This window comes from Nocardioides baculatus (assembly GCF_016735675.1).
Taxonomy (GTDB): domain Bacteria; phylum Actinomycetota; class Actinomycetes; order Propionibacteriales; family Nocardioidaceae; genus Nocardioides; species Nocardioides baculatus.
This window is the reverse complement of the sequence record NZ_JAERSG010000001.1, coordinates 57,672-115,136: the sequence shown is the minus strand read 5'-3', so window position 1 is coordinate 115,136 and position 57,465 is coordinate 57,672. Positions and strand designations below refer to the sequence as shown.

Annotated in this window: 53 protein-coding genes and 4 tRNA genes (2 of these 57 running past the window's edge); 44 read left to right on the top strand and 13 right to left on the bottom strand. The window is 70.9% G+C overall.

The features are described from left to right. The 17 genes from JI751_RS00520 to JI751_RS00440 form a co-directional block, all read left to right on the top strand. Positions 1-480: the 3' portion of a demethylmenaquinone methyltransferase gene (locus JI751_RS00520; RefSeq protein ID WP_201932151.1), read on the top strand. 210 nt of this gene lie to the left of the window's left edge; 480 of the gene's 690 nt are visible here — the last part of the coding sequence; the start codon falls outside the window, past its left edge; its stop codon occupies positions 478-480. 194 nt (positions 481-674) lie between these two features. Beyond that, the gene (locus tag JI751_RS00515; RefSeq protein ID WP_201932150.1) at positions 675-1,034 is read left to right on the top strand and encodes an NADH-quinone oxidoreductase subunit A; all 360 of its coding nucleotides are present in this window, start codon (positions 675-677) and stop codon (positions 1,032-1,034) included. Positions 1,035-1,037: 3 nt separating this feature from the next. Then, entirely contained in the window at positions 1,038-1,592 is a 555-nt protein-coding gene (locus tag JI751_RS00510; protein ID WP_201932149.1) for a NuoB/complex I 20 kDa subunit family protein, read from the top strand. Next, complete coding sequence (locus tag JI751_RS00505; protein ID WP_201932148.1) at positions 1,589-2,395, top strand: NADH-quinone oxidoreductase subunit C; 807 nt, start codon at positions 1,589-1,591, stop codon at positions 2,393-2,395. Before JI751_RS00510 ends, JI751_RS00505 begins: the two co-directional genes overlap by 4 nt. A 1-nt stretch (position 2,396) precedes the next feature. Next, positions 2,397-3,737 carry an NADH-quinone oxidoreductase subunit D gene (locus JI751_RS00500; protein ID WP_201932147.1) on the top strand — a complete coding sequence of 447 codons (1,341 nt, stop codon included), beginning with the start codon at positions 2,397-2,399 and terminating at the stop codon, positions 3,735-3,737. Then, positions 3,734-4,426, top strand: coding sequence for an NADH-quinone oxidoreductase subunit NuoE (gene nuoE, locus JI751_RS00495; RefSeq protein ID WP_201932146.1), 693 nt, complete (start codon positions 3,734-3,736; stop codon positions 4,424-4,426). Before JI751_RS00500 ends, nuoE begins: the two co-directional genes overlap by 4 nt. Continuing rightward, positions 4,423-5,733, top strand: coding sequence for an NADH-quinone oxidoreductase subunit NuoF (gene nuoF, locus JI751_RS00490; RefSeq protein ID WP_201932143.1), 1,311 nt, complete (start codon positions 4,423-4,425; stop codon positions 5,731-5,733). Before nuoE ends, nuoF begins: the two co-directional genes overlap by 4 nt. Then, a complete protein-coding gene (locus JI751_RS00485) occupies positions 5,730-8,174 on the top strand; it encodes an NADH-quinone oxidoreductase subunit G (RefSeq protein WP_201932141.1) in 2,445 nt (814 codons plus the stop codon). The genes nuoF and JI751_RS00485 overlap by 4 nt, the downstream gene beginning before the upstream one ends. A 70-nt stretch (positions 8,175-8,244) precedes the next feature. Beyond that, positions 8,245-9,594 carry an NADH-quinone oxidoreductase subunit NuoH gene (gene nuoH / locus JI751_RS00480; RefSeq protein ID WP_201934403.1) on the top strand — a complete coding sequence of 450 codons (1,350 nt, stop codon included), beginning with the start codon at positions 8,245-8,247 and terminating at the stop codon, positions 9,592-9,594. Then, positions 9,587-10,234, top strand: coding sequence for an NADH-quinone oxidoreductase subunit NuoI (gene nuoI / locus JI751_RS00475; protein ID WP_201932132.1), 648 nt, complete (start codon positions 9,587-9,589; stop codon positions 10,232-10,234). The genes nuoH and nuoI overlap by 8 nt, the downstream gene beginning before the upstream one ends. Further along, positions 10,231-11,043, top strand: a complete 813-nt coding sequence (locus JI751_RS00470; RefSeq protein WP_372440528.1) for an NADH-quinone oxidoreductase subunit J — start codon at positions 10,231-10,233, stop codon at positions 11,041-11,043. The genes nuoI and JI751_RS00470 overlap by 4 nt, the downstream gene beginning before the upstream one ends. After that, positions 11,040-11,333, top strand: coding sequence for an NADH-quinone oxidoreductase subunit NuoK (gene nuoK / locus JI751_RS00465; RefSeq protein ID WP_201932131.1), 294 nt, complete (start codon positions 11,040-11,042; stop codon positions 11,331-11,333). The genes JI751_RS00470 and nuoK overlap by 4 nt, the downstream gene beginning before the upstream one ends. A 94-nt stretch (positions 11,334-11,427) precedes the next feature. Beyond that, positions 11,428-13,323 carry an NADH-quinone oxidoreductase subunit L gene (gene nuoL, locus JI751_RS00460; protein WP_201934397.1) on the top strand — a complete coding sequence of 632 codons (1,896 nt, stop codon included), beginning with the start codon at positions 11,428-11,430 and terminating at the stop codon, positions 13,321-13,323. Then, entirely contained in the window at positions 13,320-14,807 is a 1,488-nt protein-coding gene (locus JI751_RS00455) for an NADH-quinone oxidoreductase subunit M (protein ID WP_201932130.1), read from the top strand. Before nuoL ends, JI751_RS00455 begins: the two co-directional genes overlap by 4 nt. Continuing rightward, positions 14,807-16,396 carry an NADH-quinone oxidoreductase subunit NuoN gene (nuoN, locus tag JI751_RS00450; RefSeq protein WP_201934396.1) on the top strand — a complete coding sequence of 530 codons (1,590 nt, stop codon included), beginning with the start codon at positions 14,807-14,809 and terminating at the stop codon, positions 16,394-16,396. The genes JI751_RS00455 and nuoN overlap by 1 nt, the downstream gene beginning before the upstream one ends. Next, positions 16,393-17,391 carry a polyprenyl synthetase family protein gene (locus JI751_RS00445; protein ID WP_201932129.1) on the top strand — a complete coding sequence of 333 codons (999 nt, stop codon included), beginning with the start codon at positions 16,393-16,395 and terminating at the stop codon, positions 17,389-17,391. Before nuoN ends, JI751_RS00445 begins: the two co-directional genes overlap by 4 nt. A gap of 94 nt (positions 17,392-17,485) precedes the next feature. Then, a complete protein-coding gene (locus tag JI751_RS00440; RefSeq protein WP_236665502.1) occupies positions 17,486-20,464 on the top strand; it encodes a reprolysin-like metallopeptidase in 2,979 nt (992 codons plus the stop codon). A gap of 57 nt (positions 20,465-20,521) precedes the next feature. Here the strand turns inward: JI751_RS00440 and rarD are convergent, their stop codons facing one another. Continuing rightward, the gene (gene rarD, locus JI751_RS00435) at positions 20,522-21,430 is read right to left on the bottom strand and encodes an EamA family transporter RarD (protein WP_201932128.1); all 909 of its coding nucleotides are present in this window, start codon (positions 21,428-21,430) and stop codon (positions 20,522-20,524) included. A gap of 111 nt (positions 21,431-21,541) precedes the next feature. Between rarD and JI751_RS00430 the strand changes: the two genes are divergently transcribed. Next, positions 21,542-21,952, top strand: a complete 411-nt coding sequence (locus JI751_RS00430; RefSeq protein ID WP_201932127.1) for a hypothetical protein — start codon at positions 21,542-21,544, stop codon at positions 21,950-21,952. A gap of 19 nt (positions 21,953-21,971) precedes the next feature. Here JI751_RS00430 and JI751_RS00425 read toward each other — a convergent pair whose 3' ends face one another. After that, the gene (locus JI751_RS00425) at positions 21,972-23,078 is read right to left on the bottom strand and encodes a 2-oxoacid:ferredoxin oxidoreductase subunit beta (RefSeq protein ID WP_201932125.1); all 1,107 of its coding nucleotides are present in this window, start codon (positions 23,076-23,078) and stop codon (positions 21,972-21,974) included. Next, the gene (locus tag JI751_RS00420; protein WP_307813630.1) at positions 23,078-25,003 is read right to left on the bottom strand and encodes a 2-oxoacid:acceptor oxidoreductase subunit alpha; all 1,926 of its coding nucleotides are present in this window, start codon (positions 25,001-25,003) and stop codon (positions 23,078-23,080) included. The genes JI751_RS00425 and JI751_RS00420 overlap by 1 nt, the downstream gene beginning before the upstream one ends. A 254-nt stretch (positions 25,004-25,257) precedes the next feature. Here JI751_RS00420 and JI751_RS00415 point away from each other — a divergent pair, with 254 nt between their 5' ends. The 5 genes from JI751_RS00415 to JI751_RS00395 are packed head-to-tail and all read left to right on the top strand — an operon-like array spanning position 25,258 to position 29,706. Next, complete coding sequence (locus JI751_RS00415) at positions 25,258-26,307, top strand: sulfate ABC transporter substrate-binding protein (protein WP_201932123.1); 1,050 nt, start codon at positions 25,258-25,260, stop codon at positions 26,305-26,307. Further along, on the top strand, positions 26,307-27,179 hold the full coding sequence (gene cysT / locus JI751_RS00410; protein WP_201932122.1) for a sulfate ABC transporter permease subunit CysT: 873 nt from the start codon (positions 26,307-26,309) through the stop codon (positions 27,177-27,179). The genes JI751_RS00415 and cysT overlap by 1 nt, the downstream gene beginning before the upstream one ends. After that, positions 27,172-27,981 carry a sulfate ABC transporter permease subunit gene (locus JI751_RS00405; protein WP_201932118.1) on the top strand — a complete coding sequence of 270 codons (810 nt, stop codon included), beginning with the start codon at positions 27,172-27,174 and terminating at the stop codon, positions 27,979-27,981. The genes cysT and JI751_RS00405 overlap by 8 nt, the downstream gene beginning before the upstream one ends. Before the next feature lie 35 nt (positions 27,982-28,016). Beyond that, complete coding sequence (locus JI751_RS00400; RefSeq protein WP_201932117.1) at positions 28,017-28,994, top strand: sulfate/molybdate ABC transporter ATP-binding protein; 978 nt, start codon at positions 28,017-28,019, stop codon at positions 28,992-28,994. Between the two features lie 58 nt (positions 28,995-29,052). Beyond that, a complete protein-coding gene (locus JI751_RS00395) occupies positions 29,053-29,706 on the top strand; it encodes a cobalamin B12-binding domain-containing protein (RefSeq protein WP_201932116.1) in 654 nt (217 codons plus the stop codon). A 210-nt stretch (positions 29,707-29,916) separates the two neighbouring features. Here JI751_RS00395 and JI751_RS00390 read toward each other — a convergent pair whose 3' ends face one another. Then, positions 29,917-30,408 (bottom strand): YajQ family cyclic di-GMP-binding protein, encoded by a 492-nt coding sequence (locus tag JI751_RS00390; RefSeq protein WP_201932115.1) that lies wholly within the window; start codon positions 30,406-30,408, stop codon positions 29,917-29,919. A 94-nt stretch (positions 30,409-30,502) separates the two neighbouring features. Between JI751_RS00390 and JI751_RS00385 the strand changes: the two genes are divergently transcribed. From JI751_RS00385 to JI751_RS00370, 4 genes are all read left to right on the top strand, one after another. Further along, positions 30,503-30,584, top strand: a tRNA-Tyr gene (locus JI751_RS00385). 99 nt (positions 30,585-30,683) lie between these two features. Beyond that, positions 30,684-31,916, top strand: a complete 1,233-nt coding sequence (locus JI751_RS00380) for an AGE family epimerase/isomerase (protein WP_201932114.1) — start codon at positions 30,684-30,686, stop codon at positions 31,914-31,916. A 7-nt stretch (positions 31,917-31,923) separates the two neighbouring features. Next, entirely contained in the window at positions 31,924-32,853 is a 930-nt protein-coding gene (locus JI751_RS00375) for a carbohydrate kinase family protein (protein WP_201932113.1), read from the top strand. Next, a complete protein-coding gene (locus JI751_RS00370; RefSeq protein WP_307813626.1) occupies positions 32,850-34,199 on the top strand; it encodes an MFS transporter in 1,350 nt (449 codons plus the stop codon). The genes JI751_RS00375 and JI751_RS00370 overlap by 4 nt, the downstream gene beginning before the upstream one ends. Before the next feature lie 106 nt (positions 34,200-34,305). Here JI751_RS00370 and JI751_RS00365 read toward each other — a convergent pair whose 3' ends face one another. The 5 genes from JI751_RS00365 to JI751_RS00345 all read right to left on the bottom strand — a co-directional run bounded on the left by JI751_RS00365 (position 34,306) and on the right by JI751_RS00345 (position 38,329). Continuing rightward, on the bottom strand, positions 34,306-34,509 hold the full coding sequence (locus JI751_RS00365; RefSeq protein WP_201932112.1) for an RNA polymerase subunit sigma-70: 204 nt from the start codon (positions 34,507-34,509) through the stop codon (positions 34,306-34,308). A 133-nt stretch (positions 34,510-34,642) separates the two neighbouring features. Beyond that, positions 34,643-35,323 carry a histidine phosphatase family protein gene (locus JI751_RS00360; RefSeq protein ID WP_201932110.1) on the bottom strand — a complete coding sequence of 227 codons (681 nt, stop codon included), beginning with the start codon at positions 35,321-35,323 and terminating at the stop codon, positions 34,643-34,645. Positions 35,324-35,334: 11 nt separating this feature from the next. Beyond that, a complete protein-coding gene (locus tag JI751_RS00355) occupies positions 35,335-36,243 on the bottom strand; it encodes a phosphodiesterase (RefSeq protein WP_201932109.1) in 909 nt (302 codons plus the stop codon). 32 nt (positions 36,244-36,275) lie between these two features. Next, positions 36,276-37,496 (bottom strand): fumarylacetoacetase, encoded by a 1,221-nt coding sequence (fahA, locus tag JI751_RS00350; protein ID WP_201932108.1) that lies wholly within the window; start codon positions 37,494-37,496, stop codon positions 36,276-36,278. Continuing rightward, on the bottom strand, positions 37,493-38,329 hold the full coding sequence (locus JI751_RS00345) for a hypothetical protein (RefSeq protein WP_201932107.1): 837 nt from the start codon (positions 38,327-38,329) through the stop codon (positions 37,493-37,495). The genes fahA and JI751_RS00345 overlap by 4 nt, the downstream gene beginning before the upstream one ends. Before the next feature lie 64 nt (positions 38,330-38,393). Between JI751_RS00345 and JI751_RS00340 the strand changes: the two genes are divergently transcribed. Beyond that, on the top strand, positions 38,394-39,629 hold the full coding sequence (locus JI751_RS00340; RefSeq protein ID WP_201932106.1) for a homogentisate 1,2-dioxygenase: 1,236 nt from the start codon (positions 38,394-38,396) through the stop codon (positions 39,627-39,629). A gap of 47 nt (positions 39,630-39,676) precedes the next feature. Then, positions 39,677-40,909, top strand: a complete 1,233-nt coding sequence (locus JI751_RS00335) for a multidrug effflux MFS transporter (RefSeq protein ID WP_201932104.1) — start codon at positions 39,677-39,679, stop codon at positions 40,907-40,909. Positions 40,910-41,093: 184 nt separating this feature from the next. Here the strand turns inward: JI751_RS00335 and JI751_RS00330 are convergent, their stop codons facing one another. The 3 genes from JI751_RS00330 to nemA all read right to left on the bottom strand — a co-directional run bounded on the left by JI751_RS00330 (position 41,094) and on the right by nemA (position 46,069). Further along, positions 41,094-43,007 (bottom strand): ABC transporter ATP-binding protein, encoded by a 1,914-nt coding sequence (locus JI751_RS00330; RefSeq protein WP_201932102.1) that lies wholly within the window; start codon positions 43,005-43,007, stop codon positions 41,094-41,096. Further along, a complete protein-coding gene (locus tag JI751_RS00325) occupies positions 43,004-44,884 on the bottom strand; it encodes an ABC transporter transmembrane domain-containing protein (protein WP_236665501.1) in 1,881 nt (626 codons plus the stop codon). The genes JI751_RS00330 and JI751_RS00325 overlap by 4 nt, the downstream gene beginning before the upstream one ends. Before the next feature lie 90 nt (positions 44,885-44,974). Next, positions 44,975-46,069 carry an N-ethylmaleimide reductase gene (gene nemA, locus JI751_RS00320; protein ID WP_307813622.1) on the bottom strand — a complete coding sequence of 365 codons (1,095 nt, stop codon included), beginning with the start codon at positions 46,067-46,069 and terminating at the stop codon, positions 44,975-44,977. 95 nt (positions 46,070-46,164) lie between these two features. Here nemA and JI751_RS00315 point away from each other — a divergent pair, with 95 nt between their 5' ends. From JI751_RS00315 to JI751_RS00270, 10 genes are all read left to right on the top strand, one after another. Next, a complete protein-coding gene (locus tag JI751_RS00315) occupies positions 46,165-48,573 on the top strand; it encodes an FdhF/YdeP family oxidoreductase (protein ID WP_307813620.1) in 2,409 nt (802 codons plus the stop codon). 55 nt (positions 48,574-48,628) lie between these two features. Further along, complete coding sequence (locus JI751_RS00310; protein ID WP_201932098.1) at positions 48,629-49,570, top strand: pirin family protein; 942 nt, start codon at positions 48,629-48,631, stop codon at positions 49,568-49,570. 57 nt (positions 49,571-49,627) lie between these two features. Then, positions 49,628-50,215, top strand: a complete 588-nt coding sequence (locus tag JI751_RS00305; RefSeq protein ID WP_201932096.1) for a DNA-3-methyladenine glycosylase I — start codon at positions 49,628-49,630, stop codon at positions 50,213-50,215. After that, positions 50,215-51,645 carry an amidase gene (locus JI751_RS00300; RefSeq protein ID WP_201932094.1) on the top strand — a complete coding sequence of 477 codons (1,431 nt, stop codon included), beginning with the start codon at positions 50,215-50,217 and terminating at the stop codon, positions 51,643-51,645. The genes JI751_RS00305 and JI751_RS00300 overlap by 1 nt, the downstream gene beginning before the upstream one ends. Before the next feature lie 47 nt (positions 51,646-51,692). Then, positions 51,693-51,765: transfer RNA gene (locus JI751_RS00295), tRNA-Thr, on the top strand. Between the two features lie 38 nt (positions 51,766-51,803). Further along, a tRNA-Met gene (locus JI751_RS00290) sits at positions 51,804-51,880 on the top strand. A gap of 47 nt (positions 51,881-51,927) precedes the next feature. Next, positions 51,928-52,098, top strand: a complete 171-nt coding sequence (gene rpmG / locus JI751_RS00285; protein ID WP_179619590.1) for a 50S ribosomal protein L33 — start codon at positions 51,928-51,930, stop codon at positions 52,096-52,098. A gap of 89 nt (positions 52,099-52,187) precedes the next feature. Beyond that, positions 52,188-52,583, top strand: a complete 396-nt coding sequence (locus tag JI751_RS00280) for an FAS1-like dehydratase domain-containing protein (RefSeq protein WP_201932091.1) — start codon at positions 52,188-52,190, stop codon at positions 52,581-52,583. Next, positions 52,580-52,969: a MaoC/PaaZ C-terminal domain-containing protein gene (locus JI751_RS00275; RefSeq protein ID WP_201932090.1), complete on the top strand. Its 390-nt coding sequence runs from the start codon at positions 52,580-52,582 to the stop codon at positions 52,967-52,969. The genes JI751_RS00280 and JI751_RS00275 overlap by 4 nt, the downstream gene beginning before the upstream one ends. Beyond that, a complete protein-coding gene (locus JI751_RS00270) occupies positions 52,962-54,011 on the top strand; it encodes a UDP-N-acetylmuramate dehydrogenase (protein WP_201932088.1) in 1,050 nt (349 codons plus the stop codon). Before JI751_RS00275 ends, JI751_RS00270 begins: the two co-directional genes overlap by 8 nt. A 90-nt stretch (positions 54,012-54,101) precedes the next feature. On the opposite strand, the gene JI751_RS00265 is transcribed toward JI751_RS00270, so the two are convergent. Beyond that, entirely contained in the window at positions 54,102-55,130 is a 1,029-nt protein-coding gene (locus JI751_RS00265; RefSeq protein WP_307813617.1) for an adenosine deaminase, read from the bottom strand. Between the two features lie 114 nt (positions 55,131-55,244). Here JI751_RS00265 and JI751_RS00260 point away from each other — a divergent pair. From JI751_RS00260 to rplA, 5 genes are all read left to right on the top strand, one after another. Next, positions 55,245-55,317: transfer RNA gene (locus JI751_RS00260), tRNA-Trp, on the top strand. A gap of 52 nt (positions 55,318-55,369) precedes the next feature. Beyond that, positions 55,370-55,627 (top strand): preprotein translocase subunit SecE, encoded by a 258-nt coding sequence (secE, locus tag JI751_RS20735; protein ID WP_129478860.1) that lies wholly within the window; start codon positions 55,370-55,372, stop codon positions 55,625-55,627. Between the two features lie 147 nt (positions 55,628-55,774). Next, positions 55,775-56,593 (top strand): transcription termination/antitermination protein NusG, encoded by an 819-nt coding sequence (gene nusG / locus JI751_RS00250; protein ID WP_201934385.1) that lies wholly within the window; start codon positions 55,775-55,777, stop codon positions 56,591-56,593. Between the two features lie 112 nt (positions 56,594-56,705). Further along, positions 56,706-57,134, top strand: a complete 429-nt coding sequence (gene rplK, locus JI751_RS00245; protein ID WP_201932083.1) for a 50S ribosomal protein L11 — start codon at positions 56,706-56,708, stop codon at positions 57,132-57,134. Positions 57,135-57,196: 62 nt separating this feature from the next. Beyond that, a protein-coding gene (rplA, locus tag JI751_RS00240; protein WP_201932081.1) for a 50S ribosomal protein L1 crosses the window boundary here: on the top strand, positions 57,197-57,465 show its 5' end (the start). It continues 454 nt past the right edge of the window; 269 of the gene's 723 nt are visible here — the first part of the coding sequence; it begins with the start codon at positions 57,197-57,199; its stop codon lies off the right edge, out of view.

Sequence of the window (57,465 nt, the reverse complement as noted above, 5' to 3'; positions counted from 1 at the left end):
GCCTACGGCGCCACTGCCGTCGCCTGCGACTTCAGCGTCGGGATGCTCCAGCAGGGCAAGAAGGACCGACCGGCGCTGCCGTTCGTGGCCGGCGACGGCACCCGCCTGCCGTTCCTCGACGACACCTTCGACGCGGTGACCATCTCCTACGGCCTGCGCAACTTCGTCGACCCGGTCGCCGGGCTGAGGGAGATGCTGCGGGTCACCCGTCCCGGCGGGCGGCTGGTGGTCTGTGAGTTCAGCACCCCGACCAACGGCGCCTTCCGCAGCCTCTACATGGACGGCTTCATGCAGGCCCTGCCCAGGATCGCCTCGCTCACCGCCAGCGCGTCGGACGCCTACGTCTACCTCGCCGAGTCGATCCGGGCGTGGCCCGACCAGCCGGGTCTCGCCGGGCTGATCGCCGAGGCAGGCTGGCAGGCCCCCGAGTGGCGCAACCTCACCGGCGGCGTCGTCGCCCTCCACCGCGCCACCGCCTGACTGAGGGCGCCATTTAGGGCACGTCGCCGTGGTCTAAATCTGCAGGTCACGGCGGGTCTGGACGGCCCCCACCCCGACGTGACGTAGATCGCTCGCGAGTCCTAGACTGTGGCCCGCGCCACTCGTGAAGGCATTCACAAAGTCACAATGCCTGCCCATGTCGAACCGGGCGCGGATGATGCGGAAGGGAATCGATGGAGCTCTACACGCCGATCCTGGTGCTGGCGGCCCTGGCGACGGGCTTCGCGGTCTTCTCCGTGGTGATCAGCGCGTTCACGGGTCCCAAGCGCTACAACCGCGCCAAGCTGGACTCCTACGAGTGCGGCATCGAGCCGACGCCGCAGCCCGTGGGCGGCGGCCGCTTCCCGGTGAAGTACTTCATCACGGCGATGCTCTTCATCGTCTTCGACATCGAGATCATCTTCCTCTACCCGTGGGCCGTGCACTTCGAGGCGATGCGCCTCTTCGGCCTGGTCGAGATGGTCCTGTTCATCGTTACTGTCTTCATCGCGTACGCCTATGTCTGGCGGCGCGGCGGATTGGATTGGGACTGAGTCATGGGTCTTGAAGAGAAGCTGCCCAGCGGCGTCCTGCTGACCACGGTCGAGGGCGTTGCCGGCTACATGCGCAAGGCGTCCTTCTGGCCGGCGACCTTCGGCCTGGCCTGCTGCGCCATCGAGATGATGACGACCGGTGGACCCAAGTACGACCTCGCGCGCTACGGCATGGAGGTCTTCCGGGCCAGCCCCCGCCAGGCCGACCTGATGATCGTCGCCGGGCGGGTCAGCCAGAAGATGGCTCCGGTCCTGCGCCAGATCTACGACCAGATGGCCGAGCCCAAGTGGGTCCTGGCGATGGGCGTCTGCGCCTCGTCGGGTGGCATGTTCAACAACTACGCGGTCGTGCAGGGAGTCGACCACGTCGTCCCCGTCGACATGTACCTCCCCGGCTGCCCGCCCCGCCCGGAGATGCTGATCGACGCGATCCTCAAGCTCCACGACCAGGTGCAGGACACCAAGCTCGGTGCCAACCGCAAGGCCCAGATCGTCGAGCTCGAGACCGCCGCCCTGCGCGCGCTGCCCACCTCGGAGATGAAGGGCCTGCTGCGGTGAGCGACGACAAGTCCGACAAGAACGAGTCGGCCCGGCCGGCCGAGGAGCGCAACCTCGAGAAGGCCAAGGCGGAGACCGGCACCGGCAGCGGCGTCGACCAGCCGGCGCCCGACCAGTCCCCGGAGAACGTCCCGGCACCCACCGGTGAGGTCCGCGCGGTGGGCGTACGCCACGGCATGTTCGGCACGTCCGGCACCGGCGACACGTCCGGCTACGGCGGGCTGGTCAGCGCGAAGGTCTTCCCGGCCGCGGCCCAGAAGCCCTACGGCGGCTGGTTCGACGAGGTCGCGGGCGCGCTCGAGGAGCGGCTCGAGGCCACCGAGCTCACCTCCGCGATCGAGAGCGTCGTGATCCACCGCGGCGAGATCACCTTCCACGTCCGGCGCGAGGACCTGCCGTTCGTAGCCCAGATGCTGCGCGACGACGAGCGGCTGCGCTTCGAGTTCTGCGCCGGCGTCAGCGGCGTGCACTACCCCGACGACGCCGGTCGTGAGCTGCACGCGGTCTACCAGCTGACCTCGATGACCCACAACCGTCGCGTCCGCGTCGAGGTCTCCGTGCCCGACAGCGACCCGCACCTCCCCAGCCTGGTGAGCGTCTATCCCACGCTGGACTGGCACGAGCGCGAGACCTACGACATGTTCGGGCTGGTCTTCGACGGCCACCCCGCCCTCACTCGGGTGCTCATGCCGGACGACTGGCCGGGCCACCCGCAGCGCAAGGACTACCCGCTCGGCGGCATCCCCGTGGAGTACAAGGGCGGTTCCATCCCTCCGCCGGACCAGCGCAGGAGCTACAACTGACATGACGACCGAACAGGACTTCTACGCCGCCCCCGGCGACACCAGCCAGGGCAAGGTCTTCACCGTCACCGGTCAGGACTGGGACTCGATCACGCAGGGCATCGGCGAGTCCGCCGAGGAGCGCGTGGTCGTCAACATGGGTCCGCAGCACCCGTCGACCCACGGCGTGCTCCGGCTCATCCTCGAGCTGGAGGGCGAGACGGTCACCGAGGCCCGCTGCGGCATCGGCTACCTCCACACCGGCATCGAGAAGAACATGGAGTACCGCTCCTGGGTGCAGGGCACGACCTTCTGCACCCGCATGGACTACCTCTCCCCGTTCTACAACGAGATGGCCTACGTGCTCGGCGTCGAGCGGCTGCTCGACATCGAGGACGACATCCCGGAGAAGGCGGAGGTGATGCGCGTCCTGCTGATGGAGCTCAACCGCATCTCCTCGCACCTGGTCTGCATCGCCACCGGCGGCATGGAGATCGGCGCGCTGACCGTGATGACGATCGGCTTCCGCGAGCGTGAGCTCGTGCTCGACCTGTTCGAGCTGATCACGGGCCTGCGGATGAACCACGCGTTCATCCGTCCCGGCGGTGTCGCGCAGGACCTCCCGCCCGGTGCCCTCGACGAGATCCGCGACTTCATCGTGCTGATGAAGAAGCGCCTGCCCGAGTACGCCGCCCTCTGCAACGCCAACCCGATCTTCAAGGGTCGCCTCGAGGGTGTCGGCCACCTCGACCTGGCCGGCTGCATGGCGCTCGGCCTCACCGGTCCCGTGCTGCGCTCGACCGGCTACGCGTGGGACCTCCGCAAGACCCAGCCCTACAGCGGCTACGAGGACTACGACTTCGAGGTCCAGACCTGGGACACCTGCGACTCCTACGGTCGCTTCCGGATCCGGCTCAACGAGATGTGGGAGTCGCTCAAGATCGTCGAGCAGGCCGTCGACCGGCTCGCCGGGCTCGAGGGCGCGCCGGTGATGGTCGGCGACAAGAAGATCGCGTGGCCCAGCCAGCTCGCCATCGGCAGCGACGGCATGGGCAACAGCCTCGACCACATCCGCCACATCATGGGTGAGTCCATGGAGGCGCTGATCCACCACTTCAAGCTGGTCACCGAGGGCTTCCGGGTCCCGGCCGGCCAGGCCTACGTCCCGATCGAGTCGCCGCGCGGCGAGCTGGGCGCCCACGTCGTCTCCGACGGCGGTACGCGTCCCTTCCGCGCGCACTTCCGCGACCCGTCGTTCACCAACCTGCAGGCGACGAGCGTGATGAGCGAGGGCGGCCAGGTCGCCGACGTCATCGTCGCGATCGCCTCCATCGACCCCGTGATGGGAGGCGTCGACCGATGAGCACCACCAACTCGGGCCTGGACACCAAGACCTGGGACGAGCTGCGTGAGATCGCGGCCCGCTACCCCGAGGCCCGCTCGGGCCTGCTGCCGATGCTGCACCTGGTGCAGTCGGTCGAGGGCCGGATCACGCCCGAGGGCATCGAGGCGTGCGCCGAGGTGCTCGGCATCAGCGCCGCCGAGGTCAACGGCGTCGCGACCTTCTACACGATGTACAAGCGCAAGCCGGTCGGCGACTACCACGTCGGCGTCTGCACCAACACGCTGTGCGCGGTCATGGGCGGCGACCTGATCTTCGAGCGGCTCAAGGACCACCTCGACGTCGGCAACGACGAGACCACCGAGGACGGCAAGGTCACCCTCGAGCACATCGAGTGCAACGCGGCGTGCGACTACGCCCCGGTGATGATGGTCAACTGGGAGTTCATGGACAACCAGACCCCCGAGTCCGCGGTCCAGGTCGTCGACGACCTCCGCGCCGGGAACGAGGTCCACTCCACGCGCGGTCCCCGGATCTGCACGTGGCGCGAGGCCGAGCGCGTGCTCGCCGGCTTCCCCGACGACCGCGCCGACGAGGGCCCGGCCGCCGGTGGGCCGTCGCTGGTGGGTCTCCGGATCGCCCGCGAGCAGGGCTGGACCGCCGGCGGCACCTACGACCGGAGCGCCGGCGACAAGGGAGAGAGCAAGTGACCGACACGCTGACCCCCGTCCTCACCGACAACTGGGACGCCGAGCGCGCCTGGACCCTGGCGTCCTACGAGGAGCACGGTGGCTACGCCGCCCTCGACACGGCCTTCGCGATGGCGCCCGACGACGTGATCAACGCCGTCAAGGAGTCGGGCCTGCGCGGCCGCGGCGGCGCCGGCTTCCCCACCGGCATGAAGTGGGGCTTCATCCCGCAGGACAACCCCAAGCCGAAGTACCTCGTCGTCAACGCCGACGAGTCCGAGCCGGGCACCTGCAAGGACACCCCGCTCATGCTCGCCAGCCCGCACACGCTGGTCGAGGGCGTCATCATCAGCTCCTACGCGATCCGCGCCAACACCGCGTTCATCTACGTCCGCGGTGAGATCCTCCACGTCATCCGTCGCCTCCAGCGCGCGGTGCAGGAGGCCTACCTCGCCGGCCACCTCGGCAAGAACATCCACGGGTCGGGCTTCGACCTCGACCTGATCGTCCACGCCGGTGCGGGTGCCTACATCTGTGGCGAGGAGACGGCGCTGCTCGAGGGCCTGGAGGGCCGCCGCGGCCAGCCCCGCCTGCGCCCGCCGTTCCCGGCCGTCGCCGGCCTCTACGCCAGCCCGACCGTCATCAACAATGTCGAGTCGATCGCCTCGGTGCCGAGCATCATCGCCAACGGTGCTGCCTGGTTCGCCGGGATGGGGACCGAGAAGTCCAACGGCTACGGCATCTTCAGCCTCTCGGGCCACGTGACCAACCCGGGCCAGTACGAAGCCCCGCTGGGCATCACCCTGCGCGAGCTGATCGACCTGGCCGGAGGCATGCGCGAGGGCCACGAGCTGAAGTTCTGGACGCCCGGCGGATCGAGCACCCCGCTCCTGACGCCCGAGCACCTCGACGTGCCGCTCGACTTCGAGTCGGTCGGCGCCGCGGGCTCGATGCTCGGCACCCGTGCGCTCCAGCTCTTCGACGAGACCACCTGCGTCGTGCGCGCGGTCCTGCGCTGGACGGAGTTCTACAAGCACGAGTCGTGCGGCAAGTGCACGCCGTGCCGCGAGGGCACGTGGTGGCTGACGCAGACGCTGGCCAAGCTGGAGAAGGGTGAGGGCAGCGAGTCCGACCTCGACCTGCTCCTCGACCAGTGCGACAACATCCTCGGCCGCTCGTTCTGCGCGCTCGGCGACGGCGCCACCAGCCCGATCTCGAGCTCGATCCAGCACTTCCGCGACGAGTACCTCGCGCACCTGTCCCACGGCGGCTGCCCCTTCGACCCAGCCGCCTCGACCGCCTTCGCACCCGCTGGAGCACATGCATGACCGCGACCGACAAGGCACCGGAGAAGGTCGACACCGACCTCGTCACGCTGACCATCGACGGCGTGCAGGTGAGTGTTCCCAAGGACACCCTGGTGATCCGCGCCGCCGAGCAGGTCGGCGTGCAGATCCCGCGGTTCTGCGACCACCCGCTGCTCGACCCGGTCGGTGCGTGCCGCCAGTGCCTGGTCGACATCCCCGACGCCGGCAACGGTCGCGGCTTCCCGAAGCCGCAGGCCTCCTGCACGCTGCCGGTCGCCGAGGGCATGGTCGTCAACACCCAAGCGACCAGCGAGGTGGCCGACAAGGCCCAGCAGGGCGTCATGGAGTTCCTGCTGATCAACCACCCGCTCGACTGCCCCGTCTGCGACAAGGGTGGCGAGTGCCCACTGCAGAACCAGGCGATGAGCAACGGCCGCGGCGAGAGCCGCTTCTCCGAGGGCGGTGGCGTCAAGCGCACCTTCCCCAAGCCGATCAACATCTCCGCACAGGTGCTCCTCGACCGCGAGCGCTGCGTGCTCTGCGCGCGCTGCACCCGCTTCTCCGAGCAGGTCGCCGGCGACCCGTTCATCGCCCTCGCCGAGCGCGGCGCGCTCCAGCAGGTGGCGATCTACGAGCGTGAGCCCTTCGAGAGCTACTTCTCGGGCAACGCGATCCAGATCTGCCCGGTCGGCGCGCTGACCTCGGCCGACTACCGCTTCCGCTCGCGGCCCTTCGACCTCGTCTCGACGCCGGGCGTGGCCGAGCACGACGCCTGCGGTGCCGCGATCCGCGTCGACCACCGCCGCGGCAAGGTGATGCGTCGCCTCGCCGGCAACGAGCCCGAGATCAACGAGGAGTGGATCAGCGACAAGGACCGCTTCGCGTTCCGCTACGCGCAGGTCGAGGACCGGATCACCTACCCGCAGATCCGAGAGGACGGTGAGCTCCGCCCCGCGTCCTGGACCGAGGCCTTCGCCGTCGCGGCCCGCGGGCTCCGAGACGCCGGCGCCTCGGCGGTGCTCACCGGCGGTCGGCTGACCGCCGAGGACGCCTACGCCTACGCCAAGTTCGCCCGCGTCTCGCTCGGCACCAACGACGTCGACTTCCGCGCCCGCCCGCACAGCGCCGAGGAGGCCTCGTTCCTGGCCTCGCACGTCGCGCTGTCCGGCGACGTGACCTACGCCGACCTCGAGGCCGCCCCGGTGGTCGTGCTGCTCGGCCTCGAGCCCGAGGACGAGGCCGCGACGATCTTCCTGCGGCTGCGCAAGGCGGCCCGCCAGGGTCGTACGCAGGTCGTGTCGGTCGCTCCCTGGAGCTCGCGCGGCCTCACCAAGATGAAGGGCCGCCTGGTCCCCGCCGCCCCCGGCGCCGAGGTCGAGGCCATCGCCTCGCTCGCGGACGCCGAGCACGGCGTGTCCAAGGACGCGGTCATCCTCGTCGGCGAGCGCCTCGCCTCCACCCACGGAGCGCTCTCGGCGGCCGCCGACCTCGCCGCCCGTACGGGTGCCCGCCTCGCGTGGGTGCCTCGCCGGGCCGGTGACCGCGGTGCGGTCGAGGCCGGAGCGCTGCCCAACCTGCTGCCCGGTGGTCGTCCGCTCGCCGAGGCCTCGGCGCGTGTCGACGTGTCCGCCGCCTGGGGCACGGACTCGCTGCCCGCCAAGGCCGGTCGCGACGGCAACGCCATCGTCGCCGCGCTCGCCAAGGGTGACCTCGGTGGCCTGGTCGTCGGCGGCGTGGACCCCGACGACACCGCCGATCCGGCTGCGTTCCGCGCGGCTCTCGACGCGGCCGGCTTCGTGGTCAGCCTCGAGCTGCGCGCGACCGACGTGACGGCCGTCGCCGACGTCGTGCTGCCGGTCGCCCCGATCACCGACAAGGCCGGCACGTTCGTCACCTGGGACGGCCGGGCCCGCGAGTTCGGCGCGGTCTTCACCAACCCGGCGTCGCTCCCCGACCTCCGCGTCCTCGCCGGCATCGCCGACGAGCTCGCGGCGCTGGGCCAGGGCGCACCGCTCGGGTTCCGCACGGTGACCGAGGTGCGTGCCGAGATGCAGTCCCTCGGTCCGTGGGACGGCGACCGTCCGGCGCTCGACGCCGGCAAGCCGCCGAAGGCGCCCAAGGCCGGCAAGGCGGGGTCGTTCGCCCTCGCCACCTGGAAGCAGCTCATCGACCTCGGCTCGATGCAGGACGGTGAGGCGCACCTGCGCGCCACCGCCCGGCCTCCGGTCGTGCGCCTCAACCGGGCGGCCTACGAGTCCGTGTTCGGGCTCCTCGACGACACCGAGCCCGGCGGCAGCCGGCTCGCCACGGTCACCGGCGACCGCGGCAGCATCACGCTGCCCGTGGTCGTCGCCGACCTGCCCGACGGCGTGGTCTGGGTCCCGGCCCGGTCCTTCGGTCGCGGCGTCCTCGCCGAGCTCGCCTCGCCGGGCAGCTCGGTCACCGTGAAGGGAGCCTCGTGAACCACCCCACGAAGTTCTCGACCTCCCCCGCTGCGCTCCTCCGCCCGACAACTTCGAGGGGACCCCGATGATGCGCATCCTCGCCGCCGACCTGCCCGACCCCGGGCTCGCGGCCTTCGGCCAGGACCCCTGGTGGGTCGTCCTGCTCAAGGCCGTGCTGATCTTCGTGGTGCTGGTCCTGCTGACGCTCTTCAACATCTGGTTCGAGCGCCGCGTCGTGGCCCGCATGCAGCACCGCGTCGGCCCCAACGTGCACGGGCCCTTCGGCCTCCTCCAGTCGCTGGCCGACGGCGTCAAGCTGGCGCTCAAGGAGGACATCATCCCCAAGGCGGCCGACAAGGTCGTCTTCATCCTGGCCCCGGTCATTGCGGTCGTGCCGGCCTTCGTCACCTGGTCGGTGATCCCGCTCGGCCCCGAGGTCAACTTCTTCGGGCACCGCACGCCGCTGCAGCTCACCGACATGCCGGTCGCCGTGCTCTTCATGCTCGCGATCGCCTCGATCGGCATCTACGGCATCGTCCTCGGCGGCTGGTCGTCCGGGTCGACGTACTCCCTGCTCGGCGGCCTGCGCTCGAGCGCGCAGATGATCTCCTACGAGGTCGCGATGGGCCTCGCGCTCGTCGCGGTCTTCCTCTACGCCGGCTCCATGTCGACCTCGGAGATCGTCGCCGCCCAGGACCGCCTGTGGTTCGGCCTGATCCTCGCGCCGTCCTTCGTGATCTACGTGATCTCGATGGTGGGGGAGACCAACCGTGCGCCCTTCGACCTCCCCGAGGCCGAGGGCGAGCTGGTCGGCGGCTTCCACACCGAGTACTCCAGCCTGAAGTTCGCCCTGTTCTTCCTGGCCGAGTACATCAACCTCGCCACCGTCTCCGCGATCGCCACCACGCTGTTCCTGGGCGGCTGGGCCGCTCCGTGGGGCATCGAGAACGTGTGGGAGGGCGCCAACAGCGGCTACTGGCCCCTGCTCTGGTTCTTCGGCAAGGTCTTCATCTTCATCTTCCTGTTCGTCTGGCTGCGCGGCTCGCTGCCCCGCATGCGCTACGACCAGTTCATGGCGCTGGGCTGGAAGATCCTCATCCCGGTGTCGCTGGCCTGGACGGTCGCGGTCGCCACCATCCGCGTCATCTCGCTCGAGGCCGACAACGGCATCAACCGGACCTACCTCGTCGCCGGCATCGCCGTGCTGCTCGTCCTGACCGTCGGCCTGATGTTCGTGCCCGAGCGCACGGACGACCAGGCCGACGCGGCCGAGGCGGGCGAGGAGGACCACGACGCGTTCGCCGGTGGGTTCCCCGTCCCGCCGATGCCGGCGGGAGGCGCCGTACGAGGTGCCGCCGCGCCGCTGTCGTTCAGCAACACGCCGGGCGGCCGCACCACCGTCACCGCAACGGCTGAGTCCAAGGAGAACCATGAGTGAGTCCACCTCCGGCTCGGAGTCGAAGGGCATCAAGGAGAGCCTCTGGGACCCGATCGCGGGCTTCGGAGTCACCTTCCGCACCATGTTCAAGAAGGTGGTCACCGAGCAGTACCCCTTCGAGAAGCTCCCCACCGCGCCGCGCTTCCACGGCCGCCACCAGCTCAACCGCTGGCCCGACGGCCTCGAGAAGTGCATCGGCTGCGAGCTGTGCGCCTGGGCCTGCCCGGCCGACGCGATCTACGTCGAGGGTGCGTCCAACAGCGACGAGCCCGACGCCGACGGCAACAGCCAGCGCTACAGCCCCGGCGAGCGCTACGGCCGCGTCTACCAGATCAACTACCTGCGCTGCATCCTCTGCGGGCTCTGCATCGAGGCGTGCCCGACGCGCGCGCTGACGATGACCAACGAGTACGAGCTCGCGGACAACAACCGTGCCGACCTGATCTACGAGAAGTCCGACCTCCTCGCCCCGCTGCTGCCCGGCATGGAGCAGCCGCCGCACGAGATGCGTCTCGGCGACGACGAGGGTGACTACTACCGCGGCGACTACAGCGCCCGCGCCAAGGACCCGGCCACCGTGGGCGCCGAGGGCGAGGCGCAGGAGCAGTGGACGAGCGCGAGCGAGAAGGAGTCCCGGTGACCTTCTGGATCCTCGCCCCGATCATGGTGGCGGCCGCGCTCGGCATCCTGTTCGTCCGCAAGGCCGTGCACGCCGCCCTGCTGCTGGCCGTGGTCATGATCAGCATCGCGTTCCTCTACGCCGTCATGGAGGCGCCGTTCCTGTTCGCGGTGCAGATCATCGTCTACACCGGCGCCATCTTGATGCTGTTCCTCTTCGTGATGATGCTGATCGGCGTCGACGCCTCCGACTCGACCGTGGAGACGATCCGCGGCCAGCGGGTCATGGCGACCGTGCTCGGCCTGCTCTTCGGCACGGTCCTCGTGGTCGGCATCAGCCAGGTGACCTACGGCACCGTCGTCGGCCTCGACACGGCCAACAGCGGCGGCAACGTCCCGGCGATCGCCAACATCCTGTTCTCGCGCTACGTCTTCGCCTTCGAGGCCACCAGCGCCCTGCTGATCACCGCGGTGCTCGGCGCGATGGTGCTCGCCCACCGCGAGCGGCTCACGCCGAAGGCCACGCAGGCGAGCCTCGCCGCCCAGCGCATCCGCGACTTCGGCGAGCACGGCAAGCACCCCGGCCCGCTGCCCTCGCCCGGGGTCTACGCCCGCCACAACGCGGTCGACACCCCGGCGCTGCTGCCTGACGGCACGGCCGCCGAGTCCTCGGTCTCGCGCGTCCTCGCCGCCCGCGGCACGGTCCGCTCGGCCCCCGCGCTCGCCGACGACATCGACGTCGTCACGGCCCAGATCGGCGACCCCGCCTCCATGCCCGAGACCTCCGGCAAGGCCGGCACTCCTGCGAACACGACGGAGGACGTGAAGTGACCCAGTACGTGGTTCTCTCGGCGATCCTCTTCACCATCGGGTGCGTCGGTGTCCTCACGCGCCGCAACGCGCTGGTGGTGTTCATGTGCGTCGAGCTGATGCTCAACGCCTGCAACCTCGCGTTCGTCGCCTTCGCCCGCCAGCACGGCAACCTCGACGGCCAGATCACCGCCTTCTTCGTGATGGTGGTGGCGGCAGCCGAGGTCGTGATCGGCCTCGCGATCATCATGACCATCTTCCGCACGCGACGCTCGGCCTCGGTCGACGACGCCAGCCTGCTGAAGTACTGAGGGAGCACCTGTGAACCTCCTGTCCCAGACAGTCCGCCTCGTCGAGGAGGGCGGTGCGGCACCCGTCGTCTCGCCCGACACCGGCGCCGGCGGCGTGTTCGACCTGCTGTGGCTGGTCATCGCGCTCCCGCTGCTCGGTGCGTTCCTGCTCCTCGCCGTGGCGCCGTTCCTCCAGGGCTCGCTCAAGGCCGCCGCCGACAAGCACGGCCACCTCGTCGGCACCGCGATGTCGACCCTGTCGTTCGTGCTCAGCCTCGTGCTCTTCGTCGCCCTGCTCGGCCGCGGTGCCGAGGAGCGCCAGATCGGCCAGCACCTCTGGACCTGGTTCGAGACCGGCTCGCTCAGCGTCGGCATGGACCTGCTCTACGACCAGCTCGCTGCCCTGTTCCTGCTGCTGATCACCGGCGTGGGCTCGCTGATCCACGTCTACGCCATCGGCTACATGGAGCACGACGAGCGCCGTCGCCGGTTCTTCGGCTACCTCAACCTCTTCGTCGCGGCGATGCTCACGCTGATCCTCTCGGCGAACTTCGTGGGCCTGTTCCTCGGCTGGGAGGGCGTCGGCCTCGCGTCCTACCTGCTGATCGGCTTCTGGCAGCACAAGCCCTCGGCCGCGGCGGCCGCCAAGAAGGCGTTCGTCATCAACCGCGTGGGCGACATCGGCCTCTCGCTGGCCATCGCCCTGATGTTCGCGACGTTCGGCACCGCCGACTTCGCCGGAGTCAGCGAGCGCGCCGGTGACGCGTCGCAGGACACGCTGACCGCGCTCGGCCTGCTGCTCCTGCTCGGCGCGTGCGGCAAGTCCGCGCAGGTGCCGCTGCAGGCCTGGCTGCTCGATGCGATGGAGGGTCCGACCCCGGTGTCGGCCCTCATCCACGCGGCGACCATGGTCACCGCGGGCGTCTACCTCGTGGTCCGCGCCAACTTCATCTTCGAGCTCGCCCCGATCGCGCAGACCGCGGTGGTCGTCGTCGCCACGGTCACGCTCCTGTGGGGTGCGGTCCTCGGCTGCGCCAAGGACGACATCAAGAAGGCGCTCGCCGGCTCGACGATGAGCCAGATCGGCTACATGATGCTCGCCGCAGGCCTCGGCCCGGTGGGCTACCCGTTCGCGATCTTCCACCTGCTCACGCACGGCTTCTTCAAGGCCAACATGTTCCTCGGCGCGGGCTCCGTCATGCACGGGATGAACGACGACGTCGACATGCGCCACTACGGCGGCCTCAACAAGGCGATGCCGGTCACCTTCCTGACCTTCGCGATGGGCTACCTCGCGATCATCGGGTTCCCCGGCTTCTCCGGCTTCTGGTCCAAGGACCGCATCATCGAGACGGCGCTCGCCGACAACCTGGTGGTGGGCCTGCTCGCCGTGCTCGGCGCCGGCATCACCGCGTTCTACATGACCCGCCTGATGCTGATGACGTTCCTCACCGAGAAGCGCTGGGCGAAGGACGTGCACCCGCACGAGTCGCCCAAGGTGATGACCGTCCCGCTGATGGTGCTCGCCGCGTTGTCCGTCCTCGGTGGCGTGCTGCTCCTCGGCGACTGGATCGTGACCTGGCTCGAGCCGGTCACCGGCCACGCCGAGCACCACGAGCCGCCGCTGCCCGCGCTGGTGATCACGCTGATCATCACCGCCGTGGTCGCGATCGGCGTCGCCACCGCCTGGTTCCTCGTCGGCAAGCGCGACGTCCCGCGCGAGGCCCCGCAGGAGGTGTCGTTCGCGACCCGCGCGGCACGCGCCGACCTCTACGGCGACGCGATCAACGACGCGGTCGTCGTCCGGCCCGGGGCGTCGCTCGTCGGCGGTCTCGCCACGTTCGACCGGGTCGGTGTCGACGGCGTGGTCGAGGGCGGCTCCGCCGGCATCGGCGGGCTGTCCACGACGATGCGTCGCCTCCAGAACGGCTTCGTCCGCTCCTACGCCCTGTCCGTCCTCGCCGGTGCGCTGCTCGTGGTCCTGGCCCTCCTGGCGGTGAACTTCGCATGATCCTCACCATCCTGATCCTCCTGCCGCTCGTCGGCGCCCTCGTGACGGCGTTCGCGCCGGCCGCGGTGTCCCGACTGGTCGGCATCGGCTTCGCCGGCGCGACGCTGCTCGCGGGCATCGTCGCCGCGGTGCAGTACGAGGCCGACGCGGGCATGCAGCTCACCGAGACCCACGTCTGGATCGAGTCGCTCGGCGTGCACTACGCGCTCGGCGTCGACGGCCTCGGCATCCTGATGGTGCTGCTGACCGTGGTCCTTGTCCCGATCGTCCTGCTGGCCGGGTGGCGCGAGTCCGACGCCGAGGGCAACGGCGGTGCCAAGGCGTTCTTCGCCTGGACCCTCGCCCTCGAGACGATGTCGCTGGCCGTCTTCACCGCGACCGACGTGCTGCTGTTCTACGTCGTCTTCGAGGCAACGCTGATCCCGGCGTACTTCCTCATCGGTGGCTTCGGGCGCAGCGGCCGCGGTCGTGCGGCGACGAAGTTCCTGATCTACCAGCTCGCCGGCGGGCTCGTGATGCTCGCCTCGGTGATCGGCCTCTACGTCGTCTCGGCCGACAACGGCACCCCGAGCTTCCTGCTCAGCGACCTCGCCGCGATCGACATCGACCCGATCACCCAGCGCTGGCTCTTCGCCGGCTTCTTCATCGCCTTCGCGATCAAGGCGCCGATGTTCCCGGTCCACACCTGGCTGGCCGACACCACCGAGAAGGCGACGCCGGGCACCTCCGTGCTGCTCGTGTGCGTGCTCGACAAGATCGGCACCTTCGGCATGCTGCGGTTCTGCCTCGGCCTGCTGCCGGACGCCTCGCAGTGGGCCACGCCGTTCGTGGTCGTGCTCGCGCTGATCTCGATCATCTACGGCGCGCTGGTCGCCATCGGCCAGGACGACGTCCTGCGCCTGATCGGCCTCACGTCGCTGTCGCACTTCGGCTTCATCGTGCTCGGCATCTTCGTCTTCAGCCCGACCGGCGGCACCGGTGCGATCCTCTACATGGTCAACCACGGCATCGCCACGGCGCTGATGTTCCTGGTCGCCGGGTTCCTGATCCAGCGCACCGGGACGGCCTCGATCCGCGAGATGGGTGGGGTCGAGAAGTCGGCCCCGGTCCTCGCCGGGTTCTTCCTCGTCGGCGGCCTCGCGGCCTGCGGGCTGCCCGGCCTCTCGCCGTTCGTCTCCGAGATGATGGTCATCATCGCGGCCTTCGACCACCACTGGCTGGTCGGCTCGGTCGCGGTCCTCGCGATAGTCCTCGCCGCCTTCTACGCGCTCTGGATGTACCAGCGCACGATGACCGGCCCCGGCATCGCCCCGGTCCAGGACCTCGACCGGCGTGAGGTCGGGATCATCGCCCCGCTCGCCCTCGCGCTCGTGCTCTTCGGCTTCTTCCCGATGCCGCTGCTCGACGTCATCAATCCCGTCGTCCACGACACCCTCGCCGGGGTGGGCATCGCCCAGGAGACCCAGGAGGCTGGTCGCCAGTGATCGAGTTCGTCAAGCCCAGCGTCGACTACTTCGAGCTCTGGCCCCTCCTCCTCGTCTTCGGCGTGGCCTGCCTCGGCGTCGTCGTGGAGGCCTTCGCGCCCCGCGCGGTGCGCTACATCACCCAGGTCGTGCTGGCCCTCGCGGGCCTCGTGGGCGCACTGGTGGGCGTCGTGCTCGTCGCGCAGGACGTCACGACGTACGACGACGGTGCCGCGCGCGGCATCCTCGCGGTCGGCGGCACGATCGCCGTCGACGGCCCGAGCCTGTTCATCTGGGGCCTCGTGCTGGCCCTGGCCATCGGCGGCGTCCTGCTCTTCGCCGAGCGCCACCTCGACGGCGGCATGTCGGCGTTCGCGGGCCAGGCGTCCGCGGTGCCGGGCACCGACGCGGAGACGGCTGCGGTCGCGGCCAACCGCGAGCACACCGAGGTCTACCCGCTGATGATGTTCGCGGTCTTCGGGATGATGCTCTTCCCGGCGGCCAACGACCTGCTGACGATGTTCGTCGGCCTCGAGGTGCTCTCGCTCCCGCTCTACCTGCTGAGCGGGCTGGCGCGCCGTCGTCGCCTGCTGAGCCAGGAGGCGGCCCTCAAGTACTTCCTCCTCGGCGCCTTCTCGTCCGGCTTCTTCCTCTACGGCGCCGCGCTCCTCTACGGCTACGCCGGGTCGATGGACTTCGCCCGGATCAACGAGGCCGTCCGCAACGACGTCGGCAGCTCGAGCCTGCTGCTCATCGGCACCGGCCTGCTGTCGGTCGGACTGCTCTTCAAGGTCGGTGCGGTCCCGTTCCAGGCGTGGACCCCCGACGTCTACCAGGGCGCCCCGACCCCGGTCACGGCCTTCATGGCGGCCGGCACCAAGGTCGCGGCCTTCGGCGCGATCATGCGCCTGTTCTACGTCGCGCTCGGCGCCGACCGCTGGTCGTGGCAGCCGATGATGTGGATCATCGCGATCCTGTCGATGTTCGTCGGTGCGGCGCTGGCCATCACCCAGAACGACATCAAGCGCCTGCTGGCCTACTCGTCCGTCGCGCACACCGGCTTCATCCTCACCGGCGTCCTCGGCCTCCAGGCCTCCGACCAGCTCGCCCCCGGCGAGATCACGTCGGTCCAGGCGGTGCTCTTCTACCTGACGACCTACGGCTTCGCGACGATCGGCGCCTTCGCCGTGGTCAGCCTGGTCCGTGACGCCGGTGGCGAGACCACCGCGATCGAGCGGTGGGCGGGGCTGGGCAAGGAGTCGCCCGTGGTGGCGGCGGTCTTCGCCTTCTTCCTGCTCGCCATGGCGGGCATCCCGCTCACGTCCGGGTTCGTCGGCAAGCTGGCCGTCTTCTCGGTGGCGCTCGCCGCCGGTGCCTGGCCGGTCGTGGTCGCCGCCGTGCTCGCGAGCATCGTGGCCGCGTTCCTCTACATCAAGGTCATCAAGGTCATGTACTTCGACGAGCCGGTCGGCGACGGCCCGAAGGTCGCGTACCCCTCGGTGCTGACCGCGACGACGATCGCGGTGGGCGCGGCGGTGACGCTCGTCCTCGGCGTCGTGCCGGGTCCGGTGCTCGACCTCGCGGCCGTTGCGGGAGAATTCATCAGGTGAGCGACTCGCCCCTCGCCCTGCCCGTCGTCGACGCCGAGCTCGAGCAGCGGCTCGTCGGTCGGTTGGCGCGCATCGAGGAGCTCCTCGCCGAGCACTGCCGGGGCCGCACCCCCTACGTCACCGAGGCAGCGACCCACCTGATGATGGCCGGCGGCAAGCGGTTCCGGCCGCTGCTGGTGCTGCTCGCCGCGGAGGCCGGACCGACCCCCGACGCGGAGGAGGTGCACACCGCGGCCTGCGTCGTGGAGCTCACCCACGTCGCCTCGCTCTACCACGACGACGTGATGGACGAGGCCGCCCTGCGACGCGGCGCCGACACCGCCAACGCCCGGTGGGACAACCACGTCGCGATCCTCACCGGCGACTTCCTCTTCGGGAAGTCCTCCGAGCTGACCGCCGACCTCGGCCCGGACGCCGTACGCATCCAGGCGCAGACGTTCACCCGCCTCGTCGAGGGCCAGATCCTCGAGACCGTGAAGCCCGGTCCCGACGAGGACCCGTTGGCCCACTACCTCGAGGTCGTCGCCGGCAAGACCGGTTCCCTGATCGCCACCTCCGCCCGCTACGGCGCGATGTTCGCCGGTGCCACCCCGGAGGTCGTGGAGGCGCTGCGCGCCTACGGGGAGATCGTCGGCTCCGCCTTCCAGCTCTCCGACGACATCCTCGACATCGCCTCGGAGTCCGACACCTCGGGCAAGACCCCCGGCACCGACCTCCGCGAGGGCGTGCCGACCCTGCCGGTCCTGATGGCCCAGGCGTCGACCGACCCGGCCGACGCGCGCCTCCTCGAGCTGCTCGGCCGTCCCCTCACCGACGACGACGAGCACGCGGAGGCCCTCGACCTCCTTCGCAAGCACCCTGCGCTGGAGCAGGCGAAGGCCTACGTCCTCGGCCAGGCGACCGAGGCCAAGCAGCGGCTCACGGCGCTCGAGCCCGGCGCCGTACGCACCGCGCTGGAGTCGTTCGCCGACGTCGTGGCCACCCGCTCCGCGTAGCTCCCGTCGTCGAGATCATCCTTCCGGCTGGTGCAGGCCGGCAAGGAATCCCTTTACTCTCGGGCCTCCATCACTGCGAGAGTCTCGGGGTCCCATGTCTCGACCGTTGCGCCTCCTGTCCGTGCTCGTCGCCGTCGTCCTCGCCCTGGCGGGGATGCAGGCGCTGACCCTGTCCGGCTCGGCCGCTCCGCCGGGTGGCGGCTACTGGACCGCGACCGACCAACGCCCCGGCGGTGACAGGGGCGCCATCGAGCGCCGCGTCGAGCCCACGCGTTCGGCGGCGTTCACGCTCGACCGCGCGGGACTGCGCGCGGCCCTCGCCGACGCTCCGGCCGAGGACGCCGCACGTCGCAACGACGCCGGCACGGTCATCACCGTCCCGGCCCCCAACGGCGAGCTCGTCGAGTTCCGGGTCCACGAGTCCCCGGTCATGGAGGCGGGCCTCGCTGCCGAGCACCCCGAGCTGAAGACCTACGCCGGGCGCGCCGTCGGCGACCCGACGGCGACCATCCGGCTCGACCTGACGCCGATGGGCTTCCACGCGGCGGTGCGCGGCTCGGGCAACCAGGCCGCCTGGTACGTCGACCCCGCCTGGAACGGCGACGACAGCCTCTACCTCTCCTACCGCAACGGCGACCTGCCCCGCAGCGACCGCGGCCTGGTCGAGCCCGAGCTCGACGAGGACACCCTGAAGGACCTCGAGGCGCAGCTCGCCGGTGAGGGGCCCGGCGCCGAGGTGTCGCTCCGGACCTACCGGCTCGCGCTCGTCACCGACCCGTCCTACGCCACGTACTTCGGCACGCAGAACGTCCTCGCCGAGAAGGTGACCCTGATGAACCGGGTCAACCAGATCTACAACGACGACCTGGCGATCCGGATGGTCCTGATCGACCAGACGGAGAAGCTGAACCTCGACACCGACGCCAAGGCGATCGAGGCCAACGGTCCGTGCGGCTCGGCTCCGTGCTTCCCGCCCGCCACGCTCGCCGGCGGCTGCACGGGCGGGTTGCTCAACCGCAACCGCATCGCGCTCGGCCAGCTCGTCGGCGCCTCCAGCTACGACATCGGCCACATCGCGCTCGGGGTCAACGGCGGGGGCGTCGCCGGCCTCGGCGTGGTCGGCGGCGACGGCAAGGCACGCGGGTGCACCGGGCTCCCGACGCCCGAGGGCGACTACTTCGCCGTCGACTACGTCGCCCACGAGATGGGGCACCAGTTCGGCGGCCCGCACACGTTCAACGGCACCGAGTTCAACTGCTCGGGCAACCGTGGCGGCTCGCCCTACGAGCCGGGCTCCGGCACGTCGATCATGGCCTACGCCGGCATCTGCCAGCAGGACAACCTCCAGCCGCACAGCGACCCCTACTTCTCGCAGCGCAGCATCACCGACATCAGCACCACGGTGACCGCGGCGCGGTCCGCCATCAACGACGTCCAGACGGTGTCGCTGCGTGGCTTCGACGCCGACGGTGAGTCCTTCACGCTGACGGTCAACGGGACGCAGACCGCGCCCATCGTTCGCGGCACGAGCTACTCCCTCGCCGGCATCGACGCGGCCATCGAGGCCGTGACCGGGCCGACCACCGTCGACGTCCGCGGCTTCGGCGGTGCCACCACGCTCGACGACACCGGCTTCGAGGTGCGGTTCACCGGTGCGCCGTACGCCGGCACGGACGTCGCCGCCATGGGCTTCACGCCCGCCTCGGGTGACGTCACCGGCTTCGTGGGCGAGACCGCGCAGGGTGGTCCGCAGCGCAACGGCGGCAACACCGTCGTCGCGTCGGGCAACCGTGCGCCTGTCGTCGCTGCGCCGGAGACCAAGACCATCCCGCTCCGTACGCCGTTCGCGCTGACGGGCTCGGCGACGGACGCCGACGGCGACCCGCTGGTCTACATCTGGGAGCAGAACGACCGGGGCGGTGCCGCCGGCACCGCGCTCGGCAGCCAGACCAAGGTCGACGGTCCGCTCTTCCGGATCTTCGGTGCCTACGCACCGGTGACGCCGGCCGGCACGCTCCAGATCAACTCGCCCGGGGAGAACCTGGCCTCGTCCAGCCCGACGCGGGTGTTCCCGGACATGGAGCAGGTCCTGGCCAACAACACCAACGCCACGACGGGCACCTGCCCGGCGATGCCGCCGAAGCCGCCGTCGGGTGGTGCGACCAACGTGCCGGTCCCGGTGATCGAGTGCTTCGCCGAGTGGTTGCCGACCGCCGACTACGTCGGGGCGGCCGCCGTCCCCGCTGCCGGGTTCCCGGGCAACACCGAGCCGTCGCTCAACTTCCGGCTCACCGCCCGCGACCTCGCTCCCGAGGGTGGCGGCTACTCCTACGCCGACGTCAAGCTCCTGCTCGACCGGACCCCCAACGCCACGCCGTTCCGGGTCACGTCGAAGAGCGCGACCAACGCCGCGGCCGTGGGCGGACGCACCGAGACGGTCTACTGGACGGCCAACACGACGTCGATGTCGCCCAACGTGAGGATCACGCTCTCCACCGACGGCGGCAGGACCTTCCCGACGGTGCTGGCGGAGAGCACGCCCAACGACGGCAACACCCAGGTGACCTGGCCCGACATCAACACGACGACGGCCCGGATCAAGGTCGAGGCGGTGGAGAACTACTTCTTCGACGTCAACGACGCGGACATCACCATCACGGGCACCCAGCCGCCGACGACGGAGCCGAGCCCGACGGCCACCCCGACCCCGACCTCGACACCGACGACCACCCCGACGCCCACGACCCCGCCCACGGCGGACCGGGTGGCGCCGCGGATCGGCACCAAGATGGTGAAGCCCGTCGAGGTCGGCACCCGGGTCAAGCTGCGGGTGACCCTCCGCGCCGACGACGTCGTGCCGTCCGGCACGGTCCGGATCAAGGTCCGCGGCCTGGGCAAGAAGCGGGTCTGGACCGAGGCCCTGACCCGGCGTGGCCGGACGAGCGTCCAGCTGCCGGCGTTCTACCGCACCGGGCGCGTCAAGGTCGTCGTGAAGTACCGCGGCGACGCCGCCGTCGAGGCGGGCCGCAAGGTGATCAGGTTCAGCGTCGTCGATCGCGGCAGGACGCGATGACCTGAGCAGGAGCGGACGAGGGGCCACCGGTCGAGCACCGGTGGCCCCTCGCTGCGCTCAGGCGGCGGAGGCGTGGGCGACGAGCCGCAGCTGGTGGCGCCGGTGGTTGAGCGCCTCGATCGTGAAGACGACGAGTGCGAGCCAGACCAGCCCGAAGCCGATCCAGCGGCTTGCCGGCATCGCCTCGTCGAAGACGGTGAGGCCGAGGGCGAACTGGATCGTCGGGGCGAGGTACTGGAGCAGCCCGAGGGACACCATCGAGACCCGGATCGCGGCTGCCCCGAACAGCATGAGCGGCACGGCGGTGATGACGCCGGTGGTGGTGAAGAGCAGCGCGTGGCCGACGCCGTGCGAGCCGAAGCTGGACGCCCCGGTCGCCATCAGCCACACGATGTACGCCACGGCGAACGGCGACAGCACGACGGTCTCGACCGTGATGCTCTCGACCGCGCCGACGCCGGCCTGCTTCTTGAGCAGTCCGTAGGTGCCGAACGAGAAGGCGAGGAGGAGCGCGATCCACGGCGGTCGGCCGTAGTCGACGGCCAGCACGACGACCGCCACGAACGCGATCGCCATCGCGACCCACTGCAGCCGCCGCAGGCGCTCGCCGAGGACGAAGACGCCCATCAGGACGGTCACGAGCGGGTTGATGAAGTAGCCGAGGGCGGTCTCCACGACCCGGCCGTTGTTGACGCCCCAGATGTAGCCGCCCCAGTTGAGCGTGATGACCACCGCGGCGCAGCAGATGAGCAGCAGCCGCCTGCGGTCGTGCAGCAGCGCCGTGAGCTGCGGCACCCGGCGCAGGAGCACCACGAGGACGACCATGACGACGCAGGACCAGGCGATGCGGTGCGCGAGGATCTCGATGGCGCCGCCCGGCTCGAGCAGCGTCCAGTAGAGCGGGAACGTGCCCCACATGACGTAGGCCAGCGCGCCGAGCAGCAGTCCGTGTCGGCTATCTGGCACTCGGGGAGTCTAGGGCCGGGACGTCGCCTACGATGGGGCGGTCTCGGGGTTGGGACCCCGCGTCACCCGAACGTCAGTCAATCCAGAAGGTATCTCGAGGGGGAGTTCAACATGCGGAAGTTCCGCGCCGTCCTGGCCGCACTCGTCGCCGCACTGCTCGTCGGAGGTGTGCTCGCGACCGGAGCCACCGCCGGCTCGTTGCCCGAGCGCATCATCGACGAGGTGCCGCCGGGCGACAAGCAGGTGAGCTACAACGCCTTCAAGCTCAAGGGCACCGTGATGGAGCCCCAGGCCGACGGCACCCTGCTGCCGTACGCCAACCAGAAGGTGAAGATCCTCAAGAAGAAGTGCGGCAGCTGCAAGTGGAAGGTCGTCAAGAAGATCAAGACCGACGACGCCGGTGCCTACAAGACCAGGATCTACGCGCCCGAGAAGGGTCGCTGGAAGTGGCGCTCGAAGGTCGACCACTCCAACGGCTTCGGCAACACCAAGGGCAAGGTCTGGACGCTCTACTTCGACTGACCCGGCGATCGTCGGACGATCAGAGGATCGTCCACGTGTCGCCGCCGCCGATCAGCGCCGCCAACCGGGCGGACTGGTCGGCGGTGTCGTTGTCGGACACCGTGCTGCGCGACGTCGCAACCTGCTCGCGCGCCTGGTCGTCGTACGTCGCCCGCTCCACCTGGCGGAAGATGCCGATCGGTGAGGTGTTGAGGTAGCCCGAGTCGGTGAGCCGCGAGATCGCGAAGGCCATCGTCGGGTCCGGGCTGTGCGCGTCGTGGACGAGCACGTCGTCGTCCGCCACGTCGGCACGCATCGCGACCTTCACGCCGCCGGTGGTCTCGTCGCGGACCAGGCACTTGGCTCCGTCCACGCCGAAGGTGACGGGCTCGCCGTGCACCAGCGGGATGATGGCGTCGGCCTTGGTGTCGGGGTTCTTGATCGCGTCGAAGGCGCCGTCGTTGAAGATCGGGCAGTTCTGGTAGATCTCGACCAGCGACGTGCCCCGGTGGGCGGCGGCCGCGGCGAGCACCGTGGTGAGGTGCTTGCGGTCGGAGTCGATCGTGCGGGCCACGAACGTCGCCTCCGCCCCGAGCGCGAGCGACACCGGGTTGAACGGGTGGTCGAGCGAGCCCATCGGGGTCGACTTGGTGACCTTCCCGGTCTCCGAGGTGGGGGAGTACTGCCCCTTGGTCAGCCCGTAGATCCGGTTGTTGAACAGCAGGATCGTCATGTTGACGTTGCGGCGCAGCGCGTGGATCAGGTGGTTGCCGCCGATCGACAGCGCGTCGCCGTCACCGGTGACGACCCAGACCGACAGGTCCTCGCGCGCGGTGGCGATGCCCGTGGCGATCGACGGCGCCCGGCCGTGGATCGAGTGCATGCCGTAGGTGTCGAGGTAGTAGGGGAAGCGCGACGAGCAGCCGATGCCGGAGACGAAGACGATGTTCTCGCGGCGCAGCCCGAGGTCGGGCAGGAACGACTGGACGGCCTTGAGCACGGCGTAGTCGCCGCAGCCTGGGCACCAGCGGACCTCCTGGTCGGAGGTGAACTCCTTGCCGGTCTGCGGTCCGTCGGCGGCCGGCACCAGCTCGGTGCCCGAGCGCATGGCGGGAAGTCCCAGCTCGGTGAGGGGGGAGGTGCTCATCAGATGTGCTCCTTCTGCGTGGGCTCGCCCCAGACGCCCAGCTCGATGTCGATCCCCTCGGCCTGGCCGACGAGCTCGCCGATGGCGTGCGCGAGCTCGGTGGCCTTGAGGGGCAGTCCGCGGACGTGGTTGTAGCCGACGGCGTCGACGAGGTACTTGCCGCGCAGCAGCAGCGACAGCTGGCCGAGGTTCATCTCGGGCACCAGCACCTTGTCGTAGCCCTTCAGCACCTCGCCGAGGTTGCTCGGGAACGGGTTGAGGTGGCGCAGGTGGGCCTGGGCCACGTGGTAGCCGGCCTTGCGCACGCGGCGTACGCCGGCACCGATCGGGCCGTAGGTCGAGCCCCACCCGATGACGAGCACCTTGGCCTCGCCGGACGGGTCGTCGACCTCGATCAGCGGGATGGTGTCGGCGATCCGGTCCACCTTGGCCTGGCGGGTGCGGACCATGAAGTCGTGGTTGGCCGGGTCGTAGGAGATGTTGCCGTGCCCGTCGCCCTTCTCGAGCCCGCCGATGCGGTGCTCGAGGCCGGGCGTGCCGGGGATCGCCCACGGCCGCGCGAGGGTCGCCTCGTCGCGGAGGTAGGGCCAGAACTCCGCCTCGTCGCCCGACCCGTGGTTCTTCTCGGTCGCGAACGCGGGGTCGATGACCGGCAGCTCGTCGACGGTCGGGACCCGCCACGGCTCGGAGCCGTTGGCGAGGTAGCCGTCGGAGAGCAGGAGCACGGGCGTGCGGTAGGTGACGGCGATCCGGGCCGCCTCGACCGCGGCGGCGAAGCAGTCGCCGGGCGACTGCGGGGCCACGATCGGCACGGGCGCCTCGCCGTTGCGGCCGAACATCGCCTGCAACAGGTCGGCCTGCTCGGTCTTGGTGGGCAGGCCGGTGGAGGGGCCGCCGCGCTGGACGTCGACGACGACGAGCGGCAGCTCGGTCATCACGGCGAGGCCGATCGCCTCGGACTTGAGCGCCACGCCGGGGCCCGAGGTGGAAGTCACCCCGAGGTGGCCGGCGTACGACGCGCCGATCGCGGCACCGACGCCGGCGATCTCGTCCTCGGCCTGGAACGTCGTGACGCCGAAGGACTTGTGCTTCGACAGCTCGTGGAGGATGTCGGAGGCCGGGGTGATCGGGTACGTGCCGAGGAACAGCGGGAGGCCGGACTGCACGCTGCCCGCGACGAGGCCGTAGGCGAGGGCGAGGTTGCCGGTGATGTTGCGGTAGGTGCCCGGAGGCATGACCGCCGGCTTGATCTCGTACTGCACCGCGAAGGCCTCGGTCGTCTCGCCGAAGTTCCAGCCCGCCTTGAACGCGGCGACGTTGGCGTCGCGGATGTCGGGCACCTTGGCGAACCGCTTGGCGAGGAACGAGGTCGTCGGGTCGGTCGGACGGCCGTACATCCACGACAGGAGGCCCAGGGCGAACATGTTCTTCGCGCGCGAGGCGTCCTTGCGGGAGAGGCCGAACTCCTTGACCGCCTCGACCGTCATGCCGGTGAGGTCGACGGTGTGCAGGGCGTAGGCGTCGAGGCTGTCGCCCTCGAGCGGGTTGTCCTGGTAGCCGGCCTTGGTCAGGTTGCGCGCGGTGAAGTCGTGGGTGTCGACGATGATCGTCGCGCCCTTGTGCAGGTCGCCGAGGTTGGCGCGCAGCGCTGCGGGGTTCATCGCGACGAGCACGTCGGGGGCGTCGCCCGCGGTGAGGATGTCATGGTCGGCGAAGTGGACCTGGAACGACGAGACGCCCGGCAGGGTGCCCTGGGGTGCCCGGATCTCCGCCGGGAAGTTGGGCAGCGTCACCAGGTCGTTGCCGAAGGCCGCGGTCTCCTGGGTGAAGCGGTCGCCGGTGAGCTGCATGCCGTCGCCGGAGTCGCCGGCGAACCGGATGATGACGCGGTCCAGCTGCCTGACCTGCTTGGCCGATCCACTCACTGACTGCCCTGCTTCCGTGCGTGCTTCCTGCGTGTCCAAAGGGGGCGTTCGCCCGTCTCCCACAGTAGTCGCGCAGGGGTGGTCTGGACGGCCGTCCCCACGTGATGGACGCCTCGTCCACGCGTGGAACGGGCGTGCAGCGGGCCTACGTGACCCACGACACGCGTCCGCTGGGCGGCCAATGTCATTGACGTCCATAAAGTCATGTATCTTTCTCGACATTGCTCACCGATCAAGAAAGTCGAGATCCCCCCATGCAGATCCGTTCACGTGCCGCTCTTGCGGCCGCCCTCGTCGGGGCACTGGCCCTCTCCGCCTGCTCCTCCGCCGACGGCTCCGGCAGCGGTGACGACGGCACCGCGCTCCGCCTCAGCGGGTTCTCGATCCTCGAGGCCGCCAACGAAGGCATCTTCGAGGACTTCCAGGGCACCGACGAGGGCGCGGACGTCACCTTCGAGCCGTCCTACGGCGCCTCGGGCGACCAGAGCCGTGCCGTCGCGGACGGCTCCGAGGCCGACATCGTGCACTTCTCGCTCGAGACCGACATCACCCGCCTCGTCGACGCCGACCTCGTCGCCGACGACTGGAAGGACAACGAGACCAAGGGCATCGCGACCTCCTCGGTCGTCGTCTTCGTCGTCCGCAAGGGCAACCCGGAGAACATCCAGACCTGGGACGACCTGGTGAAGCCCGGCGTCGAGGTCATCACGCCCAACCCGGGCTCGTCGGGCTCGGCCCGCTGGAACATCCTCGCTGCCTGGGCGCACGCCACCGGCGGCACGGACGACGAGGCCACGGGCCGCGAGTTCATCACCCAGCTCCTCGGCAACATCATCGCCCTCCCGGCCAGCGGCCGCGAGGCCACCACGGCCTTCACCGACGGCTCGGGTGACGTCCTCCTCTCCTACGAGAACGAGGCCATCCTGGCCAAGCAGAACGGCGCGGACCTCGACTACGTCGTCCCCGACGACACCCTGCTGATCGAGAACCCCGCCGCGGTCACCGTCGACGCGCCCCAGGCGGCGAAGGACTTCCTGACCTTCCTCACCGGTCCCGAGGCCCAGGCGGACTACGCCGCCTTCGGCTTCCGCCCGGTCGTGGACGGCGTGGAGATCCCCGAGGTCGAGGGTGCCAACGACCCGGCCGACCCCTTCCCGACGCCCGGCACGCTCTACACCATCGACGACAACTTCGGCGGTTGGGGCGAGGCTGCCGACAAGTACTTCGGCTCGGGTGAAGAGGGCGACCCCCTCGGCATCATCACCGAGCTGCAGCAGCAGACCGGCCAGGAGGGCGAGAGCTGATGTCAGCCGCCCTCACCGGGGCGACGATCGACACCGCAGGTCCGGCCTCCCCGCAGGGAGGCCGGACCCGGCGTACGACGCCCCGCAACACGCTGACCCCCGGGGCCGGCGTGGGGCTGGGCCTGGCCATGATCTGGTTCAGCCTGCTCGTGCTCCTGCCGCTGTCCGCGATCGTGGCCCGCGCAGCCTCCGGCGGGTGGAGCCAGTACTACACGGTGCTCCAGAACCCGCAGACCTGGAACGCCGTGCAGCTCACCGTCACCCAGTCGCTGGTCGTCACCCTCATCAACGTCGTCGTCGGCACGGTCATCGCGTGGGTCCTCGTGCGTGACCGGTTCTGGGGCCAGCGGCTCCTCAACGTCATCATCGACGTGCCGTTCGCCCTCCCGACGGTCGTCGCCGGTCTCGTCCTGCTCGGCCTCTACGGCCCCAACAGCCCGATCGGCGTCGAGTGGGCGTTCACCCCCAACGCCGTCACCCTCGCCCTGGCCTTCGTGACGCTGCCGTTCATCGTCCGGACCGTGCAGCCCGTGCTCGAGGAGCTCGACACCGACGTGGAGCAGGCCGCCGCCTCGCTCGGCGCCAGCCGCCCCACCATCTTCCGGCGGATCATCCTGCCCAGCCTCGTGCCGGCCATCGCCTCGGGCGCGGCCCTGAGCTTCGCCCGCGCCATCTCGGAGTACGGCTCGCTCGTCCTCCTGAGCGGCAACCGGCCCAACCAGACCGAGGTGGTCTCTGTCCGCGTGCTGTCCTTCATCGAGAACGGCAACTACTCGTCCGCCGCGGCCCTCGCCTCGGTCATGCTCTTCATCGCCCTGCTGGTGATCGTGGTGCTGGACATCGTGCAGCGAAGGGTGGCCCGCCGTGGTTAGCACCTCCACGCCCACCAAGTGGGCGCTCCGGGCCGTGGCCGTCGGCTACGTGTTCTTCCTGGTCGCCTGGCCCGTCGGGCTGCTCATCCGGCGCACCTTCGAGGGCGGGCTGACCAACCTCACCGACGCCCTCACCGACAGCAACGTCGTCTCGGCGCTCGCCCTCACCGGCAAGGTCGCGGTCGCAGCAGTGCTGATCAACCTCGTCTTCGGGGTCACGATCTCGATGCTGCTGGTCCGCTACGACTTCCCCGGCAAGCGGGTGCTGTCCGCACTGGTCGACGTACCGCTGTCGGTGTCGCCGGTCGTGGTCGGTCTCGCGCTCGTGCTGGTCTACAACGGTCGCGACGGCTGGCTCGGCACCGGTCTGGAGGACAACGGGATCTCCGTCATCTTCGCCACGCCCGGCCTGGTGATGGCGACCTGCTTCGTCGCGCTGCCGCTCGTCATCCGCGAGGTCGTCCCGGTCCTCACCGAGATCGGCGACGAGCAGGAGCAGGCCGCCCGCAGCCTCGGCGCCAACGCGCCCCAGACGTTCTGGCGGATCACCCTGCCCAGCATCAAGTGGGCCGTCGTGTACGGCGTCGTGCTGAGCCTCGCGCGATCCGTCGGCGAGTTCGGCGCGGTCAAGGTCGTCTCGGACAACGTCGCCGGCAAGACCCAGACCGCGACCCTCTCCGTCGAGAAGAGCTACCAGAACTTCGCCCAGGGCGAGGCGTACGCGATCGCCTTCCTCCTGGTGATGGTGTGCGTGGCGAGCCTGATCGTCGTCGCCCTCCTCCGTCCCAAGGTCCACGACTGAGCATCCGCTCAGGCACTCCCGAAAGGTCATCCCCCATGAGCATCGAAGTACGCGGGCTGAACAAGAAGTTCGGCGACTTCGTCGCGCTGGACGACGTCGACGTCACCATCCCGACCGGTCAGCTGACGGCACTCCTCGGTCCGAGCGGCGGCGGCAAGTCCACCCTGCTGCGCATCATCGCCGGTCTCGAGAAGGGCGACAGCGGCTCGGTCAACATCGAGGGCACCGAGGCCACGCACCTGCCCCCGCAGAAGCGCAACGTGGGCTTCGTCTTCCAGCACTACGCGGTCTTCAAGCACATGACCGTCGCGAAGAACGTCGCCTTCGGCCTCGAGATCCGCAAGCGGCCCAAGGACGAGATCGAGCACCGCGTGCAGGAGCTGCTCAAGCTCGTCCACCTCTCGCAGTTCTCCCACCGCCTGCCGTCCCAGCTCTCGGGCGGCCAGCGCCAGCGCATGGCCCTGGCCCGCGCGCTCGCGGTCGAGCCGACCGTGCTGCTGCTCGACGAGCCGTTCGGCGCGCTCGACGCCAAGGTCCGCAAGGAGCTGCGTGACTGGCTCCGGCGCCTGCACGACGACGTGCACGTCACCACTGTCTTCGTGACGCACGACCAGGAGGAGGCCATGGAGGTCGCCGACGAGATCGTCGTCATCAACGAGGGCCGCGTCGAGCAGGTCGGCACTCCCGACCAGCTCTACGACGAGCCGGCCAACGACTTCGTGATGTCCTTCCTCGGCGAGGTGACGCACCTCGGTGGTGTCTCGCTGCGCCCGCACGACGTCGAGGTGGAGTCCTCTCCCCACCACGCCGGGAGCATCGAGGGCACCGTCTCGCGACTCGTCCGGATCGGCTTCGAGGTGCGGCTCACCGTCCTCACCGTCGACGGCGAGGAGGTCTCCGTCGTGCTGACCCGCACGCACGCGCGCGCGCTCGGCCTGGAGGAGGGGAGCACCGTGTTCCTCACCCCTGCGGCGGGGGCCACGGTCATCCCGCGCATGGCCGTCGCCGGGTGAGCGCGCCTCACCCCGAGAAACGTGGTCGCGGCCGGTTGCCACGGTCTAGCGTTCGCTCGTGACCATCACCACGACCACTGGCGAGCTCTGGGCCGCGGTCGAGACGTTCGACGCCGAGACGGCCGAGATCGCTCTCGCCCGGCTCTTCTGGGACGTGCCCCTGTCGGGCGCCGTCACCGGGGTCGTGCTGCCCTTCCTGCGGGAGGTCGGTGACCGCTGGGAGGCCGGCACGCTGTCGGTCGCGCACGAGCACTTCGTCAGCGACATGCTGCGCCGCAAGCTCACGGCACTGTCGTCGGTGCCGCCGCAGGCGGTCCTCCAGGACGCGTCCGCGCCCTCCCCGGTCGTGCTGCTCGCCTGCCCGCCGGGGGAGCGCCACGACCTGGTGCTGCTCTGCGTGGCGCTGATGCTGCGCGAGCGCGGCGTACGCCCCCGCTTCCTCGGCGCCGACACCCCGATCCCGGCCGTGGTGACCGCCGCCCACGCCGCCGGCGCCGACGCCGTCGTGCTGGCCGCGACGCGCACCACGGCCTTCACCGCGCACTCCACCTCGCTGCGCAAGCTCGCGGAGGACCGACCGCTCTACCTCGCCGGTCGCGGCGCGGACGCGCAGACGGTCGCCGAGGTCGGTGCGACCGCGCTCCCGGACGACCCGGTACGCGCCGTCGTCTTCCTCGTCGGCGCGCTCAACGAGCTCAGCGGTAGCTGGTGAGGCGCGGGCGAGCCGTCGCTCGTTCCACCCGGACCCCACCCCTGCGGTAGCGGACGAGACAGAACCGCCCACGGACTTGGGGTCCGTGGGCGGTTCCGTAGTTGGCCGCGGTGTCCCCCAACACCGTGGGCCCCCACACCTGTGAGACGGCGCTGCGTGGCGAACGTGACGCGAATCGTCGTGTCACTTCACGGCGGGCGACCTGCCCTGTCAGCGGTAGTTGGTGAACTGCACCGCGAAGTCGTAGTCCTGCGACTTCACGAGCTGCTGCACGGCCTGGAGGTCGTCACGCTTCTTCGACGAGACCCGGAGCTCGTCGCCCTGCACCTGCGCCTTGACGCCCTTGGGGCCCTCGTCGCGGATCAGCTTGGAGATCTTCTTGGCGTCCTCGGAGGTGATGCCCTCCTTGAGCGCGATGTCGATCTTGGAGACCTGGCCCGACTGGCGCGGCTCGGAGGAGTCGAGGATCTTCAGGCTCTGGTTGCGCTTGATGAGCTTGTCCTGGAAGACGCTGAGCACCGCGTTGGCGCGGTCGTCGGCCGAGGCGGTGATCTCGATCGCCTGCTCGCCCTTCCACTCGATGCTCGCGCCGGTGCCCTTGAAGTCGAAGCGGGTGGCGATCTCGCGCGCGGCCTGGCTCAGGGCGTTGTCGACCTCCTGGCGGTCCAGCTTGCTCACGATGTCGAAGCTCGAGTCGGCCATGGTGGTGCCTCCTTCATGATGGTTCGGCAGGGGTGCCGGGGGTGCCCGGCGATTCGTAGCGGGGTCCGTGGGTTGCTATTGTTCCGCACGCCCCGGCAGGTTGCCCGAGCGGCCAAAGGGAGCTGACTGTAAATCAGCCGGCAACGCCTACAGAGGTTCGAATCCTCTACCTGCCACTGGACGGATCCTCGCTCCAGTCGCCAGACCCCCGCACGTGTGCGGGGGTCTCGTGCGTTCTGGGGCCCACTGGTTGACGGCGCTGCTTGACTGCCCCAGTGAGCAATCCCGTTCCGCCCACCGATGACTGGCTCGACGACGAGTGCCGCCGACTCCTGGGCTTCGGCCGCGACATCGGGCACCCGGTCGGCGGTGCCGCCTGGCTCGACGACGTCGGGCGGCCCGACCTGTCCCGCCCGGTGCACACCTGGATCACCAGCCGCACGGTCCACGTGTACGCGCTGGGCCACCTGCTCGGCGTCGAGGGGTGTACGTCGATCGCGACCGCCGCGCTCGACGGCCTCCGCACGACGCTGCACGACGACGAGGACGGAGGTTGGTTCACCGCCGTCGACGCCGACGGGGCGCCGACCGGCACCGCCAAGTCCTGCTACGACCACGCCTTCGTGATGCTCGCCGCCTCCTCGGCCGTGGTCGCCGGCCTTCCCGGCGGCGACTCCCTCCTGGCCGAGGCGACCGACGTGTTCGAGCGGCACTTCTGGGAAGAGCCGGTCGGCCGGGTCGTCGACGAGTGGGACCGGGCCTGGGCCACGCCGACGCCCTACCGCGGCCTCAACTCCTCGATGCACTCCGTCGAGGCGATGCTCGCCGTCGGCGACGTGACCGGCGAGCGTGTCTGGCACGAGCGCGCCGGGCGGATCGCGTCGTACGTCGTCGGGCTCGCGTCGTCCCACGACGGCCGGCTGCCCGAGCACTTCGGCCCCGACTGGTCCGTCGACCTCGAGCTCAACCGCGACCGGCCGGACGACCCGTTCAAGCCGTTCGGCGCGACCATCGGCCACGGGCTCGAGTGGGCCCGGCTGCTCCTCCACGTCGAGGCGACGCTGGGCGACGCCGCCCCGCGCGGCCTCCTCGACGCGGCGCGGCTGCTCCTCGACCGGGCGGTGGCCGACGGCTGGGACGTCGACGGCGCGCCCGGCTTCGTCTACACGACCGACTGGGACGGCACCCCGGTCGTGCGCAACCGGATGCACTGGGTCGCCGCGGAGGGCATCGCCGCTGCCGCGGCGCTCCACCGGCGTACGGGTGAGGAGGCGTACGCCGACCGCTGCGCGCAGTGGTGGGCGTACGTCGTCGAGCACCTGCGCGACGTCGAGCGCGGGTCGTGGCACCACGAGCTCGACCCGGACAACCGCCCGCAGTCGTCGGTGTGGCCGGGCAAGCCAGACCTCTACCACGCTGTGCAGGCCACCCTGCTGCCGCGACTCCCGCTGAGCCCGAGTCTCGCGAGTGCACTCGCCCTGTCGGACGGGGTGCCGCCACCGGCATGATGGGGCCATGACGGACGCACAGCCGCGGGTCCTGGTCATCGGCGAGGCGCTCGTCGACGTCGTGCCCGGCAACGACGGCCAGCCGCAGGACTTCCCGGGCGGGAGCCCCGCCAACGTCGCCATCGCCCTGTCACGGCTGGGCCGTGACGTCCGGCTGGTGACGCTGCTCGGTGACGACGACCGCGGTGCTGCGGTCCGCTCGTGGCTGGAGGCGAGCGACGTGACCGTGCTCGCCCGGACGACCGCCAGTGGTCGCACCTCGAGCGCCGCCGTCACCCTCGACGAGAGCGGTGCCGCGTCCTACGTCTTCGACCTCGACTGGCGCCTCGACGAGGTGGCCGAGAGCGGCGACGTGCTCCACGTCGGGTCGATCGCGACCGTGCTCGAGCCGGGTGCCGACGCCGTCCTCGAGGCGGTCCGCGCCCACCGTGGTCGGGCACTCGTCTCGCTCGACCCCAACGCCCGACCGGCGATCACCCCCGACCGTGCCGACCCGGTCCGCCGGGTCGAGGAGCTGGTGACCCTCTCCGACGTGGTCAAGGTCAGCGACGAGGACCTCCACTGGCTGCACCCCGACGACGACCCGGTCGCCACCGCGGCCCGCTGGGCGGGGGTCGGACCCGGGCTGGTCGTCGTCACGCGCGGCGGCGACGGCGCGGTCGCCGTACGCCATGACGGGACCGTGATGGAGGTGCCGGGCGTGCCGGTCGAGGTGGCCGACACCGTGGGCGCCGGTGACACGTTCAGCGGCGTGCTCCTCGACGCGCTGCTCGGGATCGGGGTCCGGGGCGCCGACGACCTGCGCGCGCTGTCGGACCGCGACCTGCTCGGTGCCGTGTCCACGGCCGCGATCGGCGCCGCCATCAACGTCTCCCGGCCGGGCGCGAACCCGCCGTCGCGGGCCGAGCTCGACGCCGCGCTCGGGACGGGGGAGTGACCCCACCGAGACAGGAGCAGGTCCACGACATCGGGAAGAGGCGAGCCTGGGTCATCTGGGGCGTCTCGATCGCGGTCTACGTCCTGGCGGTCTTCCACCGCAGCTCGCTCGGCGTCGCCGGTCTGGTCGCAGCCGATCGCTTCGACATCAGCGCGACCAGCCTGGCGACGTTCACGGTGCTCCAGCTCGTCGTGTACGCCGGCATGCAGGTGCCGGTCGGCGTGCTGCTCGACCGCTTCGGCTCGCGCGCGATGCTGATCTGGGGGCTGTCGCTGATGACGGTCGGCCAGCTCGGCTTCGCCTTCTCCGAGTCGTTCGTCGCGGCGGTCGCGGCCCGCGCGGTGCTGGGTGCCGGGGACGCGATGATCTTCGTCAGCGTGATCCGGATCGTCACGGTGTGGTTCCTCGTGCGCCAGGCGCCGATGGTCACCCAGGTCACCGGGCTCACCGGCCAGCTCGGCGCGATCGCGGCGGCCGGCCCCCTGTCGTACCTCCTCCACGCCCTCGGCTGGACGCGTGCCTTCGCGCTGACCTCCAGCGTCGGCGTCGTCCTGCTCGTCGCGGTCGTCGCGCTGGTCAAGGACTCGCCCTACCGGAGCAGCGACGTCGTCGCGATCAAGCTCCGCGCGCTCGCGCAGTCGGTGCGCACGGTCTGGGGGAACCCGGGCACGCGGCTGGGGATGTGGTCGCACTTCGTGTCGCAGTTCTCCGCGACGGTCTTCGCGCTGCTGTGGGGCTACCCGTTCCTCGTGCAGGGCCTCGGCTGGTCGGCGAGCGGCGCCAGCACGCTGCTGATGGCGATGACGGCGTGGGCGGTGGTGAGCGGGCTGGTGCTCGCCCGGCTGGTGGCGCGGCTGCCCTACTACCGCTCGTTCATCGTCATCTCGGTGGTCGCCGGGATGGTCGTGCCGTGGACGGCGGTCCTGCTGTGGCCGGGGGCCGCGCCGGCGTGGCTCGTGGTGCTGATGGCCTTCGCCACCGCCAGCGGCGGACCCGCGGCGATGGTCGGCTTCGACCTCGCGCGCTCCTTCACCCCGGCCCACGCGATCGGCCGGGCCAACGGCCTGGTCAACGTCGGCGGCTTCACCGCGTCGCTGCTCGTGATGGGCCTGATCGGGGTGGTGCTCGACCTGTCCGCCTCGGGCGGGATGGAGTCGTACTCCCTCGGGGACTTCAAGCTCGCGATGGCGGTGCAGTACGCCTTCTGGGCCCTCGGCGTCGTCCAGGTCCTCCGCTACCGCCGCCGCGGGCTCGCCCACCTGGCCCGCGTCCACCCCGGCTCGGTCGAGCAGATGCGCGCGGGGCAGCCCTTCGTGCACCCAGGGATCGGCACCGAGGGCGTCTGACCTCGTCAGCGATCCCCGGTCAGCCGGGGATCGCTGAACATGTCGGCCCTTGCAACGCCTGACAAGTTCAGGAAGAGCCGGTCAGCCGGGGATCGCGACAGGTCGCTCAGCCGACCTTGCGGTACTTCCGGTGCATGGTCTGCCGGGTGACCCCGAGGAGGGTGCCGATCTCGGCCCAGCTGAGGCCGGAGTGCCGTGCTCGACGTACGGCGACCTCCTCGCGCCGCGCGAGGCCCCGCTTGGCCTCGCGGACCGCGGCCAGCTCGTCGTACACGCTGCCGCCGTCGTCGGCGTCCAGGGAGGTCTTCATGGTGTCAGCATATGCTGACGTTCCAAGGCCTGGTGGTCGGACTTTGCACCCCAGATGCCTGCTTGGAGGTCGAGATCCGTACCTATATGCGGGCAAGTCCCCGGATATCCGGGGACTTGCGGGGCGACGCCCCTCAGCCGAGCTCGCCGTCGTCGTCGGGGTCGAGGTCCCCGGTCGGGTCTTCCGCGGTCGGGTCCTCCAGGTAGTCCCCACCCACCGGGTGGCCCTGCCACGAGACCATCCGCCAACCGGACTGGACGTCGCCCTCGAGCACGATGAGGGCGGTGTTGTGGAGCGGGTCGGTCGGCGGGGGCGCGTCGGGGTGAGGCTCCATCCGGGTCGAGATCCACGTGCGGAGGGCAGCGCCGTGGCTGACGATCAGGGCGGCGGAGTGGCCGGCCTCGACGATCGTCCGGACGGCCGCGTCGAAGCGGGCGAGGAACTCCTCGCCGGTCTCGCTCCCGGGCATCCGGCGGGTGAGGTCGCCCTCGAGCCAGGCAGCGACCGAGCCGATGTAGTTGGCGACCGAGTCGTGGTCGGCGCGCATCTCGTAGTCGCCCGCCTGGATCTCCTCGAGCCCGTCGAGCTGGGTCAGCGAGAGGCCGCGGGCCTCGGCGGTGGGGGCGGCGGTCTGGTGCGTACGCACGCGGCTGGAGACGTAGACCGCGTCGAGCGTCTCGTCGGCGAGCGCCTTGGCCGCCGCGACCGCCTGGGCGCGGCCGAGGTCGGTCAGGTCGAGGCCGGGGTGTGCGGTGTCGAGCTCGCCGGAGACGTTGGCGTGCGTCTGGCCGTGCCGCATGAGCAGGAGTCGCAAGGGAGTGGGTCCTAGTTGTTGAAGGGGGATTTCTTCGACGAGGCCAGCTCGACGGCCTCCTCCAGCGAGACGCCCTCGAGCGCCTCCTCGATGTCCGTGCCGACGTGGCTGACCTCGGTGCCGCACTCGAGCGGGACGAGCGTGTGCACGAGCCGGTCGTCGTAGGTGTGGACCATCGTGAAGGACTGGGCGGCGTCGACGCCGGAGACGAAGCGGTCGACCGGGGCCGGGTCGCTGGTGTAGCAGCTCGCCGACGCCACGGAGACCGGTACGCCGGCGAAGGTCGACCACGTCGACAGGTGGAGGTGGCCGGCCAGGACGCCGCGCACGTCGGTCCCGGCGATGACGTCGGCCAGCGACTGCTGGTCGTGCAGCTCGATCAGCTCGGCCGCACGCAGCATCGGGATCGGCAGCGGCGGGTGGTGCATCGCGAGGAGGGTGCCGTGCTCGGCCGGCGTCGCCAGGACGTCGGCCAGCCACGCCAGCTGCTCGGGCCGCAGCTCGCCGTGGTGGTAGCCGGGCACGCTGGTGTCGAGCGCGACGATCCGCAGCCCGTCGACCTCGTGCACGCGGTCCTGGAAGCCCGCGTCGGCGGAGTCGTAGAGCTCGCGCGCGAACGGGCCCCGCTCGTCGTGGTTGCCCATCGTCCACACCACGATCGCGCCCATCTCGGCGGCGGCCGGCTCGACGATCGAGCGCAGCGTCTCGTAGGCGTCCGGCGCACCCTGGTCGGCGAGGTCGCCGGTGAAGACGAGGGCCTGCGGCGCGGGGCGTACGGCGGCGAGCCGCTCGACCGCGCGGCGCAGGTTGGCGACGTTGTCGACGACGCCGTAGTGCAGGCCGCCCCCGGTGATCAGGTGCGGGTCGGACAGGTGGGCGACGACGTGCCGCGGGGCGGCGTACTGGCCGAGCTGTTTCACGGCGCCAAGACTAGGTTGCGACGAGAAGTGGACTAGCGCGCCGGCAGGATGCGACCCGCCACCTCGCCGAGGGTGATGCGGCCGCCGCCGGTGCTGGGCGCGGAGTAGCGCAGCACGACCTCGTCGCCGTCCTCCAGGAACGTCCGCTCGCGGCCGCCCGCGGTGAACGGCTCCTTGCCGCCCCAGCTCAGCTCGAGCAGCGAACCCCGCTGGTCCTGCTCCGTGCCCGAGATGGTGCCCGAGCCCCACAGGTCGCCGGTCCGCACGCTCGCGCCGTTGACCGTGGTGTGGGCCAGCATCTGGGCGGGCGACCAGTACATGGTGCGGTAGGGCGGGCGCGCGACGACCTCACCGTCGAGGACCACCTCGACCTCGATGTCGAGGCCCGCCGGTCCGTCCACCCGGAGGTAGTCGAGCACCTCGGGGTCGTCCTGGCCCGGGAGGTCGGTCCAGGCCGCGCCGAGCGCGGCGAGCGGCGTGACCCACGCGCTGATGGACGTGGCGAACGACTTGCCGAGGAACGGGCCCAGCGGGACGTACTCCCAGGCCTGGATGTCGCGGGCCGACCAGTCGTTGAGGCCGACGACGCCGAAGGTGTGGCGCGCGAAGTCGGCCGTGCCGATGCGGTCGCCCATCGCCGAGGGCACCCCGACCACGAAGCCGAGCTCGGCCTCGATGTCGAGCCGCTGCGACGGCCCGTAGGTGGGCGCCTCGTCGGTCGGCGCCTTGCGCTGCCCACTGGGGCGTACGACGTCCGTGCCCGACACCACGACCGTGCCCGAGCGGCCGTGGTAGCCGACGGGGAGGTGCTTCCAGTTGGGCAGCAGCGGTTCGGCGTCGGGCCGGAACATCCGGCCGACGTTGGAGGCGTGGTGCTCGGAGGCGTAGAAGTCGACGTAGTCGCCGACGGTGAACGGCATCAGCATCCGCACCGAGTCGACCGGCGACAGGGCGGGCTCGACCAGGTCGCGCTCGGTCTCGTCGGTCAGCAGGCCCGTGATCCACGCGCGGGTCGAGTCCCACACGGCCGGCCCCGCCGACATGAACGGGTTGAGCGTCGGCTGGTCGAAGAGCGCGTGCGTGTCGACCATGTCGGCAGCCGCCACGATGCTCAGGTCGAGCACGAAGTCGCCGATCCGTACGGCGACGCGCGGGTGCTCGCCGGAGCGGGCGAAGACGCCGTAGGGGAGGTGGTCGACGTCGAACCCGGAGCCGGCCGCGCCGTCGACCCAAGTGGTGATGGCGGTGGTCATGGTGCCTCTTTCGGGTCGGGGAGCAGGCCGAGGGAGATGAGGTCGTCGAGGGGCTCGGTCACCGAGCAGGAGCCGAATGAGGTGAACCAGCGTCGGGCCGAGGACAGGTCGACGGCGGCCAGGACGGTGCCGTCGCGCTGCTCGAGGGCGGTGGTCGCGTCGTCCACGGAGCCGCCGTCCCACAGCACCTGCGTCGCCACCATCACGTTGAGGAAGCCGTGCGCGCCGCCGCCCTCGGGCTCGTGGCGGACGGCGCGGTGCAGGCCGGCGGTCGCCTTGAAGCGGGTCTCGCGGTCGAGCGCCGCGTCGATCCAGGCCGCGACCGTCGGGGAGTGGGGGACCAGGTCGTGGTCGACGTGGCCGAGGCGCAGCTTGAGGCGGTGGCCGCAGTCGGCGACCACGTCGGCGGCCGCGAGCCACTGGGCGGTCGCCGGCCCGGGGATCTCGATGAAGACGGGTACGTCGACGTCGGCGGCGCGCGCGGCTGCGTCGATCCTGCGGACGTTGCCCACGGGGTCGTCGAGGTCGCGCACGGCGATCTCGAGACCGGCGACCTGGAGGCCGAGGCGAGCGGCCAGCGAGACGGGCCCGGCGAGCTGGCCGGCCCCGCCGGTGACGACGACCGACAGGGGTGCGCCGAAGCCGCGGACGAGCGGGAGGTCGGTGTCGCGGAGCACGAAGCTGCCGACGAGGTCGGCGTACCACTCCTCGCGTCGCGCACCATAGGTCGCGGTGGCCTCGTGGAGCGGCGCGTCGCCAGGCGGGAAGATCGCCGCGTCGTCGACCAGCGAGGTCCAGGCGGGCGGAAGGACGGGTGTCGGAGGGCGTGCCACGGCGCTACTCTAGCCATCGAATAGCGGACACAAGCGTCCGATGATCGGACGATTGGAGCGGACCATGGCCCACTACCGAGCAGTCGGACGGCTGCCCCGCCAGCGCCACACGCAGCTGCGCGACGACGACGGCCACCTGTTCCGCGAGGAGCTGATGGGCGAGGAGGGGTTCTCCTCCGACTCCTCGCTGCTCTACCGCCGCGGCGTCCCGAGCGCGATCACCGACAGCACCGTGTGGGAGCTCGCCGACCAGTCGCGCACGCCCAACCACCCGCTCAAGCCGCGCCACCTCAAGCTGCACGACCTCGAGACCGGGACGTGCCCGGTCGAAGGACGCCGACTGGTGCTCGGCAACAACGACGTCCGCATCGCGTACGTCGTCACCGGCACCGACGCCTCCCCGGTCTACCGCAACGCGATCGGCGACGAGTGCGTCTACGTCGAGTCCGGCACGGGCGTCGTCGAGACGGTCTTCGGCACCGTCGCCTACCGCCAGGGCGACTACGTGATCATCCCGCGGGCGACCGACCACCGCTGGGTGCCGGCCGAGCCGTCGCGGCTCTACGCGATCGAGGCCAACAGCCACATCCACCCGCCCAAGCGATACCTGTCGCGCTTCGGCCAGCTGCTCGAGCACGCGCCCTACTGCGAGCGCGACCTCCACGGGCCCGAGGGACTGGACGAGCTCGTCGAGTCGTGCCGCGACCTCACCGACGTCGAGGTGCTCGTGAAGCACCGGACCAGTGGCGGGATCGTCGGCACCCGGATGACGTACGCCACCCACCCGTTCGACGTGGTCGGCTGGGACGGCTGCCTCTATCCCTACACGTTCAACATCGAGGACTACATGCCGATCACCGGCAAGGTCCACCAGCCGCCGCCGGTGCACCAGGTCTTCGAGGGCTGGAACTTCGTGGTCTGCAACTTCCTGCCACGCAAGGTCGACTACCACGAGCTCGCGATCCCGGTGCCCTACTACCACTCCAACGTCGACTCCGACGAGGTCATGTTCTACGTCGGCGGGGACTACGAGGCGCGCAAGGGATCCGGGATCAACGTCGGCTCGATCAGCCTGCACCCGGGCGGCCACGCCCACGGCCCGCAGCCGAGCGCCATCGAGGCCTCGCTCGGTGCGGAGTACTTCGACGAGTCCGCGGTCATGGTCGACACGTTCGCCCCGCTCGAGCTGGGCGAGGGCGGCCTCGCGGCGGAGGACCCGGCCTACGCCTGGACCTGGGCCGGTCGCGGACCCGACGCCTCCGGTGGCGACGGCGGGCCCGCGGTCTTCAGCAACAGCTGAGGTTCCGGATGCGGTGATCCCCGGGACCGGGTGGTCTCATGGCCGGCGTGACACCGCCTCGGGAATCAGCGCCCGCGCTCGCGCCCCGGGTCGTGGCGCTGATCCCGCTCGTGCTGGCCCTGCTGTCGATGATCGGGCCGTTCAGCATCGACACGCCCTTCCCGGCCTTCGCCGAGATGGGCAAGGCGCTCGAGGTGTCGTCCACCGAGCTCCAGCTCGTCGTGACGGCGTACATGCTCGCCTTCGCGTCGATGAGCCTCTTCCACGGGCCGCTCTCCGACGCGATCGGCCGACGGCCCGTCATCCTCGGCTCGCTGGCGGTGTACGCCGCCGCGTCCGTGGCATGCGCCTTCGCGCCGTCGCTGGGGTGGCTCCTCGTGGGGCGCATCGCCCAGGGGCTGGCCGCCGGCGGGTCGACGATCGTCAGTCGGACCGTCATCCGGGACCTGTTCGACGGCCCGAGGGCACAGCGGATGATGAGCCAGGTCGCGGTCATCTTCGGGGTGGCCCCTGCAATCGCGCCGATCATCGGTGGGCTGCTGATCCAGGTCGGACCGTGGCAGACCGTCTTCTGGTTCATGGCCGTGCTGGCCCTGCTGCTCGCGGTCGTCTCGGCCGTGATGCTCCCCGAGAGCCACCCGCCCGAGCGCCGCGTGCCGCTGCGTGTCGGCGAGATCTTCCGCGGCCTCGCCGAGGTGCTGCGGGTGCCGGCCTTCCACCGGATGACCTGGGCGGCGACGCTGGTCTTCGGCGCGCAGTTCCTCTACATCGGCGGCGCCTCGATCTTCGTCGTGGACCTGCTCGGCGAGGGCGAGCTCGACTTCTGGAAGCTGTTCGTCCCGATGATCGGCGCGATGGTCGTCGGCTCCCTGGCAAGCGGCCGGTTCGGCCGGACCTTCACCAGCGCGCAGCTGATCACCCTCGGCTACGCCGTCAGCACGCTCGGCGCCGTCATCGGCGTCGTCGTCGCGCTCACGCCCGCCGGGTCGGTGCTGCCGTGGGCGGTGGTCGGGATCTCCTTCGTGGCGTTCGGCAACGGGCTGGCCTTCCCGAACATCCAGATGCTGATGCTCGACCTCCTCCCCGGGCGTCGTGGCGCGGTGATGTCGGCGTCGACCTTCGTGACGCTCGTGTTCAACGCGGTCAGCGCCGCCGTCGTCGCGCCGTACGCCGGTGGCTCCGTCCTCGGCTTCGCGGTCGCGGCCGCCGCGAGCGTCGTCCTCGGCTGGGGCTGCTGGCAGTGGCACCGCGTCGCGACCCGCCGCGCGGTCCCCGCCTGAATCCTCGTGGCGTCGTACGCCCTTCCAGGGTGGCGGCACACGACATGTCGTGGGCTCAGGGTGGCGGCACACGACACGCCGTAGGGCGATTCGCGTGTCGGATGCCGACACCCCAGGCCGGACGGGTGTGTCGGATGCCGCCACCCAGGCCCCACCCCGGATGTCGGATGCCGCCACCCGGGGCTCAGGAGGTCCAGGCGCGCCAGAGGGCGGCGTACTCCCCGTCGAGGTGGAGCAGCTCGTCGTGGCTGCCGAGCTCGACGATGCGCCCGTCGATGACGACCGCGATGCGGTCGGCGTCGTGGGCGGTGTGGAGGCGGTGGGCGATCGCGACGACCGTACGTCCCTCGAGCAGGTTGTTCATCGAGCCCTCGAGCGTGCGGGCGGTGCGGGGGTCGATGAGCGAGGTCGCCTCGTCGAGCACGAGCGTGTGCGGGTCGGCGATGATCAGCCGCGCCAGCGCGACCTGCTGGGCCTGCGCCGGGGTGAGCGCGAAGCGGCCCGAGCCGATCATCGTGTCGAGGCCCTGCGGCAGCCGCTCGACCCAGAGCAGCGAGCCGACCGCGCTGAGCGCCTCGCGCACGTCGTCGTCGGTGGACCCCTCGCGCGCCAGCACGATGTTGTCGCGCACCGAGCCGATGAAGACGTGGTGCTCCTGGGTGACGAGGGCGACCTCGGTGCGCAGCACCTCGAGCGGCAGGTCGACCAGCTCGACACCGCCCACCGAGGCCGAGCCGGTGCGCGGCCGGTTGATGCCCGACAGCAGCCGGCCGAGGGTCGACTTGCCCGAGCCGCTCGGCCCCACGATCGCCAGGCGCTCGCCCGGCCCGAGGCGGAGGTCGACGCCGTGCAGCACGTCGTGGCCCTCGCGGTAGGCGAACCGGAGGTCCTCGCCGACCAGGTCGATGCCGTCGGGCAGCCGGTCGCCGGCCGTCCGGTCGGGGCGGACCTCGGCGATGCCGAGCAGCCGGCTGGTCGAGGCAGCGCCGACCTGGAGGCGGTCGATCTCGCCGATCAGCCGGTCGAGCGGGTCGGCCAGCGCCTCGACGTAGAGCACCGCGGCAGTGATCTGGCCCAGGTCGACCCAGCCCCGCGTGTAGGCGTACGCACCGACGAGCAGGGTGATCACGCGCGGGGTCTGGAAGGCGAAGTTGAGCGCCGCGAAGAGGATGTTGCGCAGCGACATCGTGTAGCGCTCGGCCTGCGCCGACACCTCGATGTCGTCGTCGCCGGCCCGCACCCGCTTGCCGGAGAGGCCGAGCGACTCGACCGTGCGCGCGCCCTCGACGGTCTCGGTGAGGGTGGTGTTGATCCGGGAGTACGTCGACCCCTCGGTGATGTAGCCCTTCGGCGCCCGGCGGAGGTAGGTGCGCACCGCCCAGGCCGAGGTGGCGAACGTCAGCAGCGCCGGGACCGCGAGGACGACGGAGTTGAGGAGCATCGCGCCGATCGACATCACGACGGTCAGCAGCGAGATGATCGCCATCGGGACGCCGTACTGCACCGAGCGGCTCATCGTGCCGACGTCGCGCGTGACGCGGGTGACCAGATCGCCGGTGCTCGCGCCCTCGACCGCCCCCAGCGGGAGTCGCAGGATCGTGCGCACGATGAACTCGCGCGCCGTCGAGAGCAGGTCCTGGCCGAAGAGCGTCGAGGTGCGCTGCGCGACGAAGGTGAAGAACGCCTGCGCGAGCACGACGCCCACGATCACCAGCGCCAGCTGCCCGAGCGGGCGGCCGGTGCCCTCGACGGTCGTGTTGACCAGCTCGCCGAGCAGCCGCGGCACCACGAGACCGGCGCCTGCGGCCAGCGCGTTGAGCACGACGAGCGCGGCGAACGCCCGCCTGCGCGACCGGAACAGGTCCTTGAAGAAGGCGAAGACCTCCTTGTTGCCGGCCACCGGCCAGCCCCGGTCGGGGTTGCGGGACGCGGCGTAGACGTCCTCGGAGCGCTGCCGACGGAGGTCGTGGCGCTGCCAGAAGGCGTGCCACCGCTCGCCCGGGGAGGCGTCGGTCGGTGGCACCAGCTCGGGAGGTACGACGGGCTCCCGGGTGCGGTCCCGCCAGGTGTCGGGGGAGGTCGCGAGGAGATCGGTCACGAGGACACCTCCTCGTCCATCGACCGGACCACGACGTCGCGGTAGGCGGCGTCGTGGGCCAGCAGGTCGGCGTGGTCTCCCTCGGCCACCACCTGGCCGTCGCGCAGCAGGACGACCCGGTCGGCGTGGTGCAGCCACAGCGGCGAGACCGTGCAGACGACGGTCGTGCGGCCGCGGCGCAGCTCGCTGACGCGCTCGGCGATGCGGGCCTCGGTGTGGGCGTCGACGGCCGACGTCGGCTCGACCAGCACCAGGATCGGGGCGTCGGTGGCGAGCGCACGGGCGAGCACGACCCGCTGGCGCTGGCCGCCGGACAGGCCACGGCCGCGCTCGTCGAGCTGGCCCTGCCACCCCTCCGGCAGCGCGTCGTAGACGTCCTCGGCGTTGGCCACCCGCAGCGCCTGCTCGGCCTGCTCGCGCGTCAGGGTGCCGTGCGGGTCGATCGCGTCCTGGAGCGTGCCGGCGAACAGGCCGCTGCCGGTGTCGCTGACCAGCACCTGACGGCGTACGTCGGCCAGGCTGGCGGCGGACAGGTCGACACCGCCGAGCCGCACGCCCCACTCGCGTGTGGCGGCCTCCTCGTCGCGCGCGGCGATCCGTGCGCGACGGCGTTCGCGGTCGGCGCGGGCACGACGGGCGGCCCGCCCCTTGAGGCCGTCGCCGTCGTCCTCGCCGACGGGGTCGGTGTCGGGCGGCAGGTAGCGACCGAGCCGGTCGGCGAGGGCCGCGCTCTGCTCGGGGACGGCGCTGACCACGACGGTCAGCAGCTCGGGGTGGGCGGTGAAGCCGCTGAGGTCGTCGACCATCTCCCGGCTGCCGTCGAGGGGCTGGGGGTCCTCGGGGTCGCGCCACGGCGGGCGCTGCTCGAAGATCGCGATCGCCTTGCGGGCGCTGACGAGGGCGCGGGTGGCCTTCTGGGCGAGCTCGAAGAAGGTGCGGATCGGGCCGACCATGAAGAGCCCGTAGCCCAGGAAGCTCACCAGCTGGCCGACGGTCAGCTCGCCCGCCTGCACCTGGCGGGTGCCGAGCCAGACCAGCGTCACGAGGAAGACCCCGGAGAAGAGCACGCCGACCGCCTCGACGGCGGCCTGCCAGATGCCCGACGAGACGCCGGCCTTGCGAGCGTGCTGCGACTGGGTGGCGTAGTTGCGGCCGAAGGTGTCCTCGCCGCCGATCCCGCGCAGGATCCGCAGCCCGGCGACGATGTCGGTGGCGAGCGAGGTCAGCTCGGAGTTGCGGCTGCGCTCGACCTGCTGGCGGCGGTGCAGCGGTCGCAGGAGCGGCATCGCGGCGAGCACCAGGACCGGGGCGGCCACCAGGACGACGACGCCGAGCTGCCACGACATCGTCAGCACGATCGCGGCGACGGTCAGGTAGGACACCAGCTGGGCGATGGACCGGGCGAGGATCTCGGTCAGCGCGCCGAACTCGTCGGAGTCGCTGGACGACACGCTCAGCACCTCGCCGGTCGGCGAGCGGCGCGGCAGGACGTGGCCCATCTGGGCGACCTTGCGGGTGACCATCTGCGTCGTGCCGTAGAGGCTGATCAGCCAGCTGCGCACCACGAGCGTGTGGAAGACGACGCCGAAGACGCCACCGACCAGCACGACGGCGAGCATCACGCCCGCCCATGCGAGCAGGGCGCCGGTCGACCCGGCGAGGATCCCGTCGTCCACCGCGCGACCGAAGATGTAGGGACCGAAGGTCAGCGGCAGCAGCCAGAGCAGGCACGACACGGTCGACCACGCGATGACCTGCCACTGCTGACGCAGCATCCACCTCAGGAACGCCGCGGGCGACCGGGTGTCGGGGTCCGGCGTGGGGGCGACGTCGGTGCCGGTGAAGAACGTCGCGATCCGGGGTGGGAAGTCCTGCATGTCGTGATGGACCCTAGGTGTCGTCGCCGCCCGGCGACGAAACATTAAGTGGTGGACGGCTGGGAGCCGGGCGAGGCTCGGGTGGGGGACTCAGGCGACGTCGTACGCCGGGTAGTCGGTGTAGCCCTCGGCGCCGCCGCCGTAGAAGGACTCCGGCCGCTGCGGGTTGAGGGGGAGCCCGTCGGACAGGCGCCGCGGCAGGTCCGGGTTGGCGATGAACGACCGGCCGAACGCGACCGCGTCGACGAGGCCGGCCCCCAGGAGCCGCTCGGCCTTGGCGAGGTCGTAGTTGCCGGCACCGACGATGGGGCCGGCGTGAGCCTCGCGCAGCGCTCGTCGGTAGTCGTCGTCGAGCTCGGGGCCGCCCGCCCAGTCGGGCTCGGACAGGTGCAGGAAGGCCAGTCCACGGCGGCCGAGCTCGCCCGCGACGAAGAGTCCGGCGTCCGCGCCTTCCGGGTCCTCCGTGCCGTTGAAGGCCCCGATCGGGGAGATCCGGACCGCCACCCGGTCCGCCGACCACGCGTCGATGACGGCGTCGGTGACCTCGAGCATGAGCCGCGCCCGGGCAGCGAGCGAGCCGCCGTACTCGTCCGCGCGCTGGTTGCTGTCGGCGGCCAGGAACTGGTGCAGCAGGTAGCCGTGGGCGCCGTGGATCTCGACGAGGTCGAAGCCGGCCGCGCGCGCGTTGACCGTGGCCCGGCGGTAGTCCTCGATGACCCGCGGGATCTCGTGCAGCCCGAGGGCGCGTGGGGTCGGGCACGCGACGCGGACCGGACGTCCGTCCTCGCCCCGGACGGACGTGCGGTTGCGGTAGGGCTGGGCGCTCGCCGACACCGGGAGCCCGCCGTCGTGGAAGGACTCGTGCGAGACCCGGCCGACGTGCCAGAGCTGGGCCGCGATCAGGCCACCGGCCTCGTGGACGGCGTCGGTCACCGCCCGCCAGCCCGCCACCTGCGCAGCGTCGTGGATGCCGGGGGTGTCCATGTAGCCCTTGCCCTCGGGGCTGATCTGCGTGCCTTCGGAGATCATCAGGCCGGCACTGGCGCGCTGGACGTAGTAGTCGCGCATCAGCTCGTTGGGCACGTCGCCCGGGACGGTCGCCCGCATCCGGGTGAGCGGGGCCATCAGCACGCGGTTGTCGGTCCGGACGGCACCGAGGTCGAGGGGCTCGAAGAGGGAGGGCACGGGTGGGCCAACCGGTGCGCCGTCCCGGCTATTCCGTTCACCGACCGGTCCTTCCGGGCGGTGCGTCATCACGACGCGCGGGGCAGGATGGGGCCGTGACCTTCCTCTCCCAGCTGCGAGACGTGCCGGCCAGGCTCCGCAACCAGTCCCGGCAGGTGCCCACCCGCGACATCGACGAGTCCGAGGTGGAGGTCGACTCCACGTCGCACGCCGCCGCGGGCGCCACCGCCGTCGCCGTGGCGATGCGACGGGCAGTCGGCCAGATGGGTCCGGTCCGCACCGCGTCCACGCTGCTCCGGCTCAACCAGGTCGACGGCTTCGACTGCCAGGGGTGCGCGTGGCCGGACCCCTCGCCGGACCACCGGCACACGGCCGAGTTCTGCGAGAACGGCGCGAAGGCGGTGGCCGAGGAGGCGACCCGCCAGCTGCTCGACCGCGAGTTCTTCGCCACCCACTCCGTCGAGGACCTCGCCGGTCGTACGGAGTTCTGGCTCGGCAAGCAGGGCCGCCTCACCGAGCCGATGGTGCTGCGCCCGGGCGCGACCCACTACGAGCCCGTCTCGTGGGACGACGCGTTCGCCACGATCGCGGGCCACCTCAACCGCCTCGACCACCCCGACCAGGCGACGTTCTACACCTCGGGCAAGACGTCCAACGAGGCCGCGTTCGCCTACCAGCTCTTCGTCCGGTCCTTCGGGACCAACAACCTGCCCGACTGCTCGAACATGTGCCACGAGTCGTCCGGCTCCGCGCTCGTCGACACCATCGGCATCGGCAAGGGCTCGGTCAGCCTCGAGGACATCCACCAGGCCAAGCTGATCCTCGTCGTCGGCCAGAACCCCGGCACCAACCACCCGCGGATGCTGTCCGCGCTGGAGGAGGCCAAGTCCCGCGGCGCGAAGATCATCGCGATCAACCCGCTCCAGGAGGCGGGCCTGGTCCGGTTCAAGAACCCGCAGAACGCCAAGGGCCTCACGGTCGGCACCGGCATGGCCGACCTGCACCTGCCGATCCGGCTCAACGGCGACCTCGCCTTCTTCCAGGCGGTCGGCTCGCTGCTGGTCGAGTGGGACGCGCTCGACCACGACTTCCTCGAGCAGTACGCCACCGGCCTCGAGGAGTACGTCGCCCACGTCGCGGACCTCGACTGGGCCAAGGTCGAGGCCTCGACCGGCCTCACCCGCGCACAGATCACCGAGGCGGCGCGGATGATCGCGGACTCGCCCGCCACGATCACCTGCTGGGCGATGGGCATCACCCAGCACCACAACTCGGTCGCCACGATCAAGGAGATCGTCAACGTCGCCCTCCTCCAGGGCAACATCGGCAGGCCCGGCGCGGGCGTGTGCCCGGTGCGCGGCCACTCCAACGTCCAGGGCGACCGGACGATGGGCATCTGGGAGCGGGTGCCCGACCACTTCCTCGACGCGATCCGCGACGAGTTCGGGTTCGAGCCGCCGCGCGAGCACGGTCTCGACACGGTCGGCTCGATCGAGGCGTTGCGCGACGGCAAGGTCCGCGTCTTCTTCGGGATGGGCGGCAACTTCGTCGGCGCCGCACCCGACACCGACGCCACCGAGGCCGCGATGCGCAACGCCGCCCTCACCGTGCACGTGTCGACCAAGCTCAACCGCTCGCACGTCGTCCACGGCGGCGAGGCGCTGATCCTGCCGGCCCTCGGCCGCAGCGAGAAGGACCTCACCGGCGGCAAGGTCCAGCGGGTCACCGTCGAGGACTCGATGTCGGCGGTGCACGCCTCGCGCGGCCCGCTCGACCCGCCGTCGGAGCACCTGAAGTCCGAGGTCGACATCATCTGCTCGCTGGCCCTGGCCACCCTCGAGGACTCGCCCGTCCCGTGGGCGGCCTTCCGCGACGACTACACCGAGATCCGTCGCCGGATCGCCCGCGTCGTCCCCGGCTGTGCGGCGTACGACGAGAAGGTCGACGAGCCCGGCGGGTTCGTGCTGCCGCACCCGCCGCGCGACAACCGGATCTTCGAGACGAAGAGCGGCAAGGCGGTCCTCACCTCGACGCCGATCGACGTGCTCGACGTGCCGCGCGGTCGCTACCTGCTCCAGACGATGCGCTCGCACGACCAGTTCAACACCACCATCTACGGCCTCGACGACCGCTACCGCGGCGTCAAGGGCGGTCGCCGGGTGCTCTTCATGAACCCCGACGACCTGCGTGACGCGGGCTTCAAGGACGGTGAGGTCATCGACATCGTCAGTGAGTGGAAGGACGACGTCGAGCGGATCGCGCGGTCGTTCCGCCTGGTGCCCTACGACCAGCCGCGCGGCTGCGTGGCCGCCTACTACCCGGAGGCCAACCCCCTCGTCCCGCTCGACTCGACCGCCGAGAGCAGCAACACCCCGGTCTACAAGTCGATCGTGGTCCGGATCGACCGGCCCGGCCAGTCGGGCCAGGGCACGGGCGATGCGCAGGGGTCGGCCGACCAGGGCGAGGGCTCGACGCGCCAGGACGACCCGCACCACCTGAGCTGAGCCCACGCGCGCACCCGGACCCGCTGGTTCACCTCTGCGGGTACGGTGGCGCACGATGACCACGCACATCGACGTGCTCACTCCGCGCGAGGTCCCGCTGGGTGGTCCCCGGGCCATGCGCGTACGACGCACGCTCCCGCAGCGCCACCGGTCGCTGATCGGCGCCTGGTGCTTCGTCGACCACTACGGTCCCGACGAGGTCGACGAGACCGGCGGCATGGTCCTGCCCGCGCACCCGCACACCGGGCTCCAGACCGTGAGCTGGCTCTTCGACGGAGAGCTCGAGCACCGCGACTCCGTCGGCAGCCTCGCCACGGTCCGCCCCGGCGAGGTCAACCTGATGACGGCCGGCCACGGCATCAGCCACACCGAGGTCTCGACGCCCGGCACGACGATCCTCCACGGGGCGCAGCTCTGGATCGCCCTCCCCGACGCCAGTCGCGACGGCGAGCCCGGCTTCGAGCACTTCGCCCCCGAGCCGGTCCGCGGCCCGGGCTGGGAGGCGCGCGTCTTCATCGGCTCCGCCTTCGGCGCCTCCTCGCCCGTCACCACCCACACGCCGCTGCTCGGCGCCGAGGTGATGCTCGCGACCGGCGGCAGCGTCGAGATCGAGGTCGACGAGTCCTTCGAGCACGGCGTGCTGGTCGACGTCGGTCTCGTCGAGGTGGACGGGCAGGAGCTCAAGCCGAGCGAGCTCGCCCACCTCGCCCCCGGACGTACGACGGTCACGGTGACCGCGCACGAGGAGGCTCGGCTGCTGCTGCTCGGCGGCCCGCCGTTCGGCGAGCCGATCGTGATGTGGTGGAACTTCATCGGCCGCGACCACGACGAGATCGCCGCCTACCGGCAGGAGTGGCAGGACCAGATCACCGCCGACGGCTCCGTCGTGGAGTCCGGCACCGACGTGGCGGACGGCCGGTTCGGCCGCGTCGACCTCGACCTGCCGCCCATCCCGGCGCCCGAGCTGCCCAACGTGAGGCTCAAGCAGCGCCACTGAGGCCCTGTCGGTGGCGTGCGCGAGGATGCTCCGCATGGAGACGGCGCAGTGAGTGGCGTGCCGGCCGTCGTCGGCGAGGACGGGATCGCGCGCTGCCCGTGGGGGGCCGGCGACCCGGTCAGCACGGCCTACCACGACACCGAGTGGGGGATGCGGGTCTCGGGTGAGGCCGCCCACCTCGAGCGACTCACGCTGGAGGCTTTCCAGTCGGGGCTCTCGTGGCTCACGATCCTCAACAAGCGCCCGCACTTCCGCGCCGCGTTCGCGGACTTCGACGCCGACACGGTCGCCGCGTTCGACGAGTCCGACGTGGAGCGGCTGATGGCCGACACCGGCATCGTGCGCAACCGTCGCAAGGTCGACGCGGCGATCGCCAACGCCCGCGCGACGGTCGCGCTGCGCGAGCGGGGTGGCCTGGAGTCGTTCATCTGGTCCTTCCGCCCCGAGCCGGGCCCGGCGCCGCACACGACGGGCGACGTGCCGACCACGTCCCCGGAGTCGGTGGCCCTCGCCAAGGCCCTGAAGAAGCTCGGCTTCGCCCACGTCGGGCCCACCACCATGTATGCCCTGATGGAGGCGATCGGGCTGGTCGACGACCACCTGGAGGGCTGTCACCGGAGGGGTTGCGCCACTACCCTCCCCTGATGACCCGCGTGCACGCCTTCTCCGCCGACGACGCCCTGTCCGACCTCGACGCCACCGGCCTGGTCGAGGCCTACCGTGCCGGCACGGTGTCGATGCCCGAGGTGATCGACGCGGCGATCGCGCGCACCGAGCAGGTCGACCCCGCCCTCGGTGCGGTCGCGCACCGGGCCTACGACCGGGCGCGGGCCGAGGCGCTCGATCCCCGCCCCGGGTGGTTCGCGGGTGTGCCGACCTTCGTCAAGGACAACGTCGACGTCGAGGGGATGCCGACCCAGCACGGTGCCGACGCCTTCCGGGCGCAGCCCGCGAAGACCGACGGAGACTTCGCCCGGATGTACCTCGCGACCGGCCTGGTCCCGCTCGGCAAGACGCAGCTCTCGGAGTTCGGCTTCTCCGGTGCGGCCGACCACGTCCGCCTCGGCCCGGTGCGCAGCCCGTGGCACACCGACCACTACGCCGGCGCCTCGTCGGCCGGCTCCGCCGCCCTCGTCGCCGCAGGTGCGGTGCCGATCGCGCACGCCAACGACGGCGGCGGCTCGATCCGGATCCCGGCCGCGGTCAACGGCCTCGTCGGCCTCAAGCCCACGCGCGGGCGGCTCGCCCAGGACCGGATGATGCGCGAGATGCCGGTGCGCATCGTGTCCGACGGCGTGCTGACCCGCAGCGTGCGCGACACCGCGGCCTTCTACCGCGAGGCGGAGAAGGTCTGGCGCAACCCGCTCCTCGCGCCGATCGGCGACATCACCCGACCGGGCCGGGCGCGGCTGCGGATCGCCGTCGTCACCCAGGGCATCGGTCGCGACTCCAGCCCCGAGGTCCGCGAGCTGACCCTGCGCACGGCCGCGCTCCTCGAGGGGCTCGGGCACCACGTCGAGGAGATCGACAACCCGGTGCCCGCCAGCTTCCCGGACCACTTCGTGCGGTTCTGGTCGCTGCTGGCCTACGTGATCGCCAAGCGCGGCCGCAAGGACTACGGCGACACCTTCGATCCCAGCAAGCTCGACAACCTCACCCTCGGCCTGGCCAGGCACGCCGGCCGCAACCTCCACAAGCAGCCGTTCTCGATCGCCGTGCTGCGCGCCTCGCGCCGCGTCGCCGCCCAGCACCGACAGGCGTACGACGTCACCCTCACGCCGACGCTCGCGACCGAGACGCCCCGGGTCGGGCACCTGCGCCCGGACCAGGACTACGACGAGATCATGACCCGGCTGATGGACTGGGTGGCCTTCACCCCGCTCCAGAACGCGACCGGCGAGCCGGCCATCTCCCTGCCGCTCGCGACGACCGCCGCCGGGCTCCCGCACGGCATGATGCTGGGCGCCGGAGCGGGTCGCGAGGCCCGCCTCCTGGGGCTCGCCTACGAGCTGGAGGAGGCCGTCGGATGGCCCCGGATCCACGACTCCGCGGACGCAGCGAAAGCGGTCTCCTGAGCCGATTTCTCATCCCGCGAGGGGCGTGTGTATCGTTCTCCGTCGTTGCCCCTTTAGCTCAGTCGGCAGAGCGTCTCCATGGTAAGGAGAAGGTCTACGGTTCGATTCCGTAAAGGGGCTCTGGATCGGATCTCCCCCCGGGGTCGTCCGGCCTCCGCGGCGGGGTAGCTCAGGTGGTTAGAGCACACGGCTCATAATCGTGGTGTCGCGGGTTCGAGTCCCGCCCCCGCTACCACCAAATTCAGCAGTCTCCCGCACCACCTGCAACGAAAAGGTTCTCCCATGGCCAGCAAGTCGTCTGACGTTCGCCCCAAGATCACGCTCGCGTGCACCGAGTGCAAGGAGCGCAACTACATCACCAAGAAGAACCGGCGCAACGACCCCGACCGCATCGAGCTGAAGAAGTTCTGCCCCCGCGAGCGCCGGCACACGGTGCACCGCGAGACCCGCTGACGCTTCTCGCTCCACCCCGACCCGTCCGAGTCCGCTCGGACGGGTTGTCGTGTTTCTACGACCGCGGCGCACCCGGCTAGGGTCGTGGCATGCCTGTCGACCCCTCGCTGGTGGGGCGTGAGTTCCCCGCGCCGGCCCCGCTGACCGTCACCCGGGAGCGGATCGGCGCCTTCGCAAGCGCTGTCGGCCACCCCGGTGACGACGTCCCGCCGACCTTCCCGATCGTCCTCGCCTTCGACGCCATGATGGCCTTCCTCGACGCCGAGCAGATCGACCTCCACCGCATCGTCCACGGCGAGCAGCGCTTCGCCTACGAGCGCCCGATCACGGTGGGCGACGAGCTCACCGCGAGGCTCACCGTCACCGGCCTGCGCCAGATCGGCGGCGCCGACATCATCGGCACCGCCAGCGAGATCACCGACGCCACCGGCGCGGTCGTCTGCACCGGCAAGGCCACCCTCGTCCACTCGGGAGCCACCTCGTGAACACCGGAGACATCCTCGAGCCGAAGACCTTCACGGTCACCCGCGCCGACCTCGTGGCGTACGCCGACGCGAGCGGCGACCAGAACCCGATCCACCAGGACGAGGACGTCGCTCGCAGCGTGGGCCTGCCGGGCGTCATCGCGCACGGGATGTACACCCTCGCCCTGGTCGGTCGCGCCGTCGCCGAGTGGACCGACGGCGCCGAGGTCGTGGACCTCGGCGCGAAGTTCACCAGCCCCGTCGTCGTACCCGCCGAGGGCGGTGCGGACGTCGTCGTGGCCGGCACCGTGAAGTCGGTCGCCGACGGCCTCGTCACCCTCGCGCTCGAGGTCACCTGCGACGGCCAGAAGGTGCTCGGCATGCCCAAGGCGGTCGTGCGTGCCTGACCTGCGCGACCACACGACCCTCCGCCTCGGCGGGCCGGGTCGCGAGTGGGTGCGGGCGACGACCGAGGACGAGCTCGTCGCGGCGGTCTCCGAGGCCGACGCGGCCGGGACGCCCGTCCTCGTCCTCGGCGGCGGGTCCAACCTCGTCGTGGCCGACGCCGGCTTCGACGGCCGGGTCGTCGAGGTCGCGACCACCGGGATGACGACCGACGCCGACGACTCGAGCGACCCGACCTGCTCGGGTGCCACCGTCACCGTCGCCGCCGGGGCCGGATGGGACGACCTCGTCGCGGAGGCGGTGTCCCGCGGCTGGGTCGGGATCGAGGCGCTCTCCGGCATCCCGGGGTCCGTCGGCGCCACCCCCATCCAGAACGTCGGCGCCTACGGCCAGGAGGTCTCGCAGACCATCGCCCGGGTGCGGGTGTGGGACCGCACGCTCAACGGCGTCCGCTCCTTCGCGGCGGCGGAGTGCCAGTTCGGCTACCGCTCGAGCCGGTTCAAGGCCGACCCGGGCCGCCACGTCGTCCTCGACGTCACCTTCCAGCTCCGCCAGGGCGCCCTGGGCGCACCGATCCGCTACGCCGAGCTCGCCCGCACGCTGGGCGTCGAGGAGGGGCGGCGCGCCCCGCTCGCCGACGTACGCGCTGCGGTCCTCGACCTGCGCCGCGGCAAGGGCATGGTGCTCGACGCCGACGACCACGACACGTGGAGCGCCGGGTCGTTCTTCACCAACCCCTTCCTCACGCCGGAGGAGGCCGACGCCCTCCCGGCCGACGCCCCGCGCTGGGAGCAGCCCGACGGCACGGTCAAGTCCAGCGCCGGCTGGCTCATCGAGCACGCCGGCTTCGGCAAGGGCTGGACGAGCGCGGCCGCGGGGGAGCGGGTGTCGCTGTCGACCAAGCACACCCTCGCCCTCACCAACCGCGGCGGCGCGACCACCGAGGAGCTGCTCACCCTCGCCCGCGAGGTCCGCGACGGCGTACGCCGGGAGTTCGGGGTCACCCTCGTCAACGAGCCCGTGACGGTCGGCTGCTCCGTCTGACGGAGCTTCACCACCCAAGCTGGAGCCTTGCCCCCGAAACTTAGCGGTGGAGGCTCCAGTTTCCCCGGGTACCCGGGGAACGCGACGTCGTCAGGCGAGCCAGGCGGCGATGTCCCGCTTCGCATCGGCGACGACGTCGGACGGGGCGAGCGAGGCCTCGAAGGACATCTCGGCCAGCCGGGCCAGGGTCGGGTCGTCGAGGTCGTGGGCGGCGCGCATCGTGGCGTACTGCCCGGCGAGCTGCGACCCGAACAGCAGCGGGTCGTCGGCGCCGAGCGCCACGGTCGCGCCGGCCGCGAGCAGCTGGGGGAGCGGCACCGAGGTGAGGTCGGAGTAGACGCCGAGCGAGACGTTGGAGACCGGGCACACCTCGAGGGCCACCCCGGCCTGCACGATGCGGTCCAGCAGCTCCGGGTCCTCCGCACTGCGTACGCCGTGCCCGAGCCGCTGGGCGCCGAGGCTGTCCAGGCACAGGCGCACGTGCTCGGGGCCGCGCAGCTCGCCGCCGTGCGGCGCCAGGAGCAGTCCGGCCCGCTCGGCGATCCGGAAGGCCCCGGCGAAGTCCCCGGTGCTGCCGCGCCGCTCGTCGTTGGACAACCCGAAGCCGACGACGCCGCGCCCGGCGTACTGCCCGGCGAGGCGCGCGAGCGTGCGCGCGTCGAGCGGGTGGCGCGTCCGGTTGGCGGCGATCACGACCGCGATGCCGAGCCCGGTGCGCTCGGAGGCGTCGCGGACGCAGTCGAGCACCAGGTCGGTGAACTCGGTGATCCCGCCGAACCGGGCGGCGTAGCCACTGGGGTCGACCTGGATCTCCAGCCACCGGCCCCCGTCGCGCACGTCGTCCTCGGCCGCCTCGAGCACGAGACGTCGTACGTCGTCGGGCGTGCGCAGCACCGAGCGCGCCACGTCGTAGAGGCGCTGGAAGCGGAACCAGCCCTTCTCGTCGGCGGCGCTCAGCTGCGGCGGCCAGTCCTCGACGAGGGAGTCGGGCAGCACGATCCCGTCGCGCTCGGCGAGCTCGAGGAGCGTCGCGTGGCGCATCGACCCGGTGAAGTGGAGGTGCAGGTGGGCCTTCGGCAGGGACGAGACGTTGCGGTGCCCCCCGACCCGATCTGCCACGGGACCACCCTGCCACGCCTCGGTTCGACGGCGCTGGTCCCCTCCCCGTATGCTTCCCGTTTGGTGGATCCGCCAGATGCTTCGGCATGCCCCGGACGGGGTCAGGTCCATCGGAGGGCACTAGCTCAACTGGCAGAGCATCGGTCTCCAAAACCGAAGGTTGGGGGTTCAAGTCCCTCGTGCCCTGCGATCAATGCGCACAGCAAGACTGACCAAGAATCGACGAGAAGGTGGAGAACGTGGCCGACGGCAACGCGGTTCAGGACCGGCGCGACTCGCGCGGCGACGACCGTGGGCGCACCAGCCCCGTCACGTTCCTGCGCCAGGTGGTGGCCGAGCTCCGCAAGGTGGTGTGGCCCACCCAGCAGCAGCTCATCACCTACTTCTTCGTCGTGCTGGTCTTCGTCATCGCCGTGATGGCCATCGTGACCGTGCTCGACCTGGCCTTCGGGAAGCTCGTGTTCGAGGTCTTCACCGGTGGCACCTCCACCCAGTGAGCCCCAGGGGCGGTGACCACCGCCCCGTCCCCGCCGGGTCAGCCCGGCTCCGGTCCCGGTGACCGGCCCAGCAGTACCAACGAACGTACGGAGTGAGACGTGTCTGAGAACAGTGACGTGGACCAGGTCGACGGCCCGGTCGACGAGATGACGACCGAGGACGCCGTCGTCGAGCCTGCCGACGACACCGACGCCGACACCGACACGGTCGAGGACGCGCCCGCCGACGAGGCGACCGACAACGAATCCGACGTCGACACCGACGAGGCCGCCGCGAGCGACGAGGCCGACTCCGACAGCGAGGCCGACTCCGACGAGGAGTCCGACTCCGCGGACGCCGACGCCAACGACCCGCTCGAGGCCTTCCGCCGCGAGCTCTGGGCCAAGCCGGGCGACTGGTTCGTCGTGCACACCTACTCCGGCATGGAGAAGCGGGTCAAGCACAACCTCGAGAACCGCATCATCTCCCTCAACATGGAGGACTACATCCACGAGATCGTGGTCCCCACCGAGGAGGTCGCGGAGATCAAGAACGGCCAGCGCAAGATGGTCACCCGCACCGTCCTGCCGGGCTACGTCCTCGTCCGCATGGACCTCACCGACGAGTCCTGGTCGGCCGTGCGCCACACCCCGTCCGTCACCGGCTTCGTCGGGCACAGCCACCAGCCCGTCCCGCTCAGCATGAGCGAGGTCGAGGACATGCTGGCCCCCGCCGTCGTGCACGCCGCCGAGGCCGAGGCCGCCGCGTCGGGCGAGAAGGGCGCGAGCACGACGCCGCGCAAGCCGGTCGAGGTCGCGGACTTCGACGTCTCCGACTCGGTCATGGTCGTCGACGGCCCGTTCGCCACGCTCCACGCGACGATCACCGAGATCAACGCCGAGTCGCAGCGCGTCAAGGCGCTCGTCGAGATCTTCGGCCGCGAGACGCCGGTCGAGCTCTCGTTCTCGCAGATCCAGAAGGTCTGAGCCAGACCCACGATTTCGTCCGCCCGCCGCGTCGGGCTGACAATGCAGTAGCGACATCCCGTGGCAGAGGGCGAAGTGCCCTCGTCGTGACCACAAGAGAGAAAGAAGAGCAATGCCTCCCAAGAAGAAGATCGCCGCACTCGTCAAGGTGCAGCTGCAGGCCGGTTCGGCCACCCCGGCTCCGCCGGTCGGTACGGCGCTCGGCCCGCACGGCGTCAACATCATGGACTTCTGCAAGGCCTACAACGCCCAGACCGAGTCCATGCGCGGCAACGTCATCCCCGTCGAGATCACCATCTACGAGGACCGCACGTTCGACTTCATCACCAAGACCCCGCCGGCTGCCGAGCTCATCAAGAAGGCTGCCGGTCTCTCCAAGGGCTCCGGCGTCCCGCACAAGGAGAAGGTCGGCAAGCTGACCAAGGACCAGGTCCGCGAGATCGCGACCACCAAGCTGCCCGACCTCAACGCCAACGACATCGACGCGGCCATGAAGATCGTCGAGGGCACTGCGCGCTCGATGGGCGTCACGACCGACTGATTTGTGGGAGAGCCGCGCTGGCTCGCTAACCACATCCTTCGCACCAGAGAAACGAGAAGACCATGCAGCGCAGCAAGACCTACCGCGCGGCGGCAGAGTCGTTCGACCAGGACGAGATCTACGCCCCGCTGGCCGCCATCAAGATCGCCAAGGGTGGCTCCAAGAAGAAGTTCGACGAGACCGTCGACGTCGTCATGCGCCTGGGTGTCGACCCGCGCAAGGCCGACCAGATGGTCCGCGGCACCGTCAACCTCCCGCACGGCACCGGCAAGACCGCCCGTGTCCTCGTGTTCGCCAACGCCGACAAGGCCGACGCCGCCCGTGAGGCCGG

Coding starts and splice junctions, on each gene's coding strand:
- JI751_RS00515 (WP_201932150.1), top strand. CDS start 675: ATGGAGCTCTACACGCCGATCCTGGTGCTGGCGGCCCTGGCGACGGGC.
- JI751_RS00510 (WP_201932149.1), top strand. CDS start 1,038: ATGGGTCTTGAAGAGAAGCTGCCCAGCGGCGTCCTGCTGACCACGGTC.
- JI751_RS00500 (WP_201932147.1), top strand. CDS start 2,397: ATGACGACCGAACAGGACTTCTACGCCGCCCCCGGCGACACCAGCCAG.
- nuoE (WP_201932146.1), top strand. CDS start 3,734: ATGAGCACCACCAACTCGGGCCTGGACACCAAGACCTGGGACGAGCTG.
- JI751_RS00485 (WP_201932141.1), top strand. CDS start 5,730: ATGACCGCGACCGACAAGGCACCGGAGAAGGTCGACACCGACCTCGTC.
- nuoH (WP_201934403.1), top strand. CDS start 8,245: ATGCGCATCCTCGCCGCCGACCTGCCCGACCCCGGGCTCGCGGCCTTC.
- nuoI (WP_201932132.1), top strand. CDS start 9,587: ATGAGTGAGTCCACCTCCGGCTCGGAGTCGAAGGGCATCAAGGAGAGC.
- JI751_RS00455 (WP_201932130.1), top strand. CDS start 13,320: ATGATCCTCACCATCCTGATCCTCCTGCCGCTCGTCGGCGCCCTCGTG.
- JI751_RS00440 (WP_236665502.1), top strand. CDS start 17,486: ATGTCTCGACCGTTGCGCCTCCTGTCCGTGCTCGTCGCCGTCGTCCTC.
- JI751_RS00430 (WP_201932127.1), top strand. CDS start 21,542: ATGCGGAAGTTCCGCGCCGTCCTGGCCGCACTCGTCGCCGCACTGCTC.
- JI751_RS00425 (WP_201932125.1), bottom strand. CDS start 23,078: ATGAGCACCTCCCCCCTCACCGAGCTGGGACTTCCCGCCATGCGCTCG.
- JI751_RS00415 (WP_201932123.1), top strand. CDS start 25,258: ATGCAGATCCGTTCACGTGCCGCTCTTGCGGCCGCCCTCGTCGGGGCA.
- cysT (WP_201932122.1), top strand. CDS start 26,307: ATGTCAGCCGCCCTCACCGGGGCGACGATCGACACCGCAGGTCCGGCC.
- JI751_RS00400 (WP_201932117.1), top strand. CDS start 28,017: ATGAGCATCGAAGTACGCGGGCTGAACAAGAAGTTCGGCGACTTCGTC.
- JI751_RS00390 (WP_201932115.1), bottom strand. CDS start 30,408: ATGGCCGACTCGAGCTTCGACATCGTGAGCAAGCTGGACCGCCAGGAG.
- JI751_RS00375 (WP_201932113.1), top strand. CDS start 31,924: ATGACGGACGCACAGCCGCGGGTCCTGGTCATCGGCGAGGCGCTCGTC.
- JI751_RS00365 (WP_201932112.1), bottom strand. CDS start 34,509: ATGAAGACCTCCCTGGACGCCGACGACGGCGGCAGCGTGTACGACGAG.
- fahA (WP_201932108.1), bottom strand. CDS start 37,496: ATGACCACCGCCATCACCACTTGGGTCGACGGCGCGGCCGGCTCCGGG.
- JI751_RS00340 (WP_201932106.1), top strand. CDS start 38,394: ATGGCCCACTACCGAGCAGTCGGACGGCTGCCCCGCCAGCGCCACACG.
- JI751_RS00325 (WP_236665501.1), bottom strand. CDS start 44,884: ATGCAGGACTTCCCACCCCGGATCGCGACGTTCTTCACCGGCACCGAC.
- JI751_RS00310 (WP_201932098.1), top strand. CDS start 48,629: ATGACCACGCACATCGACGTGCTCACTCCGCGCGAGGTCCCGCTGGGT.
- JI751_RS00300 (WP_201932094.1), top strand. CDS start 50,215: ATGACCCGCGTGCACGCCTTCTCCGCCGACGACGCCCTGTCCGACCTC.
- rpmG (WP_179619590.1), top strand. CDS start 51,928: ATGGCCAGCAAGTCGTCTGACGTTCGCCCCAAGATCACGCTCGCGTGC.
- JI751_RS00280 (WP_201932091.1), top strand. CDS start 52,188: ATGCCTGTCGACCCCTCGCTGGTGGGGCGTGAGTTCCCCGCGCCGGCC.
- nusG (WP_201934385.1), top strand. CDS start 55,775: ATGACGACCGAGGACGCCGTCGTCGAGCCTGCCGACGACACCGACGCC.
- rplK (WP_201932083.1), top strand. CDS start 56,706: ATGCCTCCCAAGAAGAAGATCGCCGCACTCGTCAAGGTGCAGCTGCAG.